Origin of the sequence: Pseudoalteromonas sp. SG45-5, from assembly GCF_014164085.1 — a bacterium.
Classification (GTDB): Bacteria; Pseudomonadota; Gammaproteobacteria; order Enterobacterales; family Alteromonadaceae; genus Pseudoalteromonas; species Pseudoalteromonas aliena.
On the sequence record NZ_JACJEM010000039.1, the window covers coordinates 1 to 47,751 of the forward strand.

Here is a 47,751-nt window from a genome sequence, read left to right on the forward strand (position 1 = left end):
ACCACAACTTATCAGTGAGCATTAATCGGGGCATGGTAATCTCGTAAGGTTTGTTTTTGGCGAAGTAAATTATACGAGATTACCGCTTACGCACAAAATTCAAACAAAGATCAACAGCCCCTAAGTAAATTTAGGTATTTCTGTGATTGCATATGAACTCCTGACTCTAGTGACTTAACAACTTTGTATCCGACATTTGTCGCTTTATAAACCGACAAATGTCCAAATATTACAAAGGTTCTAATTTAACCAGCTAATAAGCACTTGTAAACAACTAGTTAGCCGGTATTTAAGCTTCCTTAATGTAGAAATGCCCCAAGATGGTAGAGATCAGTAATATTGGACAAAAAAGTAATGAACTATAAAAAAATAGGTGTAAGCGATATTATTAATAAGATAACTTAAATTTTTTTAAGCTTTTGCCTTTAACCTAAAACAAAAAAGGCCGCTGTTTATTACAAACAGCGGCTTTCGAATTAAGACTTACAAGCTTAAAGCTTGCTTAACTTAAACTTGATTTTATTGTTTACCAATTACTTCAAGTCCACCCATGTATGGGCGTAATACTTCTGGTACGACTACTGACCCATCGGCTTGTTGGTAGTTTTCTAGTATGGCTACTAGTGTACGGCCAACGGCTAAGCCTGAACCATTTAGTGTATGTAGTAACTCTGGTTTTTTAACACCTTCACGGCGAAAACGTGCTTGCATTCTACGCGCCTGAAAGTCGGCCATGTTTGAACATGATGAAATTTCGCGGTATGTGTCTTGTGCAGGTAACCATACTTCTAAATCGTATGTTTTAGCTGAGCCAAAGCCCATGTCGCCCATACATAAAATGACTTTACGGTATGGAAGTTCAAGCGCTTGTAGTATTTGCTCTGCGTGACCTGTTAACTCTTCAAGCGTTGCCATTGAGTCTTCTGGTTTTACAAGTTGTACAAGTTCAACTTTATCAAACTGGTGTTGACGAATTAAGCCACGTGTATCGCGACCATAGCTGCCGGCTTCACTTCTAAAACACGGCGTGTGGGCAACTAAACGTATTGGTAAAGCGCTTTCGTCGTAAATTTCGTCACGGGCGCTGTTTGTCAGCGGTACTTCTGCTGTAGGAATTAAGCTAAAGCCGGCTTGTTGTTCGCCGTCGTCATTTACAAGGCCTAAAGTGTGGAACAAATCGCCTGCAAATTTAGGTAATTGGCTTGTGCCATAAAGGCTTGCGCTATTAACTAAGTACGGTACATACATTTCTGTGTAGCCGTTTTTATCAGCATGTGTATCTAGCATAAATTGCGTTAGTGCACGGTGCATACGCGCAACTTGGCCGCGCATTACGGTAAAGCGTGCGCCACTAATTTTAACGCCCATTTCAAAGTCTAAGCCGTTTAGGTCTTGGCCTACATCTACGTGATCTTTTACTTCAAAATCGAATTTTTTAGGTGTGCCCCACGTTAAAATTTCAACGTTGTCGTCTTCGTCATTACCCGCAGGTACTGACTCGTCTGGCAAGTTTGGAATTGCTAAGGCAATGTCGTTAATTGCGGCTAATACTTCATCTTGCTCAGTTTTAGCGGCGTCTAGCTCACTGCCTAAGTTAGCTACTGCATCAAGTAGTGGCTGTGCGTCTTCGCCTTTTGCTTTGGCTTGACCAATTGCTTTTGCGCTTGCATTACGTTGACTTTGAAGTTCTTGCGTTTGTACTTGTAATGTTTTGCGTTTTTCTTCAAGTGCCGTTACCGTCGCTACATCGAGTTCGTAACCGCGCGCTGCTAAACGTGCTGCAGTTTGTTCGATGTCTTGACGTAAAAATTTAGAATCTAACATGTTAGTTTTTTAACCTTTTTGCATTACTAGCTGAAGGCCCAGCCAAGCCATAAAAATACACACCATCACGTTTAAGATGATATTGAGGGCCATTTTAATAAAGTGACCTTGTTGTAATAACAACAACGAGTCCATTGAGAATGTTGAAAAGGTGGTTAATGCACCTAAAAAGCCAATACCGATAAGGGTTTTAGCGGGGCTTGCGGTGATAATTTCTTTATCTATCAAACCGTACAAAATGCCCATTAACAATGAACCCAGAATATTAACCGTCAACGTGCCAAAAGGGAATCCCCTACCGAGGAGTTTTAGCATGCTTTCGCTAATAAAAAACCGTAAACACGCACCTGAGGCTCCGCCAAGGGCGATCATCATATAAAGTTTAATCATTTTCGTATCGTTTAAGTGGGCTTTGCGCATCGCGCTCTTTTAGGTAATCGAGTTTTTGTTTAATTTTTTGCTCTAGGCCGCGATCGCTCGGTAAGTAATACTCTTTGCCTTGCATTTCTGGTGGTAAATATTTTTCACCTGCGGCAAATGCGCCTTCTTCATTATGCGCATAACGGTACTCAGCGCCGTAACCTAAGTCTTTCATTAAATTAGTTGGGGCATTACGTAAATGCTCTGGCACTGGGTAACTTGGCTCGTTTTGAGCGTCTGCTTTGGCTTGATTAAACGCCATATACACCGCATTACTTTTGGGTGCGCTGGCTAAATACAATGTGGCTTGTGCAATTGCACGTTCGCCTTCGCTAGGACCTACTCGCTGGAATATATCCCACGCATTTAAGGCCACTTCCATCGCGCGCGGATCGGCGTTACCAATGTCTTCTGTAGCAATGGCAAGTAAACGCCTTGCTACATACAAAGGGTCGCCACCACCGGCTAAAATTCGGCAATACCAATACAGCGCACCATCAGGGGAGCTGCCACGTACGGATTTATGAAAGGCCGATATTAAATCATAAAACTCATCGCCGCCTTTGTCGTATTTAGCTAAATGCGTGGGTAATACTTGGCTAAGTACGTGCTCGTCTACGTTGTATTGACCATTTTGCTCAGTGGTTAAATCAACCGCTTGTTCAAGTAGATTAAGTACTTTGCGCGCATCGCCGCCACTTGCTTGGCACAATGCCTTTTTAGCGTTGTCGGCAATAGTGATGTGTTTTTGGCTTAGCTGCTCGTCTTGTTTGAGTGCGCGCTCTATTACGGTATATAAGTCGGCATCGGCGAGCGATTTTAAAACATACACCCGCGCACGCGACAATATAGCGTTATTAAGTGCAAACGATGGGTTTTCGGTGGTTGCACCTACAAATATAAAGGTGCCGTCTTCTATGTGCGGTAAAAACGCATCTTGTTGGGATTTATTGAAACGGTGAACTTCGTCAACAAACATAAGGGTGCGTTGGCCACGGCTTTCTAAGTTTTCCCGCGCTTGCGTTACGCTGTCGCGTATATCTTTAACGCCTGCGGTTACCGCCGACATTTGAATAAGTGAGGCGTCAGCGTGATTGGCAATTATTTGCGCGAGTGTTGTTTTGCCAACACCCGGCGGGCCCCATAAAATTAAACTATGGCACCGCCCTGCGACAATGGCTTGATGCAGTGGTTTATCAGCACTTAATAAGTGCTGCTGACCAATGTACTCGTCAAGCGTTGTAGGGCGCATACGCGCGGCAAGTGGTCGTACATCGGGCCCAAAGTTGAAACCTAAATTACTCACCGTTACTCTGATCGTCTATTTCAACACCTTCAGGAGGCGTAAATTCAAAAGTGCTTTTATCAAGCGGCGTATTAACTTGGGCATTGTTAAAGGTAAATGATGATAGCTGCCCTGAGTTGTCAGTAACCACTAGTTTAGCAAGGCCTTGTTCGTTACCAGCAAACGCTATATCAAGTTGTTCTACTTGGCTTTCTACACCTTTATTTGGCGTTACACTAAAGCCTGTATTTGTTGCAAGTACGCTGTATTTTTCCCATTGTGCTGGGTCTTTTGATGTAAGTAGCACAAATGGTGTTGAGTCGATTAGGCTGCTGGTTTTCATAATTGTTACTTGCTCAGCAAAGCTGTCGAAGTAATAGGTTTTATCACCGTTTGATACAAATAATGTATCGTCTGGGTTTGTTTGCTGCCAACGAATCATCATAGGCTGTTGAAGCGCTATTGTGCCCTCGCCTTGCATAACAGCTTGGCCTTCTTTGTCTGTTACTTTTTGTGCAAACTGCGCTTTAAAGCTTTTTAAAGTGGCAAGTTGGTCTTGTAATGCTTGGCTGTCATCAGCAAAGCTTGGTGCGGCAAGTACGCTGCCTAACACTAATAATAAGGCGTTAAATTTTTTCATTAATTTGCTCCATTAGGTACTAATACATCGCGAGCGCCGTTATGGCCTGGTGAACTCACGATACCCGATGTTTCCATTTGTTCTACTAAACGTGCGGCACGATTATAACCTACACGCAATTTACGTTGCACTGACGATACCGATACTTTGCCAGTTTCGATTACAAACGACACCGCTTCGTCGTATAACGGATCTGATTCTTCATCAGCGTTTTCGCTCGCTTCGCCTGGTAATAAAATATCCTCACTGGCATCGCCATTAAGTATTTCGTCAATATAATTTGGTTTAGCACGCGCTTTCCAATCATTTACTACAGCGTGTACTTCATGGTCGTCTACAAACGCGCCATGCACACGCTCTGGTACGCTCGTGCCTGGCGGTAAATAAAGCATGTCACCCATACCGAGTAAGTTTTCTGCGCCTTGTTGATCAAGTATTGTACGCGAATCTATTTTACTCGATACCTGAAAGGCCATACGCGTTGGTATATTTGCTTTAATTAAGCCGGTAATTACATCAACCGACGGGCGCTGCGTAGCAAGTACTAAGTGAATCCCTGCCGCACGTGCTTTTTGAGCAATACGTGCAATTAGCTCTTCTACTTTTTTACCTACAATCATCATCATGTCGGCAAACTCGTCAATTACTACAACAATACTTGGTAACTTACCTAGCTCATCTGGGCCTTCTTTCATGCCATCGGTGTCTTTAAATAATGGGTCAAGAATTGGGTAACCCGCTTCATTGGCTTCAAGCACTTTTTGGTTGTAACCTTTTAAGTTACGCACACCCAATGCTGACATTAATTTATAACGACGTTCCATTTCACCTACACACCAACGCAGTGCGTTAGCCGCTTCTTTCATATCGGTCACGACTTCACACAATAAATGCGGAATGCCTTCGTACACTGAAAGCTCAAGCATTTTAGGGTCAATCATGATCATACGTACATCGTCAGGACCCGATTTGTACAACAAGCTTACTATCATCACATTAACGCCCACTGATTTGCCTGAACCAGTAGTACCCGCAACCAATAAATGTGGCATTTTACCCAGATCAGCACATACAGGCTGACCGGCAATATCTTTACCTAGCACCATAGTGAGTGGCGATGGGTTTTGCTCAAATTTAGGCGCATTTATTACTTCTGACAAACGAACTATTTCGCGATGTTTGTTAGGCAGTTCTATACCCACATAGGTTTTACCCGGAATAACTTCGACAACTCGTACACTAATTGCTGAAAGCGAACGGGCTAAATCCTTTGCTAAACCTGTAATTTTAGACACTTTTATACCTGGCGCTAAATCTAGTTCAAAACGTGTAACAACGGGGCCTGGATATACGGCTACAACCGTTGCTTGGACGTTAAAATCGAGGAGTTTTGTCTCTACTAGGCGCGATACAGTATCGAGCTCTTCTTGCGATATCGGATTTTTAGCTTTATCTGGTCTGTCGAGCAAATCCAGCGACGGTAATGGCCCTGGTGGTGGCTCTTGCGTTAGTAACTGCTCAAATTTTTCTTTTGCTGTTGGTGGTGGCTGATAGGCTGCTTTTGGCTTAGGCATTGGCCTTGCTGGCGATACAACCGTTGTAACTGGCTTTTCAGGTTCTACAACTTGGCTTTGGTCAAGTGCGTTTAATGCAGCCTCCGTATCCATTGGTTCGTCATCAATGGCACTAAAGCCTATTTCTTGATCAAGTATGTCATCGAGTTCATCAAACGGCATAAAGTCGTCACTCATTGGTGGCTCACTAAATGGCGTTTGTGGTTTGTTAATTGCTTTTTGTTTATCTGCTTTATTATTTTTTTCAGGGATTTCTATTTGTTCTTCAATATCGTCATCAAACTGTGCATCCATTTGATCATTATCAATATTACCCGCAATACGCTCTCGATGCATCCAGCCTTGTGCGTAGCTAGCACTAAAACGATAAAATCGAACGATTAATTCACCTAAATAGTCTACAAAATCAACCCACGACACACCTGTTAACAAGGTAAGTCCGGCAAAAAAGAAGCACAGTAGTAAAATAGATGTCCCAGTGAAATTAAATGCAGGCATCATTGCTGATTCAATCACATCACCCACTACTCCGCCCGATGAAAAGTTATAAATATCATCAAAATTAATGCTGCTAATAGCGGTGGCCGAGGTAATAAATAAAGCAAATCCTATTACACGCAGTGCTAAGGTGGTGTAGTCAAGCTGCAAAATGCGATGTGGTTGCTTAAATAACAAATAACCAAATATTTGAATTGCAGCAGGCACTAAGTAAGCCAACCAACCAAATGTGAGTAGTAATACATCCGCAATCCATGCACCCGCAGCACCCGTAATGTTTCTTACTTCGCTAAAGCTTGTTTGCGACCACGCCGCATCGGCGGGATCAAAACTGATCAACGCACATAAAATAAATATTGCTGTAAAGGTACTGATTATCAGCCCTGTTTCTAATAGTCTTTGCACACCGTTTAGGCGCATAGTTTCCTATCCCTCTTTATTATTCTATTTACACTCACTTAGCAGTCAAATACCTTAGCAGGAAATGCAATTTGTTGCACTTTATCTTAGGGCCTGTTTATCTTTCGAGGTTAAATTTGCAGCTGACTGTTTGGTATTTAGGCAAGGCAGAGCCTATGGTGTATGGTTATTCCCCATAAATAGGCGATAACGCAGCATAAATGCCAAACATGCGCTGCCCGAAGGGTTCTACCTAGGGGCAATTAACTCTTTGTTGCTCGGTTTTTACTTAGCCCACTAGGTTACAAACCTCGCGCCGTGATTAAATCGCCCCTAGATTGAACAAATTTTAATCCTGAAAGGTCAACAGGCCCTAGCCTTGGTGGCCTGATTATGAACACGTTTTTATAATTTAGGCAGATAAAAGCAAATGTCAGCCTATTATAAATACTGTTAAGCAATATACGGGCGAATAATTACACCTTCTTCGCCTTTTACTTCTTCCATAACTACATAAGTACGACTTTCACTTACGTTGGGTAGTTTTAATAATATGTCACCTAAAACCCCCCGATACTCTGACATATCATTAACGCGCGTTTTAAGTAAAAAGTCGAAGTTACCCGACACCAAATGACACTCTATAATCTCTTCGTGCTTTTTAACGGCTGCACTGAACTCGTCAAATACGTCGGGAGAGGTTTTGGTAATCGTTACTTCTACATACACCGACAAACCTTGTCCAAGCTTAGCGGGATCGACCACTGCTTTATAACCAAGTATGTAGCCTTCTCGTTCTAGCTTTTTCACTCGCTCTAGACAGGGCGTGGCGCTTAGGCCAACTCGTCTGGCCAGTTCAACATTTGATAGACGTCCATCATGTTGTAGTTCCATCAAAATTTTACGGTCAATTCTATCCAATAACTGATGCATGGCACTCATTAGTTTTTTATGCTGTTTATATTATTTATTTAGATAATAACACTAGATTTGACTTTAAAAAAGGTGAGACACACGGGCTTGTCATGAATATAATAGTGAAAAATGTTAATCCGTTCTTAATAAGGCAAATGTTATGATTATTGGTGTACCTAAAGAAATAAAAAACCATGAATACCGTGTAGGTATGGTCCCTGCTAGTGTTCGTGAATTAGTAAATCACGGCCACCAAGTGATTGTAGAAACTGATGCAGGTATGGGCATTGGTTTTACTAACGAAGATTACACGCAAGCCGGTGCTGAAATTTTAGCAACTGCGGCTGATGTTTTTGCTAAAGCAGACATGATTGTAAAAGTAAAAGAGCCCCAAGCTGTTGAACGTGCAATGCTTCGTGAAGACCAAATTCTTTTCACTTACTTACACCTTGCGCCTGATCTTCCACAAACTGAAGACCTTGTTAAAAGCAAAGCTATTTGTATCGCATACGAAACTGTTACTGACTCTCGCGGTGGCTTACCACTTCTTGCGCCTATGAGCGAAGTAGCTGGTCGTATGTCTATTCAAGCTGGTGCACAAACGCTAGAAAAATCTAACCACGGTCGTGGCATGCTACTAGGTGGCGTACCAGGCGTTGAAGCTGCTAAAGTTGTTATCATTGGCGGCGGCATGGTTGGTCGTAGCGCAGCGCAAATGGCTGTTGGCCTTGGTGCTGAAGTGGTCGTTCTTGATCGTAACATCGACGTATTACGTGCACTAGACGCGCAATTTGGTAATAAAGTTAAAGCTATTTACTCAACTGCTGATGCACTAGAAAAACACGTACTAGAAGCTGATTTAGTAATCGGTGGTGTACTTATCCCAGGTGCGGCTGCACCTAAACTAGTAACTGCTGCACACATTAAAGCAATGAAACCTGGTTCTGCAATTGTTGACGTTGCAATCGACCAAGGTGGCTGTATTGCTACTTCTAAAGCAACGACACATGCTGATCCTACTTTCATCGTTGATGAAGTTGTTCACTACTGTGTTGCTAACATGCCAGGTGCTGTTCCACGCACATCTACGTTTGCACTTAACAATGCAACATTGCCTTTCATCATTAGCCTTGCAAACAAAGGTTATAAAAAGGCGCTACTAGATGACGCTCACTTCTTAAAAGGCTTAAACGTAATTAAAGGCCAAGTAACTTACAAAGAAGTAGCACAAGCGTTCAACATGGAATATGTTGATCCACGCACAGCGGTAGAAAACGCCTAATTTAGCGTTTTAGGGTTAGGCCTTAACAACCTAACTCTAAACAATAAAAAAAGCAGCTATTAAGCTGCTTTTTTTGTGTCTAGATTTTTAATCTTGTACAGGCGGGTTTAGATAAAACGCTTAATTATAAAATCTACTTTTACGCGCTTAGCTTGGCCAAGTAGTTTTTTAACTGGTTGCGGGTAATCATCCATTGTTTCTAAATCATCTGGGCCTGTTAAACGACGGCAGTGTTGTAAAATTTCCTGCTTTTCGTTATCAATGGCCTGCATAATTGTTTGCTCTGGATCTTCTATTAAAATACCGTTTTCGATATCAAGACCCCATGCGCGTGGATTAAGGTTATGCCCACTTAGTAAATGTTTTGTTCTATCTGAACAAATACCTTTTAAATGAAACGAATTACTTTCATCTTTCCACAAATACACGTTTAAATTACCGTTATCGATATGGCGCTTTTGCGTTTTTACAAATTTATGCAAAATGGTTTCGTATAAATAAGGTAATGCCCCTATTTTACTAAACGGCTCGCTTGGCGGCATATAAAAGTCGTTTGCTGTTTTATCGCCCACAATAATAGTAACCTGCTTACCTTGCTTTAATAATCGACGCAGCGAACGCATCAGCGGCGCCGGAAAATTAAAGTATGGCGTATACAACACAAGTTCTTGTTCAGTGGTGTCAAACAACGCTTTTATTACACGGTTTAACTCGTTATTACGACGCCCAAGCCCTAAAAATAAGCGAATACCTAATGCCTGCGTATTTAGCTGCTCTGCTGCGTTATAACTTGCGACTTTTAAATCGCGCATTAACTGCTTTTGATCAAGTTTAAAGTCGTGCAAACGCTTAAGCGGTCGTGTGTCTATTCGTGGCACAGCGACTGATGAAAGTAGCTTTGTTTCAATAAAATCAACCACTGAGTCACACAGTTCGCTCTGCGTTATCAAAAAGTAGCGATCGAGTCTGTAGCGTTCGTTATGCTGCAAGTACACGTTATTTAAGCTTGCGCCGCTGTAAAGTAAGGTATCGTCAATCACAAAACCTTTTAAATGCAATACGCCAAATAACTCTTTGGCTTTTACAGGCACGCCATAAACTTGCACATTTGAATTAAATTTTTCTAAATAGTCGCAATATAAGCTTGCGTTACCGTCTGATTTTTCAGCGCCAATAAGGCCACGTTGCGCACGATGAAAATCCACCAACACTTTTATTTCAAGTGCAGGGTTTGCTAATGACACACGGTGCAACGCATCTAAAATTTCGCGACCTGCTTCGTCATCTTGTAAATACAACGCAGTGATGTAGATACGTTTTTTTGCATTGCTAATTAAACGTAGCAATTGCGTACGGTAATCTTGCGCATTGGTTAAGACGTTAACGTCTTTTGAAGTCAACCCGAATGCGGGTTTTTCCTGCCAAAATAACATAGTTGCCTATTCACTTGGGTCACATGATCTATCAGTGACAAATAAAATTAGGTAAAACATAACAAAAAAAATCAAAGTGGTCATGAATTAACGTTGTTTTGTTGCTTGTTAGTCTATTTATTGAGCTACTTTGTTTTATTCGTTCTCAAAGTAACAATTATCAGTACACAATATTGCACAGCTTTTCGATTTACGAAAAAAAATAATCGCGGATTTTGTTTACTTCTGCCTTGTTTTTCTTAGAATCAAGCGCATTAAGAGCATATTAAATACCGTATTAAACGTTTAGGAAAAATAATGACTGAAGCAAAACATTGTAAGCTACTAATTTTAGGCTCTGGCCCAGCTGGTTATACTGCCGCAGTATATGCAGCACGTGCAAATTTAAACCCTGTTTTAATTACCGGCATTCAACAAGGCGGTCAATTAACAACCACCACTGAAGTTGAAAACTGGCCAGGTGATGCACACGGTTTAACAGGGCCTGCATTAATGGATCGCATGAAAGAACACGCTGAACGCTTTGAAACTGAAATTGTGTTTGATCACATTAATAAAGTAGATGTATCTAAGCGCCCTTTCACACTAACTGGCGACCAAGGTACTTACACATGTGATGCATTAATTATTGCAACGGGTGCGTCTGCTAAATACTTAGGCCTAGAGTCTGAGACTAACTTCCAAGGCCGTGGTGTTTCGGCGTGTGCTACCTGTGATGGCTTTTTCTATAAAGGGCAAAAAGTAGCGGTTGTTGGTGGTGGTAATACAGCGGTTGAAGAAGCGCTTTACTTATCGAACATTGCTGATGAAGTTCATGTTATTCACCGCCGCGACAGTTTCCGCAGTGAAAAAATACTTGCTGACCGTCTTGCTGAAAAAGCAAAGAACGGTAACGTAGTAATGCACTACAACCGCACGCTTGACGAAGTATTAGGCGATCAAATGGGCGTAACAGGTGTACGTATTAAAGATGCCCACTCTGATGCAACTGAAGAGCTCGATTTAGCCGGCGTATTTATCGCGATTGGTCACAAACCAAATACTGATATGTTTGTGGGTCAACTAGAAATGAAAGATGGCTACTTAGTTGTAGAGTCTGGTCTTCACGGCAACGCAACGCAAACAAGTGTAGAAGGCGTTTTTGCTGCAGGTGATGTGTCTGACCACATTTACCGTCAAGCAATCACATCAGCGGGTACAGGCTGTATGGCTGCCCTTGATGCTGAGCGATTCTTAGATAACTTATAAGCAATTAAATAAATTATTATAGGGCTGATTATTCAGCCCTTTTTTTATGCCTAAAATATAGTTACACTTTTACGATCAATTATAAAATAAGCACTGTATGAGAAACCAGCTATACCAATTAAGCGAAACCGATATAGCATTCCCCAATCCGGAATATGCATTAACATCTCCCGACGGCTTGTTAGCAATTGGCGGAGATTTGAGTTTGCCACGCCTGAGTAACGCGTACAAACGCGGAATATTCCCTTGGTTCAGTGAAGACGAGCCTATTATGTGGTGGTCACCCAGCGAGCGCGGTATTTTTGAGCTCGATGATTTTCATATAAGTAAAAGTCTGCGTAAGCATTTAAAAAAGCACCCTGTAAAAGTAACCATTAATAATGCCTTTGAAGAGGTGATAGAAGCATGTCGCGATCAACGCCTTGATACCGATGGTACCTGGATCACCTCTGACATGCTTGATGCGTACACCAATGCCCATAATGCGGGCATTGCTCATAGCTTAGAAGTTTGGAGCAACGGTGAGCTTGCAGGTGGCTTATACGGCATTATGCAAAATGGTGTATTTTGTGGTGAGTCAATGTTTCATCATCAAACCAATTGCTCCAAGCTTGCTATGTGGGCACTTGTAAATTGGCTTAAACGCCATAATGCACATTTTATTGACTGCCAACTAGAAAACCCTTATTTAATGACTTTAGGTGCAAAAGTAGTCCCTCGTTCAAAATTTTTGACTAAACTCAAAGCAGCACGCACCTATACTCTTAATCCAATTATGTGGCAACCACAGGAGCTTAACGCAATCTATGAATGAACAGCTTCCAGCACGCGTGGGTTTAAGCCAAGAATTTGACTGCAGTTATTTACCCAACCGCCAAGAACAACTTCTCGTTATTCTGGATCCCAGTTGCTATAGCGCTGATAAGTTTGAGTTGTTATTGGGCCTAGGTTTTCGTCGCAGCGGTAACCAAATATACCGCCCACACTGTCCTGTATGCAGTGAATGCAGCTCAGTACGAATATTAGCTCAAGAGTTTATGCCTTCAAAATCACAAAAACGTAAACTAAACAAAGCAAAAACGCAGTTTGAGATAAAATATTCCAGCATAGAAAAAAAAGAATACTACCCATTGTACAGTAAGTACATAAGCCTCCGTCATCAGGATGGAAGCATGTATCCGCCTGAAAAAGCGCAGTTTCAAAGTTTTTTGTTTTGCAACTGGTTAGACATAACATTTATCGAGTTATGGCATCAAGACGAACTCGTCGCTGTAGCCGTAACTGATTGTATGCAAAAGGCTATTTCTGCAATCTACACCTTTTTTGACCCTGACTTTGATCACTATAGCTTAGGCTCAGTAATGATATTACAACAGTTAAAATTTGCGAAAAAGCAAAATAAGCAATATGTATATTTAGGTTATCAAATTGATGAATGCGATAAAATGAAGTACAAAACCCAGTTTTTACCCGCGCAAAAACAGGTAAATGATGAGTGGCTGGCTATTTAATTTGCAAATATAGCCCCTTCGCCTTTACTTATTGGCGTATTTTGGGCAAAATCTGCATCGTTTAACTATTAAAGAGGTGTTACGCTAAACATGGCGAAAGAAGACGTAATCGAAATGCAAGGGACTGTCCTTGATACTTTACCAAATACAATGTTCCGAGTTGAGCTAGAAAATGGTCACGTAGTTGTGGCTCACATTTCAGGCAAAATGCGCAAAAACTATATCCGTATTTTAACCGGCGATAAAGTAACGGTAGAAATGACGCCTTACGATTTATCGAAAGGCCGTATCGTATTCCGTGCTCGCTAAGTAAGTGCGTAAACGAGATTTAGTTTTTGGCTAGTATTTAACTAGCTTTGAGCGTTTATTAAATGTAATTGATGGATACTAACCAGCAATTACATTTAATAAACAAAAAACCCAGCTTTGTGCTGGGTTTTTTGTTGCTCGTAAAAATATAGCGATAAAAAATGGCCCACTATTAATTTAGTGGGCCATTTTATTTTTGAACTAATTTTAACAGAGCAGAAAGGGTGTGACTAAGCCGGTGTTAAATTGCTTTCATAATCAAAGCGAATTTTCTTATCTTTAACCGATATTTTTACCGTACCGCCATCAACAAGTTCACCAAAGAGTATTTCGTTAGCTAATTGCTTTTTAAGCTCTTCTTGAATAACACGTGCCATTGGACGTGCACCCATTGCTTTGTCGTAGCCTTTATCTGCCAGCCATTCTCGTGCTTTAGAAGTAAGCTCAAGGTTAACCGATTTTTTATCAAGCTGCGCTTGAAGCTCCACAATGAATTTATCTACAACAAGTAAAATAACATCACGTTCAAGGTGGTTAAACCAAATAATATTATCTAAGCGATTTCTAAATTCTGGCGAGAATACTTTATTAATTTCGCCCATTGCATCGTGAGTATGATCTTGCTCACTAAAGCCAATCGACTTACGCGTGGTTTCTTGCACGCCCGCATTGGTCGTCATTACCACCACGACGTTTCTAAAGTCAGCTTTACGACCGTTATTATCGGTTAATGTACCGTGATCCATTACCTGTAGCAGGATGTTGTAAATATCAGGATGCGCTTTTTCAATCTCATCAAGAAGAACAACTGCATGCGGGTTTTTAATAACGGCTTCAGTTAATAAACCACCTTGCTCAAAACCAACGTAACCTGGTGGTGCACCAATTAAACGGCTTATTGCGTGGCGTTCAACATATTCCGACATATCAAAACGGATAAACTCAACACCCATACACTTAGCCAATTGCTTAGTGACTTCTGTTTTACCTACTCCAGTGGGCCCTGCAAATAAGAACGAACCTACGGGTTTTTCTTCACTCGATAAGCCAGAACGAGATAAACGGATAGCAGATGTAAGCGCATCAATAGATTGATCTTGACCAAACACCAGCATTTTAAGGTTACGGTCTAGATTTTTAAGCGTTTCTTTGTCTGTAGACGATACACTTTGCGGTGGAATACGTGCCATTTTAGAAATAATAAGCTCAATGTCTGCCACACCAATGGTTTTTTTGCGTTTAGAACTAGGCTGCAGGCGCTGACTGGCACCCGCTTCATCAATAACGTCAATGGCTTTATCAGGCAAATGGCGTTCATTAATGTATTTTGCGCTTAATTCAGCAGCCGCTTTTAACGCTTTTTGAGTATAACGAATACCATGGTGCTCTTCGTAACGCTCTTTTAAACCATTAAGGATTTTAGTGGTATCGGCAACACTTGGTTCAAGTACATCAATTTTTTGAAAGCGGCGTACTAACGCGCGGTCTTTCTCAAAAATATTTTTGTACTCGTTATACGTTGTCGAACCCATACAACGTAATTTACCACTAGAGAGTAGCGGTTTAAGTAAATTGGAGGCATCCATAACGCCGCCCGATGCTGCGCCTGCGCCAATAATGGTATGGATTTCATCAATAAACAAAATAGAGCCTGGTTGCGCTTGCAGCTCTTTTAGTAGACTTTTAAAGCGTTTTTCAAAATCGCCACGGTATTTAGTGCCCGCAAGTAATGCGCCCATATCCAATGAATACACAACAGCATCAGCAATCACCTCAGGTACTTGTTTATTGACAATGCGATACGCCAAGCCTTCAGCAATGGCTGTTTTACCAACACCGGCTTCACCAACCAGTAATGGGTTGTTCTTTTTGCGACGGCACAGTACTTGTACCGTGCGCTCTACTTCGCTATCGCGCCCAATGAGAGGGTCAATATTACCATCGCGCGCTTGGGCGTTTAAGTTGGTTGTAAAGCTATCTAGCTTGCTTGCTTCTTCGTTTTGAACTTCTTGTACTTCTTCATGAATATCATCGGTGTCATCACCTAACTCATCATCCGCTTTAGAAATACCATGCGAAATAAAATTAACAATGTCTAAACGCGATACGTCATTCTTTTTAAGTAAATAAACCGCTTGGCTTTCCTGTTCAGAAAAAATAGCAACCAGTACGTTTACGCCTGTGACTTCGTTTTTACCTGACGATTGCACATGAAATACTGCACGCTGTAGTACACGCTGAAAACCAAGCGTAGGCTGGGTTTCACGCTCTTCTTCTAAATCAGGAATGACAGGTGTCGTTTCATCGATAAATTCAAGTAATTCGGTTTTTAGCCCTGAAATATGAACACCACACGCATTTAAAGCCTCTCCCGCTGAAGGATTGTCTAATAGCGCAAGTAAAAGGTGCTCTACGGTCATAAACTCATGACGACGAGTGCGCGCTTCACGAAACGCGGCATTTAAAGTAAGTTCTAAGTCTTTGTTTAGCATTGGCAACCCCTTACTGAGATAATAATTTATACCACAACAATCGGATGATTGATCACCCTAATTGGTATTTATACCAATTGCATTAAATTAGTGGCCTGTTATAGCGCTAAGGAAATAGCTTAGTAATAAAGCAAAAATTACAAATATAGTTGTTCTATATGTATAATTTTTAACGAAGTTAACAAGTTATTTAATCCGCTAAAATGGTCATACTTTTAATAAAATTGGTATTTATTCCTGCTCACAACTACAAAGCAGTGGATGCTCGTTATCACGCGCATAGCGGTTAACTTGTTCAGCTTTGGTGTGGGCCACATCGGCGCTATAAACACCACAAATGCCTTTACCTTTTTCGTGAACTTGAAGCATCACGTCAGTTGCTCTATCGCTATCCATATTAAAAAACGTCGTTAAAACTTCTATCACAAAGTCCATCGGCGTGTAGTCGTCGTTATTTAAAACAACTTTGTATTTTCGCGGTGGCTGTAGCTTTTGCTTTTCACTATCGCGAACGGTGTCTATTACACCTGAATCTTTCATTCCACTCATAAGTAAATATAGTCTTGTCTTTGTAACTCAAGCAAACTTGAATAAAAAATAAATTAAATGTTAAATAAATAACTCAAAAAACTTGACTGACTGTCTAAATAAACTACAGTCAATCTTAGATTGATTAAACCTTAATCAGTCTAGCAAATTATACAATTTAGATTAACTAAATTAGTCAACTTATTGAAGGATGTAGAAGTATGGCTTGCGGTAAAGTTAAATGGTTTAACAACGCTAAAGGTTTTGGTTTCATCGTAGAAGACGGCTGTGAGAATGATATTTTCGCCCATTATTCAACAATTGTAATGGACGGTTATAAAACACTTAAAGCTGGTCAAGATGTAACTTTCGAATTAGAACAAGGCCCTAAGGGCTTACACGCTACCAATATTGCCCCTGATGGCGACATTATTGTGTAACTGTAATTCTTTCGACTAAAGCGAGTGACCTATTTAAGATCCTCGCTTAATTCCCTTACCCACACTCTTCTCATTTCTTCTACCTCTATTAATTGCCTCATTCTGTGTAAATTCAACCCTTTTACTTGAATTTATTTTATATACCCCAATGTTCTAACTGAGATCTGTTTATATACATACTCGCAGTTTCAAGACCTAGCCCTTTTTATTCAGGCTTGTTACACTCTTGGGGCTCAAAACAACATATAAACATAACAATTAAACAGGCCATTTAGTACAAAGCGCAGCTTATGCTAAAGGCTAATTTATTTTTATTGCTTTTTTAGCTATAAATATCGTATCAGTTGGTCAGGTGTGACTATTCGCTTTATAAAAAAGCAATTATGAGTACCAACACCTAACAAACTATTCATTACTTAAATGCCCTTTTTATTAGACGTTTAATAATTGTGGTATTAAAAAAGTAATGACTTTCTTTGCATTGTTGAATAAGGCCTTTAAGGTCGACTATCTAGGAATGATGATGACATCAAAAATTATCTATACAAAAACGGACGAAGCGCCGGCACTAGCAACTTATTCGTTGCTACCGATCATCCAAGCATATACAAATGCGGCCGGTGTTGAAGTTGAAACTCGCGACATTTCATTAGCAGGTCGTGTAATTGCTAGCTTCCCTGATTATTTAACACAAGAACAACGCATTGGTGATGCACTTGCTGAACTTGGCGAGCTTGCTAAAACACCAGAAGCGAACATCATCAAATTACCAAACATCAGTGCATCTGTACCACAGCTTCGCGCTGTAATTAAAGAGCTTCAAGCAAAAGGTTACGCTCTTCCAGAATACCCTGTTGAACCTAAAAATGATGAAGAAAAAGCAATTCAAGCTGCTTATGACAAAATTAAAGGCAGTGCAGTAAACCCTGTACTACGTGAAGGTAACTCAGATCGTCGCGCGCCAGGCTCTGTAAAAGAATATGCACGTAACAACCCACATTCAATGGGTGCGTGGAGCAAAGATTCTCAGTCTTACGTTGCAAGTATGAGCGAAGGCGATTTCTTCGGTTCAGAAAAATCAGTAACTGTTGATACAGCCACTGATGTGCGTATTGAACATGTTGCAACTAACGGTGACGTTACTGTTCTTAAACAAAGTACACCTCTTTTAGCTGGCGAAGTTATTGATGCATCAAGCATCAGCGCTTCTAAGCTTCAAGCTTTCTTAGCGGCTGAAATTGATGCAGCTAAAGAAAAAGGTGTTTTATTCTCGCTTCACATGAAAGCGACAATGATGAAAGTATCTGATCCAATCATCTTTGGTCACGCTGTTAAAGTATTCTACAAAGATGTATTTGCTAAACACGGTGAGCTTTTTGAAGAGCTTGGTGTTGATGTAAATAATGGTTTAGGCGATGTATATTCTAAAATTCAAACATTAGACGATGCTAAGCGTGAAGAAATTGAAGCAGACATTCAAGCTGTTTACGCTAACCGCCCTGCTATTGCTATGGTTGACTCCGATCGTGGTATTACAAACCTACACGTACCAAGTGACGTGATCATTGATGCCTCTATGCCTGCTGCAATCCGTTCAAGCGGTCAAATGTGGAATAACGATGGTAAATTACAAGACACTAGCTTTGTAATTCCTGATCGTTGTTACTCAAGTGTTTACCAAGCAACTATCGATTTTTGTAAAGAAAATGGCGCGTTTGATCCAACTACTATGGGTAGCGTGCCAAACGTTGGCCTGATGGCTCAAAAAGCGGAAGAATACGGTTCACACGATAAAACGTTTGAGGCTAAAGCAAACGGTTCTATCCGTGTTGTTGATGCAAATGGCAATACATTACTTGAACACAGTGTTGAGCAAGGCGATATCTGGCGTATGTGTCAGGTTAAAGACGCACCAATTCAAGATTGGGTTAAGCTTGCAGTAAATCGTGCACGCGCAACAGGCGTTCCAGCTATTTTTTGGTTAGACGAAAATCGTGCACATGATTCGCAGCTAATCAAAAAAGTAAATAAATACCTAGCAGATCACGATACATCTGGCCTAGAGATTCAAATTTTAGCACCGCTTGAAGCAACATTGTTCTCATTAGCGCGTATTAAAGAAGGTAAAGACACCATTTCTGTAACAGGTAACGTGTTACGCGATTACCTTACCGATTTATTCCCAATTTTAGAGTTGGGTACGAGTGCTAAAATGCTTTCAATTGTTCCACTTATGAACGGCGGTGGCTTATTTGAAACTGGCGCAGGTGGTTCTGCACCTAAGCATGTTCAACAATTCGAAAAAGAAAACCACTTACGTTGGGATTCTTTAGGTGAATTTTTAGCACTTGCTGCATCACTTGAGCACCTAAGCGTAACTACGAGTAACAACAAAGCGCAAGTGCTTGCTGATACGTTAGATAAAGCAACAGGTACTTTCTTAGCAGAAAACAAGTCTCCTTCACGTAAAGTGAAAGAAATTGATAACCGTGGTTCTCATTTCTTCCTATCTTTGTTCTGGGCACAAGAACTTGCTAAGCAAAATGATGATAGTGAACTTAAAGCACAGTTTACGCAAATTGCTAGCGACCTTGAGTCTAACAAAGAGCAAATAGTAAGTGAGCTTAACGATGCGCAAGGCCCTGCAGTTGATTTAGGTGGTTACTTCCAGCCTAACGATGATGCAGCCTTTAAAGCAATGCGTCCAAGCACTACATTTAACGATATTCTTGCTAAGTTAGTATAAATATTGGTTTAAATTTAAAAGCCGCTTACTTGTAAAAGTAAGCGGCTTTTTTCTGTCTCAATTTTACAAAAAAAGGCCGCTATTTATAAAATAGCGGCCTTTAAAATAATTAAAGTTTATTTAATTATTTAGTATATGCACGTGGCATTTTTGAATCAGTCGTATAACGGTCGCGCAGTTTATCTTGGCGAGATTGTGTAGATACCTCAACGCCATTAATAAACATTTTGCTCACGTGGCTACTCAGTTCAAACGGGTCGTTACTCCACATAACTACATCAGCGGCTTTACCTACTTCAAGGCTACCTGCATTTATACCAAACACATCAGCAACGTTTGATGTAACTGCTTTTAACGCACCTTGTTGGCTCATACCGTACGATACGGCATTGCCCGCATCAAAACGTAATTGATACATGTTGTGACTTGCATCGCCACCTACCGTTAATAATACTTTAACGCCGGCTTTTTCAAGTATGCCTGCATTATATAAACTAGCATGAAGTGAATCAAAACTTGCTGGTAAGCTATCCATTGCGCTAATAATTACTGGAATATTTGCTTTTGCAACACGCTCTTTAACAACAACCGCATCTTGTGCGCCATTAAGTACTAGATTAATACCAAATTGCTCTTTTACTTTAATAAGCTCAACAATATCTGCTGCACGAGAAACGCCTACAACTAATGGCATTTTGCCGCTAAGGACTTTAGCCATTACTTTGTCTTCCGTACTTGGCTTATCGTCGTCTTTTTTAGCTTTTTTGCTTGCCTTGGTTTTGTGTTCATCTAATTTATTAATAAGCGTCTGTAGTGTAAATGCACGAGAGCCTTTACTACGTTCACCTAAGTACACAATTAAAGCCGCTTGTTTTTGCATGTTGCTATCAAAACTGCCACTTAAATCAACCACACTTGCAAGACCTGCAAAAATGCTATCACCACCATGCGGAGTAATAACATCGCGTGTAATACCGCCTTTACGTGCATAAGGAATTAAGCTCGAATGTGGATTGAAAGCAAGGCTCACATCAAAGTCAATATCAGCTTTGTCATCGCCAGCATCGCGCGAACCGGCAACAGCGCCAACTTCCACAAGCCCTAGCTGGTTTGCACTTGCAATAAAGCCTGGCGTTACAATTTGACCTTTTGCGTCAATAATTTGATCAGCTTTAACTTCAGTTGGGTTAATCGCGGTGATTTTGCCATCCGTCATAACAATGCTTGCCGACTTTAGTACACCTTGCTCGGTAGACGTGTGCAATGTTGCGTTAATAATTGCTAACGATTGTGCGCTTACAGCACCTGATGCCAGTAATCCGGCAGCAACCAGAGAAAGCGAAAACGAACGTGATAAATTTTTCATTCTGGGAGCTCCTTATTGTTGACCTAACATAAAATCACTTGTTGCTTGATACGCACTGTCGTTTCTATCGTAAACTTTTGCACCATCAACAAACACTTGTTCAGCTTTAGCATAAACACTAAACGGGCTTTGATTCCATATAACAACATCGCCTTGCTTACCCGCTTCAAGCGATCCTGTTTTGTCATCTATACCTAGTGACTTAGCAGCGTTAGCCGTGATCCATTTAATCGCGTGTTGTTCAGAAATATCAAAACCGTTTTCGTTAGCACGGAACATAACTTTGCCGGCTTCTTGGTTTAAGCGTTGGATCGTTGTGTCGGAATCTGAATGGACAACTGCACACGAGTTCTTAACCGCATCAACAATGGCAACATTCTCTTGAACCATGTCGTAAGCTTCCATTTTAAAGCCCCACCAGTCTGGCCAAAGTGCAGCACACGAGCCATTTTGGGCAAGTAAGTCAGCAATTTTATATGCTTCAATACCGTGATGAAAAGTACCTGCGTGATAATTAAACTCTTTTGACAAGTCAATCATCATTGCCATTTCTTCAGCTTTATAACAATGGTTGTGAATTCGTACTTCACCTTCAAGCACACCACGCAGGGTATCGTGTTTAATATCACGCATTGGAGCGTCTGGATTTAAACCCGCTTCATAATCGGCATCGTATTTATCCCATGCACGTTTATACTCACTCGCTTCAGCCCACGCCATGCGATAGCCAGCCATGTTACCCATACGCGTTGAAGGTAATACGCCTTGACGACCATAAACACGTTTTGGATTTTCGCCACACGCCATTTTTAAACCATAGGGCGCATCAGGAAATTTCATGCCCTGCATAGTATGCGATGGTACGTTTTTAAGTGTAACCCCTCGTCCACCAAATAAATTAGCTGAGCCAGGTAAAATTTGCAGTGATGTAATACCGCCTTCGCGTGCACGATTAAAACCTGGATCTTGTGGCCAAACAGAATGCTCAACCCACACTTCAGCAGTGTTAGGACTGGTCATTTCATTACCATCTTGATGCGACTCAACCGACGGGCTTGGGTATGCACCTAAGTGTGAATGTACATCAATAATACCCGGTGTTACCCACTTGCCTTGCGCATCAATTGTAAGATCAGCAGTGGCAGTCAAATCTTTACCTACTTGTTGTACTTTACCGTCAACAAGCAATACATCAGCATCATCTAGACGCTCACCAGTACCTGTTAGTACGGTTGCATTGGTAATTAATGTGCTTGATGTAGCAACTGGCTGATAAGTACTTGGATAAGGATTTTTATTGATTGTTATTTTATCGTCTTGCGGGCCGTTTTCTTGGCAACCTACAAGTGCAGCGGCTAAGCCAACTGCTAATAAAGAGGGAGCAAATTTTTGCATGTTGTTTGATTCTCCTGTTTTTTTGCTACTTTAACGAAAGCTAAACCATAAAGCCAAAAAAACAGGTGAAAACGCGGTTAATTAAGATGAATTTCTGTGATTATTTTTTTATATAATTGTTATACAGCATTTCAAGCGCTCCTTCGGTTGTAAGCGACGGATCTTTAGCAATAAAATGCTTAACCGTACGTGTTACAAAATCAGAATTTTGCTTGTGCAATTTAGAAAAATCTTTAATAAGTGTATTACCATCTTTAGCTGCCGTGACTTTGTCATGGCGATGACGATACTGGCTCAGTGCTTTATTAAAATCGCCTTGGTAGTCTTCAACCAAGATCTTATAAAAATCACTTTTCTGTACGTTTAAGTCATTGATGCAGTAATTTAACGCTTCTTTAAAGTCGGTAAATATCATACCTTCTACATCAAACTCTTTTGTTTTTTCGCGTACTGCCACCTTGGCATCTTCTGTCGCATAGCTAAAACCAGTAAAGGCCAAACGCTCTGCCGCTTCTTTGCCTAATTTCATACCAGCTTGAATACTATGGGCAAACTCATCGCTCATATCGCCAAGCTCGCTTTCCTCCCACATATTATAAACACGCAGTGGTTTAGCGTATTTAGTGGCAAGCTTTTTTTTCATTTTAGTAAAGCGCTCGTCGATGGTCATTAACCTTTCGTTATGTAAAAGTGCATGACACTCATAACAGGCAGGAATGGATATAAAATCAGCCTCCTCGCCTAAATCAACAATGCTTTGCAGCATATGCAGGGGCGGACAATGATCACGCTCTGTTGCTTCACAGCCACAATAAAAACACTGGTTAAAATGTTGCTGATCACAGGCATATGCTTGTTGATAATAGCTGGCTAACGTTTTACTCACCGTTACTCCTAAAAAACACGACTAAATTATGGGGGCGATAATAACAGCCTGAAAAAATAAGTTATACCAATTGCATTAAATTAGTGATCTATTATTGCGCTAAGAAAATAGCGCAATAATAAGGCGAGAATTATGAAGTGTAGTTATTCTACACGAATAATTTTTAACGCAGTGAGGACGCTATTTAATGCGATAGAATGATGATGTTTTTAATAAAATTGGTATTTGTAGCTATAAAATACTTTTAATAAAATTACGGGTTTTCGTTATTGATGAATTATTATGAAATAGTTTAATTAGAGCGATATAGAAGTGAGAATACCTTATGCTTTATTCAGCAGGTCTGAGTCCAGTAATAAAGCCGACCCGAGATAAAAATAAGTTTTCCTGTTCAGAACTGATGAACTTCGAATATGCAGATTTAATAATAGAATACTGAAGAATCATACGCTAATTCTATATCACTGAATCTAAAAGCTATGCCTGCTATCAATAAATTGGTTTAACATATTGCCAATGCAAACAATTAAATCATGCTCTCGCTTAAACTCGTTTTCTATAAACGCTAAAGCCGGTCGCTTAGGATAATTTTCAAAAGCATCAAAATTGAATTCGTAAATATTTCGACCTTTTCCTTTTAAATTATAAGTTAAATTAGGTCGAATGTTTGATTTATGCTTGATATTATTAGCCAATCGGTTGAAGTATTTATATTCTTCGCATGTTACCAATTCATCCATCTTAGCTGACAACTTTTCATACTCTGATTTATTCTCTAATATTCTTTTTATCACTTTAAAGTCAATATTTTGTTTTCTGCCTATTTTCGTTTCATTTTTTAAGTTTAAACCTAGACTGATATAAATCACATGCGCTATAAGATCAGGTAAGGAGTGCAAAGTTCTTATAAGTGCAATAATATGTGCTTTACATGCTACAGTAAATTGGTACTCATTATTTTTCACACTTTCGTCTTCAGTAAATCTCAGTTGAAAGTAATTATTATCGGCATTTCTTGCCATATGGTTTGCGATTAAACTTTCAATTTCTTTATAGTGATAAAAGCAAAATTCCATATTTTCGTTAATGGAGTCTAACGCCCTTGACATTTCTAAGAACAACACTTCCTTTTGTATCTCATTAACGTGAGATCTAAGCTTTACCGTTTTCCAAGTTCCCACAAAAAGCTCCATATAAGTTAAAAGTATTCATCTTACAGTGTCAATCCAATTGGCTTTGTTATATCGCAATTAAATCACGGCCGCGATTAAACCAAATAATCCACCAAACACACCGCCCCACACGACAAGCCAGCCTAGGTGCTCGCGGATCATGGTTTGAATAATCTCTTTAACCATTTTAGGGGTTAGCTCATCTAGGCGCTCATCCACTAATTTAAGCACTGTATTGTGTAAACCTTCTGCGCTATTACCTTGCGAAAGCGTTTGGGTAACAAGGGCTTTAAAGTGGTCGGTTTGAGAGATTTCACCAAGCGATAGTTGCATTTTTTCAATGAACTTTTCACGCATTGGCTCTATTGCAGCAGTACCGCCAAACATGCTAAGCATGCTCCCAAACTGAGATTGCTCTATTACCTCTAACAAATTGTCGAATGCCGGATTTAAATCAACATTGCTAATTATTGGCTCAAAGTCGATATTTGGCTGTGCTTTATTTAATAGATTATTAATTTTTTGCTCTGAAAAAAACTCCGTTAATATTAAGTTTCTTATAGCAGTTTTAAAGCTTTCAAACTTAAGCGCGATTACCCCAGAGCCATATAAAAAAGGGACTTTTTCAAACAACATATGAATAGCTAATAAATTAGTTACCGCGCCCGAAAGTGCAAATAAACCAACAGATAACACAATTGCTTGATCGAGTATAAAACCCGCAACAACAAATAAACCCGCTAGCAAATTGGTTATTAAACTTTTGTTCATTTTTACTCCATTTAATTCGGTGCAATTTTTATGCAGTTAGCTATTAATTTTACAACGTTTATATTGTTAAATTAATCCCTTTTTGCCATAGTTTATGTATCTGTTCAAAAGACGAGCAATTGTTATGTGGAAAACAGTCAACGAGCACATCAGTGTTGCCATTAATGATGACTTCAAACACACCTATAAGCGCCAATTACAAAGCACCAATACAGACAAACTATTTCATCTTACCAACGATACGCATAATTTCTTAGTTAAAATAGCGCTAAAAAATGAACTTGACCGATTAGAAAGTGAATCTATCGGTTTAAAGCTTCTCGCGCAAAACAGCCGTTTTATAATTCCTGACTGTATTGTAACGGGTGCAAACATAGAGTTCTCGTTTATTGTTACGCAATGGCAAAAGCTTGATCAACAGCCTCACTCAACATGGATTGATATGGGGAAAAACCTCGCTTATTTGCACCAAAAACACGATCAAGCAATGTTCGGTTTTGATGTTGATAATTACTTAGCAACCACAGTACAACCCAATAGGTGGCATAAAAAATGGGATGTGTTTTATGCCGAAGAACGTATTGGCTGGCAACTGCAGCTACTCGCTGAAAAAGGTATTCGTTTTATTGAACCCGAGCGCTTAATAAATACTGTAAAAGAGCAGCTTCATAGCCATCGTGTAACACCATCACTACTGCATGGTGACTTTTGGCGAGGTAATATGGGCTTTGTAAGCACAATGCCCAGCCTATTTAACCCTGCATGTTATTATGGTGATCGGGAAGTCGATATTGCAATGAGTGAGCTATTTGCTCCACTACCTGACGATTTTTATACCGCCTATGATCAGCAATACCCTCTTTCAAAAAATTATCATAAACGTAAATTAGTTTACCAGTTGTATCCAATTTTAAATCACGCCAATATTTTTGCTGGTCACTATCTAACACAAGCCAAGCAACATATCGAAAAGCTCACCACAATAGGCGTAAAATAACTGTCATAATCTTACTTACAGACTATATTTATTAAATAAGGAGAGTTCAGCGTTGAGCCATTAAGTTTTTGCTAGGTTTATTAGCAATGACTTAATTATTTGTACTGGAGTGATTATGAAAAACTTTTTATCACAACGAATCGCTTGTCCACACTGTGGACACCACATTCATTTAGATCTAGACGCAAGCATGGGCGATCAGGACTACATTGAAGATTGCGCTGCCTGCTGTAACCCAATTCATTTAAATATGCATATAGATCATGCTAACAATAAATTAGAGTTACATGTAGACAGCGACGACGAACAAATATTCTAGTTTAAATCTAACTCTGATGGCGTAAGTAGTTTTCTACCGTATTTACAATAGTGTAAGTTTGCTGATCAACTTCAATATTTAGCTTATCACCCACTTGCGCTGCACCAATATTAGTAATAGCGAGTGTTTCAGGTATTAGGTGTAACCAAAAGCCTTGTTCGTCAACCTCACCCACCGTTAAACTTGCGCCATTTATAGATACAAAGCCTTTATACAACACATATTTTTGCCACTCTTTTGACAAACTCAGTTGAATTTTACAGTTGTTCTCAAGCTTAACTATTTGAGATATGTTTGACGTACAATGAATATGCCCAGACACAATATGTCCACCAAGCTCAGTACCAAACGTTGCTGAGCGTTCGAAGTTAACTAAACTTCCCAGCTCAAGCAAGCCTAGGTTGGTTAACTTGAGCGTTTCGTCAATAACATCAAAATGTACTTGCGCGACTACATCATGATTACCTAGCTCAACTTGCACAACGGTTAAGCAACAGCCATTTATAGCAATGCTTGCGCCTAAATCTAGATGCTCTACGTATTCATCGCTTACCGATATAACTAACCGTAAAACGCCGTCGGTTTGCGTTTTAGAAACCACTGTTGCTTGTGTTTGCACTATTCCTGTAAACATAAAATCACTTTAAATTATTACAAAGTGATAGTTTAACGTATCAACTTATAAAATCATTCACTACTGTGATTTTTATTTGAAACACAATAGATTACAATTGCGGCCTGTTTTACTTAATAGCTGTTTTTATGACCTTTTGTAATTGGGAAGCCAAGCGCTTACTCTCTCTTGCTCTTCCTGTTTTTTTAGCTCAAGTTACCCTTGTTTTAATGTCGGTGGTCGACACTATTATGGCCGGCCAAGTAAGTCCTACAGATTTAGCGGCGCTGTCTATCGCCACAGGTATTTGGAATCCTTTATTGCTTGCATTACAAGGCATTTTATTAGCGCTCACCGGTATCATTGCCCAGTGTGCAGGCGCGAATGACAAAAAAGGTATTAGCCATTATTTTCAACAAGCCCTTTATTTAACCCTACTATTAAGTGCTGCGGGGTTCGGTATCACTTATTTAGCCGACATGATTATATTAAGGCTCGATACCAGCCCTGCAATTGCAAGCCTTGCTTTTGACTACATTCATTTTGTTAAATGGGGTGTGTTCGGCTTTTTAATTTTTACCACTTACAGAAACATGACCGAAGGCATGGGTATGACCAAACCCGCTTTTTACATAAGCTTGCTGGGTTTAGCGGTAAATATTCCGGTAAATTATATTTTTATAAATGGGTTATTTGGTTTACCTGCCTACGGCGGCGCAGGTTGTGGTATTGCAACAGCAATTGTTTTAACGGTTATGGCTATAGCACAAGTCACTTACTGCCAACTAAGTAAAAAAGTAGACGCTAAAGGCCTGCTTACTCCATTTGAAAAACCTAATTTAACCACCATTGCTACTATTACAAAATTAGGCATCCCAATTTCATTAGCTACCTTTTTTGAAGTGACCTTGTTTGCCTGTATTCCTCTATTTATAGCGCATTTAGGCGCTGTAGCTGTATCTGGTCATCAAATAGCAGCCAGTGTAACTACATTATTGTTTATGATGCCGCTAAGCCTTTCTATCGCTATTAGTATTCGTATTGGTAATTTATATGGTCAAAATCATTTAAAGCAATTAAGAGTCGCCGTGTCGACCAGCTATATTTTAGCAATTGTTATCGCACTGTTTTTAGCACTTATTACATTTACAGGTCGTGATTTAATTAGCCAGTTGTACACAGATAGTCCCGAAGTAATTGCCCTTGCTACCTCAATCATGATTTTAGCCTGTGTTTATCAACTACCGGATGCTCTGCAAGTAGCCGCAAACGGTATATTACGTGGTTTAAAATACACAGCACCTATTTCCTACATCACCTTTATATCGTATTGGTTAATCGGCTTTAGCTTAGGTTACGTATTGGCAAGAACAGATATAATAGTGCCAGCAATGGGGCCACACGGTTTTTGGGTCGGAATAATAGTCGGGCTAACCGTTGCCGCTGTATTGTTGATGCTCACAGTAAATAAGCGCTTTAAACGTGAACCATTCACTACTGAGTAAATTAACAATTAAACACTCACTACCAGCCGTTATGTTGCTGCTAGTGAGTGCTTTTGTACTTGTAAATTGCAGCAAAGCACCGAGCTCAATAAATAATACCTACACTGCGCGCTTAAGCAGTACCCTTAACACCTCCTCAATCACACCAACACCGCTTGAACAACTTAAACTCATAAAACCGACGACCGTTAGCGGGGATAAAATTACCGTAAGCATTGTTGAACTTGCAGGACTGACCCACTGCGAACTTAATGTGCTTATAAGCGAGCACAATAATCAACTTGGAAAAACAGCCACGGCGGCGAGCCAATTAAAGTATCAAATAAATTTTATTCAAAGCGCTGATAATTGCTTAAATACGCTTGATGATAATACCTCCACTTATAAAAAAATAAATGATGCTAAAAATCAAAAACAAACACATCTAATGCATTACTTTAACAGCATGTTATTTAAAGAACCTGAGCTCAATCGGACTTGGTTACTTACATCTAATGAGCTTGCAACACACCCAGCAGGATTTAGCGACACCGTTGAGGCGCTTACACAACTTGTTACTATAAAAAAACACATCAAATTTCAACAATTTGGTGAAATTAAAACTGACAGTTTATTTAATGCATTAGAGCAACTTAACAAATACAGATTTAATCAAGCACTTATTCAATCCGCTAGGCAACAAATAGTACTTAATCAAAGTGCAACACTGTTTATAAAAACAATAAGCTTCGACCACATTTGCCCAACAGGTAAAAATAAAAAAGAAGCTAAAATAATGAGCAATGTATTTCAAAAATATTACTTAACACACATTCAACCCTACCAAGCACAACTCACCGGATACCTAGAAGTTCTGCAACCGCTTTACAACCAACTCTGGTTTGAAGAAACCGTAACCAGTAAGCAAATTAATAATTTACTTAAAGAAGATTCACCTAATAATCTATTAAATCAATTAAAAAACTCTGCCGTCGATCACGTAGTTTGGTGGCAAAAATTTTATAAAACGTGTGAAATCAGTCCAATGTGAATAAAAAAACGGCAAATAAACGTAAAAACGATAAACTTGCTTGATTCACCATCCGCCACGCTATATATTAGCGGCCGTTGTTAAGTAATTAGCAACTTACTTAAATAGTAATACGACTGTAGCTCAGTTGGTTAGAGCACTACCTTGACATGGTAGGGGTCGGTGGTTCGAATCCACTCAGTCGTACCAACATTTAAGTAAAATAAAAGTACATCTGAAGGAAAAAGCACTACCTACTCTTGATCACCCGCTCCAAGAGTCAGTGGTTCGAATCCACTCAGTCGTACCAACATTTAAGTAAAAAATTTATATCCCGAAAAATTGTACGACTGTAGCTCAGTTGGTTAGAGCACTACCTTGACATGGTAGGGGTCGGTGGTTCGAATCCACTCAGTCGTACCAATTCAAAATAATAATAAATCCAAAGAAAAAACACTACCGACTCTTGATCACCCAGTCCAAGAGGCAGTGATTAGAATCCACCCAGTCGTACTAACTCCAAGTAATAAAATCTACAAAAGAAAAGCACTGCCTACTCTAGATCATCCAGCCCAAGAGGCAGTGATTGAAAAAGTTAAGATAACTGTCTGCGTTATTTAAAAATGAAGACATTTTTCTCTTTTCTGCATGTTATTAAAAGAACTGCCTGACTTAAAGTTTAAAACTCGCAATCTGTTGCAGGATTTGTTATTAATATTAAAAATAATTAAGAGGACATACATTACTCATAAAATGAGGAAAGCGCCCTCTGATAAAGCTCTTAGCATTACTAAATGGAGATTGGTGCAATTATTAAACTGAGTAGTTACTTTTATATTAATGGTGAAACGGCTTTACATAAAAATTTTTTGTTTTGGTTTGCAACTTTATTCCCAATGATTTTAGCTTTTTGTTTTGCATATCCTTTATCACATGGGCTTAAATTGTCAGGAACTGTTGAAGCGTATTCTAATTTTATTTCAATATTTAAATTACCTTTATGGATTGCGTCTGGAAGCTTGATACTCGGAGTAACAGTTAGTCGGTTCCATAGCTCAGAGCAGCGAGCTATAACAATTAAACAAAGTATAAATCAAAATAACTTTGCTAATTACTTAAACCATCGAGATCATTTTCAAAAATACCTAACTCCAATAGCTGCAAATTTTGATATAGAAGTAGATCCCTTTTAGATATACGGCATTATTTTTAGTTCCTCTACACCATATAGTGCAAGCGTAAAATTGTCAGATGGAATATTTGACTTCTTTTCCGAAAAATTTGAAACCGAGTTTTGGTCAAAAATGAAATTTTCAGCGCCAAATTTCACTAATCAAGAGGCTAATATTTACTTCCCCAGATTTGCTAAATCAATTGGCATTAATGCAGAAAATATTACTCTAAGTGACTTTGAAGAATTAGATACATTATTAGTTAAAATTCGAAAAATATATCGCCGTGCCATGGAGTATGGAATAACTAGAGAAACATCAGAATCTTTCCAAGAAATAGAAGAATCTGGCTTTTCCATGCTAATAGGTGAGTTTAGTCAATGGGCACATGAAAACAACTTTAAGAAGCGGTGGCCGTAATGCTAACAAGAACATTAGACGAAGTTTTCTCTTCCCCCGTTTATTAGGTCTCACGATTATTTTTGTCATACACATTCTCAGGATTTATTTGCATCAGTATTGCGGGGTTGTCTATCGGTTTAAATCCGTATTGCGCATAAAGACCATGCGCATCAGAAGTTGCTAATAAAAAGCGCCTAAGGCCTTGTAGCTCAGGGTGCTCTACTATCGTTTTAACCAGTAATTTACTCAGCCCATTACCTTGCGAGTGCGGGGCAATAAATACATCGGCTAAGTATGCAAAGGTTGCTTTATCGGTCACTACTCGGGCAAATCCAACTTGTTCGTTATGAGCGCTGTAAACACCAAAGCACATTGAGTTATCAATAGCCGATTGCATCACGCTTTTAGGAATGCCTTTGGCCCAATAGCTATTAGCAATAAAGTTATAAATAATGTTAAAGTTAAGTTTGCTTTTGTCTGTGCTAATAAAGTAACCGCACACTTTTTCATCCATAAAATTCCAACCTTAATAATCTTTAACGTTTTTTAGCTGTTTATCGTGTAATTTTGACAGCACTAATAGCGAGCAAATAGCCCCAAATAATGCCAGTCCCATATCTGATTGGGTATCCCACACGTAACCTTGCGTGCCTAAAAACGCTTCTGCGTTTTCGCCGCTTAACACTGCAACCCACCACTCTATTAATTCGTAAAACGCGCTAAATGCTAAACATACCGAAATAACAAAGGTGATTAACCAGCCTCGACCATTTACTACATTTTTGCGCAGTAAAATTTCGCGGGCTAATAGTGCAGGTACAAAGCCTTGAAAAAAGTGCCCTACTTTGTCGTAGTTATTACGGTCGCTACCAAATAGGTTATCGAAAAAAGGGACTTCGGCGTAGGTGTAATGCCCGCCAATCATCAGTACAATGCAATGCGCTAAAATAAATGTATATAAAATAGGGGTAAGTTTAAAGTGGCTATAGGTGCTTACTAACAGTACTACACCAATAATTGCGGGGATAACTTCAAGCAACCATGTAAATTGATCTTTTGGATTGATACCAGACCAAGTTAATACAATAAAAAACAGGCTCAGCCATACATACTTCATTTAAAATCCTTGTCTAAATTGATCGAACTACAGTATTTTGTGCCTTGAGTAGGCTATTTATAGTTTGTTTTTGCCGTTAAGCGGTTAAACAGAGTTGGAAAAAAGCGCTTAATTGTAGGCGCCCAACCACTTAAACCTTTGCCAATAATCACTTCGTCTTTTTTATTACTAATGGCACGAATCATTTTTATGGCAGCTTCGCTTACATCCATGCCATTTTCTATCGACTTTTCAGGTTTATTTTGCGCGATGCCTTGCTCGTTTAGTGAGTTATGTGCAATCGCTGTTTTAATAGAACCAGGGCAAATTGTTAAACAATGAATGTTATGTTCCGCTACTTCTGCACGTAGGCAATCCATAAAACCAACAACCGCATATTTAGAACCCGAATAACCTGTTCTAAATTTTGAACCAACTTTACCCGCCACACTACTAATAGACACAATTGAGCCACTGCGCCTTACCACCATAGTAGGCAATACAGCTTTAGTAAGTGCAATTAAGCCAAAGTAATTAACCTCCATTAATTGGCGGTACACGTTAAAATCGTTTTCTAAAAATAAGCTACGCTGCGATACGCCGCCGTTATTAATTAAAATATCAATTGCAGGAAGCTCGCTCATTTTTGCTGTTATTGTACTCAGTACATGCTCTGGCTGGGCTAAGTCCAGTGGCACAACTAAGTGCCCTTCGCCTTTAAGGGTTGCTTTTAAATCGTTTAGTTTATCTACATTGCGCGCCGATAAAATAACGCGCGCTCCAAGCTCGGCAAATTGTATAGCAAGCTCTTTACCAATACCTGATGATGCCCCGGTGATCCACACGGTTTTATTATTATATTGCATATGTTATTTGCCCTTTTATTGTTATTTATTAGCTTTTAATAAGGTCTGGTAAAATACTCTACGCCTTTGTAGGCCCTGCTATTGCGTTTACTTCATCTTCTAATTTTTTATAAAAACCCATTAAAAATAGTAGCTCAACAGTTACGTACAAAGGGCCAATAATTAAACCAATTAGGTCATCTACAAACGCCGGCTTTTTACCTTCGTAATAATGTCCAATAAACTGCAATACCCAGCCAAATACAAACACACCGACACCAATACCCAACCAAGGCCAAAACGCCATTGCCGCAATAGGCTGAGCACCAATAAGGAGTAAAGTGAGTATCACGGCCATAATAAAGCCAAGCGAAAAGCTCAGCATAAAATAATAAACAACTGACGCTAATACAAAAAGTTGTGCACCATCAATGACAAAATTATCAATTAGAAAACTTCCCACAGGTATTTGGATACGTGCAAGTAGGCACAGTGCAGCAAATACAATGAGCGGAATACCAAAAAAGTGGGTCAATACATTGCGTTTAGAACGATGGTATAAACCATATTTACCAAGTTGTTGTTGAAGTGTTTTCATTGTTGAACCCTGCTTTATTTTTATATAAAGTTAACTTTAGCAAATATCAGTACAACAACAATGTCAGGTACCCGACATTAAGTAACCTGAACTCTGGATAATAAATCTATCTCCAGCAGCTATTATCAGCGCTAACTGCGTTGAACTTACTTGCAATAGGCTAGGTTAAATAAATTAAACCAATGCAGAAATTATCTTACCCCGTTCATGCTGCGGTTGCATATCCATTCGGTCCCTACCCTGCTTATATTCTTGCTCAAGCATTTTTTCAAGTTCGTTGATTTTATCGTTAATTATGTCAAGATCAGCGCCTTGCCCTTGTAATTCTTTAGAAAGATCTTCTATTGCTTCTTTTAATTTATCTATTTTTTCTTTATTTATACCCAAACGCTGGTAAACAATTGCTTCTTGCGCACGTTCTAAAAACGTTTGCTCTTTAGGTGTAGCGTTCATTCCGTTAACGTCACTTGCTTTTTCACTAGTAGGGCCATAAATTGCCGCTACTTCGCTTGGGCTTGCCGCTTTAGTTATACTCGATGAGTTATAGTTACCATATTGATTTGCAAAGGTTATAGATGTCATTAGCCAAATCCATTGTTGCGTTTCAGGTTGTGTAGCAATTTTGGTTCCAACTAATAAAAATACTAAACCTATTTAAGCTTGCCAGTGCGCACGTGTAATTTTTGCTTATCTAAAATGGTAATGCGTTGATACCCTAAACTAATGGCTTGTAGCTCAACGAGTCGTTGCAGTATTTGATTAATAGTTTGGCGAGTTAGATAGGTCATATCAGCAAGTTGCTGCTGGGATAATACAAGCGGCGTTAAATGTTCTGTATGCTCACTCAGCATTAAAAGTCGATTGCATACCTTTTGCTCAGCGCTTAATAATGCATGATCTTCCATGGAGGTAAACATAAGGCGTAACTTTTGCGCCAGCAATAAACCAAACTCTTGCCAATATTGTGGCTGTTCATTTAACAATTGTTCAAGCGCACGCTGGGGTACATAAAAAAGTACCACATCGGTTTGCGCATATACGTCGTGCGTACGCAGGCCGCCATCAAACAACGTGACTTCGCCAAACCACAGCGGTGTTTCAATAAAGCTGAGTACAGCTTCCTTTCCTTCATTGCTTACACCACTAATACGAACCACGCCGCTCAGTACGGCATAAATACCGTTATGCTTATCGCCTCGCAAAAATAGTGACTGTTGGGCTTTAAGTGAACGCGTTTTGCCTTGAGTTAATAAAAAGTTTTTTAAATACTGGCTGCGGCTTTTAAACCAATGCCCTTGTTCAATAACGCTTTGCTGTTGTGGAGTCATAATTTTAAATCTCTTAACCAGAGTGCCAGGGCCTGTTGACCTTTCAGGATTAAAATTTGTTCAATCTAGGGGCGATTTAATCGCGGCGCGAGACTTGTAACCTAGTGGGCTAAGTAAAAACCGAGCAACAAAGAGTTAATTGCCCCTAGAAAGAACCCAAAGGGCAGCGCATGTTTGGCATTTATGCTGCGTTATCGCCTATTTATGGGAGATACCACACTACATAGGCTCTGCCTTGCCTAAATACCAAGCAGTCTGCTGCAAATTTAACCTCGGAAGATAACCAGGCCCTAGTTACTCTACTTTAAATTTAACTTATGTAATTCATTACGTACCCATTGCGTATCTAAATATTGTTCTACGTGCTGCTGCGCAAACTTTAAAAAATTACGTGCCGCATGCGATATGTGCCTGTCGGTGCGCATTACAAAATACCAATGACTCGCTAAATGGGTGTCGGTTACGTTTAAAATTTTAAAGCTTGTATCATCTTTTGCAAGTACATGGCGTGATAAAACTGCAATACCCATGCCCGACGCTACCGCTACCCGTATTGCCTCATTACTGGCCATTTGTACGGAGTCATTTAGCACTAATCCTCGGCTTTGTAACTCGCTTTCAAATAACATCCGTGTTGCTGAACCATTTTCTCGTAGTAAAAAGCGATACTGCATTAGTTCAGCTAATTTAACGGCTTTTACGCGAGCTAATGGATGACTTAGTGGCACTATAAATTCCAGCGGATTATGCAAAAAACGCGCAGCTTGTGCGTGTTCAAGCGACGGCGGATGACTAAATACATAAATATCATCCTCCCCTCGCTCAAATCTATCAAGTACCTCTGCCCTGTTGCCTATTTCAAGAGGTAGCTCTACATGCGGATGTAAATTACTATAAGGACCTAGCAGTTTTGGTAAAATATATTGCGCCGTATTAACCATGGCAATTTTACAACGGCCGCGCGCTCCCCCATTGAGCTCAGTTAAGAAGTCTTGATAGTCTTCAAAATGCCCAAACACCTGCTGGCAGGTTTTAAATAACGCAAACCCAGCATCAGTAACATGTAACTTTTGTTGCTGCATAAGCACTAGTGGCTCACCCACGGCCTCTTGTAATCGTTTTATTTGCAGCGATACGGTTGGCTGCGTTAAATGTAAACGCCTTGCACTTTCGCTAATTGAGCCAGTTTTTACTACGCTCATAAATACTTCAAGTAACCTAAATGAGATATGCCGTAAATCCAAAATCACCTCCATAGATATTTATCTATACATGTGCATTGTTTATTTTATTATTTACTATACAAAGTTTTATCTACAATAGCCCCTCTTAATTTATGATTTAGTAAGGAACACCTGTGCCAGATATTGTTGTTATGTTTTTTATTTTAGGATTAGTAGCGGGTATTTTACGTTCTGATCTTGCTATTCCAAAAGCAACCTACGAAACCTTAAGCCTATTGCTCATGTTAACAATCGGTCTTAAAGGCGGTATGGTACTGCACGGTAATCTAAGCTGGCAACTGCTACCCGAAATGGGCTCGGTAATGTTGCTTGGTGCACTTATTCCTCTTATGCTTTATCCAATTTTAAAATACGTAATTAAACTCTCTGTTGCTAATAGCGCCAGTATTGCCGCACATTACGGCTCAGTAAGTGCAGGTACCTTTGCGGTAGCGCTTGCGTATGCCGAGACAGCTCAATTAGTAGTCGGTGCAGAAGTAACTCTGTATTTAGTTATGCTAGAACTCCCTGCAATCATCGTTGGTTTACTGCTTTACAGAAGGCTTGATAAAGAAAACAGCCAAAAGAGTGAACTGTCGTTAAAAGCGCTTTGGCATGAAACACTTACTAATAAAAGTGTCATTTTGCTCGTAGGCGGTGTCGTTATCGGCATGATGTACGGCACGGTGCAAGGCAGCCAAGTAACCAGCCTCTTAACCAGCAGCTTTAAGGTCGTACTTGCGTTATTTTTACTGGAGATGGGTTTAGTCGCAGCACAAACTCTACGCCCTATTCCCTGGAAACAGTGGAAACTAGCAGTATTTGCTATTATCACGCCATTATTTTTAGGCACGATTGGCGTAATGGTAGGCACACTTTTGAATTTAGAGTTAGGGTCGGTAGTTATATTGGGAAGTTTGGTAGCAAGCGCTTCTTATATAGCAGCCCCCGCTGCTATAAAGGCAGCCATTCCTAAAGCCGATATTGGCCTTGCTATGCTCAGTTCACTAGGCGTTACTTTTCCGTTTAATGTGATTGTTGGTATTGGTTTATACCACCAGCTCGCAGTAGCAATGCAGTAAACGAACAAATCAGTATTAACAATTAAAATTTATTACTTTAAAGCTGTTAAGCCCATTTTATACGGGATTAACAGCTAAATTTAAAAGATCATTTATAGTCGATACAATGGTTACTTAATCGTTAATTTTTTATGCGGGCTTAAAAAAAACATCTTTTTCCAGCCTTGATTTTGCGTTGTAAAAAGCCACGGCATGGGCACTAATGATAAAATAGAATAATGCACATGGGGCTGTTTCCCCGCAGCATTTCCAGTATCGCCAAGTAAACCAATTTGACTGTTTATGCTCACTGTATCGCCAGCACTTACACTGTACTCATTTAAATGTGCAAAATAATGCACGCGCCATTTAGGCCCAAGTACAGCAACCGCTTTACCTCCTCGGCTTAACTCACCTGCAAATATAACAATACCGCTTGTAGAGGCAACTACGGGTGTATTTTTTGTACCAAAAATATCAATTCCTTTGTGCACACCCGATTTACCCCAAGGCTCATACCAAAACGTATTATGGTTCCAATCTTTAGCGGTTGCCCCTTGTACCGGTATCATTATTTTTTCAGGAATTAGTAAGCCTATAATTAGTAAAGCTACAGCTCCAATTAAAATCCACTTAAGTACTTTCAATGTTCTCTCCCTGATATTTAAATCGCTAATACATTTAGTATACAGTGGCAAATTATTAACCATCATAGCTGAACGCATTCTGAGTACAATTTAACCTGAACTCTGGTTAGAGAAAATAAATTAAAATATCACCATGGTTCAATAGTTTAGAAAATAAATTAACCAAAGTTTAGGTTAATTTAAAGTATGTTATATGAGTTAGATGTGCAAAATAAAAAACGCTGGCTAATGTTTATCAGCCAGCGTTTTATTGTTTATATAATATTTAAAGGCTAAGCCTCAATATTGTTTATATATTTAGTAATTATTTATTTTTTATCTTTTTCTAAACGTTTTTTAAGACTCAGCGCAGCATCAGCGGCTAATAAACGCATAAATTCAGAACCATTACTTTGCTCGCCTTGGCCTGCACCTATTACAATTTCAGGCACTAAACGGCTATTGCCTAAACTTGTAAATAAAGCAGTTTGAATTTTAACTTCTGCTTTTAGCGTTTCATCAAATACATACTTAGGATCAAGTGCCGCAGACTTAGCTCTTAAACGAGCTTCAGCTAAAACGTCCATACCTAATGCTTCTAAGCGTTGTTGTTTTAAAATTTCTTCTTGCTCTTTTGCCAACTCGGCTTTAACAGCAACACGTTGTTGCGCAGAAATAATGGCATTTGCCTTAATTCGTTCAGCATCAATTTGCTCTTTAATTTTTAGCTTTTCAGATTCAGCACGTTGCTTAGCAATTGCTTGCTCACCTAAAGCCACTTCAGTACGTGCTTGTTGCTCAGCTTTTTTAAGGTTTTGACGCGCTAGTGCTTCATCAGCAGCAGCTTGCTTTTGGGCTTCAAGGCGAGCATTTACTTTGCTCTCATAATCAATATCAATAATGCTGGCATCAACAACGGTAATACCGTAAGCGCCCAAAATAGGGGCGTTGCGAAGTGTGTTACCTTCATCGTCCATTTTAATATTAATAGTGACACGTTGTTGCTTACTTAAATTACCCAAATCATCAGATTTATCACGCTCACCGGTACTAATAATTTGTTCGGTAACAAAAATACCGTTAGTTAATTGATCAGCAAAATCTTGGCTTAATTGACCATTACCACCAGAGTAGTGTTGCTCTACCGACATCATACGCGCCGATGCTTTTACGTTTTCTGTAGTTGCTCGCATTAATAAATTAGAGATTAACGTTTCTTGTGAACCAAATTCTTCATGGATTTTAAGTAAACCACGCAAAGCACCTGATTCAGCTGCAGGCACATTACCTGGTAATCTAAAACGCGATACACCGCGTGCGCCACCTGTTGTGGTATCTAAAAACCTAATAGGAATGAGCGGGACAATTGCACTTGCTGTTGCATTTGCGTCACCGGTAAAGTTAATCGAAATCACTTTTTTATAGGCCGATGTAGTGCCAAACGCTTTTAGATAAGGGCCAGCCTGATTTATTACTGTTAAATTGCCGGTAAAAGCCGACTGATGAACTAAGCGTTCATCGGCTTCATTCCATGAAATAACTTGCGATGTGAGTGTTGCGATTACCGCTAACACAATAACAATTGATGAAACTAAAATTACATTTCGACGACCAAATCGACTCATAAATGAATCACTTTTTACTGCTGGAACTGCTTTTTTCTCGCTATCCATTTTTATTACTCTCCATGTTTAATTTCTTTTTAACAAAGTAAATGATTTCCTGCTCACTCAAGTGCGCGCAAAAACTGCCTGAACGATGTAGTTCAACAAATGTTGCGAGGATTTCTTCTTTACTTTTAATGGTTTTATCTTGGTTTTCTTGCGTTTGATTTTTTTCTGTTAGCTGAGTGATTAGCTCATCCACTATCGTATCTTTATCAAACAGTACATTGTATTCTTTTGATTTTCTTACTCGGCTTTTACATGTATTGCTGTAGATTACATAAAGCGCCGCGCACAAAATAATAACAAGTGTACTCAAGCCAATAATATAAAAAATCATAAGATCTACTTAAATTGGTTGAAATATTTAGCTATCCATAACATGTGTAAACATACACAAGTGTTAAGCCAATAATTTTACAGTAAAGTTAAGTAAAAAGCAGATTAAAGAGCGTTTAATATATAAAGTAGAGTTTAGGGCTTAATTTAAAGCCGAAATAAACGGATGTTCTTGGTTATATTAAACGACTTACCTTTCTTGATGCGCACCTCAAATTTAATAGCACTATTTTCATAAATGTATGGCTTGTGCTTTGATTAAATGTCTACTGAGCATATTTTGAATAAATGATAATCTTTATCTAACTATTTAAACAAAAAATAAAAACATTTGTTTAAAACGCTATTTTAATAAGCCACTTTCAGTAATCCGTGCGCAATTGCACTTGGAAGCCAAAACATTAAACGCGCCAATAAGTCGCCTTTATCTAAACCACTTACTCTTGAAGTAATATCAATACAGTTTGATAAAAGCGGCTCTTGCTGGCACACCTTTAAAAACTCAAACTGCCAAGATTCGAGCGCTGATGAACTTAACGTGTAATTAGTCCGTGAAAAAGCAATAAAATTTAGCTCAGCCATAGGCATAGCGTATTCATCGTTTGATTCTAGTTTTTGCATCAGTGGTAAAAGTGGGTACGCTAACGTAACTAACCGTAAACATGATGGTGTGCGTATAGTAAGCGATTGCTGTAATAGTGAAAAAAAATCTAATGTTACGTTTTCTTCTTGCTCCACTTCAAATCCCTTGGCTAAAGAGACTTCTGCTTTCGCTCTTTCAATACGAGCAATTTCTGCAGGTAAAGAATAAAACGCCTCCTCCTCAATACTGCAAAATCCGCCTGGCCGTGTTTTTTCAAGGAACAGAGCAAAACCACCGCCTAAATCATACAAACTCGAATTTTTAGAAGGGAGCGTAACAATGTAAGCTTTTGCAAAATCTGCAAAAACAGTTTCTCCCATAAACTTCTCAAGAAGTGGGTATTCGGCTTTAAGGCATTCTACTAAACGCATAACGTAACCAGCTGCGTATATATTTAATCGCCGGTAAAAAGTCGATTTTTCGTTATTTTGATTCAACAAATTCAATGGTAAATTAGCTTGTTGTGAAGCCTTTATAACTTTCTGTTTAAGGTTTCCACGAACAACTAACATCGTCATCATCCATTGTTGTGTTTGTTTTAATGTTACTTCATTCATATTAATGGCTTAACTCTGTATCATTAACGAACAATAGGTGTTGAGAGCACCATTGTGTTATCTGTTGCACTATAAAGCTCCCCGTTACTCGGTATAACACCCGCCAATACCGAACGAGCTTTGTTCAGCTCTGTTATCAATGTTGGAAAATCAGGTATATTTGCATCCCACTCGAGTAATGTAGCTACATTATTACCAGCAAGAGACTGGGCAAGCTGATATAGATGCCATACTTTTTCAGGAACGGGGCTGTCGTGTGTATCAATAAGGCAATCCCCCATTAATGTAGGCCCAGCAAGGTGCATTTGCACTATATGCTTGTGAGGAAGGTTTTTAATAAATGTCTCGGGATCATAACCATGATTATAAGATGACACGTACACATTATTTACATCCAACAATAAACCACAGCCAGTTTGACTTACGAGCGCTGATAAAAAATCCCACTCAGTGAAAGTGTTTTGTTCAAATTCTAAGTAACTAGAAGGATTTTCGAGTATTAACGGGCGTTGCAAAAAATCTTGCACGTAATGTACTCTCGACACAACATGTTGCAAACTTTCTGCGGTTAACGGCATTGGCAAAAGGTCATGGCTATTAACACCCATTGCCCCTGTCCAGCAAAGATGATCGGAAACCCATTCTGGCTCTATTTCATGAGCAAGTATTTTTAGTTTTTCAAGGTATGACAAATTTAAAGGATCTGTACTGCCAATATTCATTGACACGCCATGCATGACTATCGGCTTTTTAGCGCGTATTTTTTCTAATATATGGCGAGCATAGCCATAGTTATCTATAAAGTTTTCACTAATAACTTCAAACCAATCAAGTGCCCAGTCATCTTCATTCATAAGATAAGGAAAGTGCTGTGTCCTTAATCCAACTCCAAACCCCAACGGCTCTAAATTAAGCATGTTTTTCGTCAAAATATTCGATCCTTATAAAAGTAGTAATACCTATATGCTTAAATATAAGGTCTATTTAACAATAAGAAAGTTGCACTATAACAAGACAAAATTTTATATCTATTTGTTCTAAATAAAAATTTTAACGGCCTTATGGAGTGATTTAATTCGTTAAATGGTTTAAATACTTATGCAGATTGGTATAAGGCCCCATAAAGGAGCCTACGGTTTATAACTGTATAATAGTGTACTTAAGCGATTGCACTAATTTTGTTATTGCAAAAATGGCTTAAGTTGAAGGCGGTAATACCAAACGAATATCAGATGGTATCGGCGGTGAAGGAATATGAATAGATTTATTATGGCCACTGCCCTGCGCTTTCACTAAACCTTTTGCTGCACAGTAGCTACGCCACGCAACGTCGTAAACGGCTTCACCAGGTTGATAAGGCATAGAGTTTTTTTCAACAACTGCAGGAGGTAACATATCTCTGGCAACTAATTCCGGCCATTTGATTTTTTCTGCATGAAAGTTTGGTGCATCACCAAATTTATACAGTTGCATTTCGTAATTTTCATCACTTTGCGTAGGGTAAAGTTGTGATGCTGAAATTGGCACTGCACAGCCCCCAAAACTACCGCATAAATTATCGGCTGGTGCACTTTTAAGCCCCGCTGCTGCAGAACTACTGCAATTACCACCACCCGTCGCGCTTTGTACAAAACCACAACCACCTTGTGTTTTACAGTCATTCGATCCTTTACAACTATGGTACGCCAATTCACTAGCACACGCATTCTTATCATCGCCACTACTTTCATCTATCGCCATGCCTTGACACGCATGGTACAACTGATGTTTTTGTTGATTTTCAATGCCTGTAACTAGATCAGGACAACGGCCCGTAACAGCCCAGCAAATCGAAACACGGTCTCCTGAACCACCCATCGCAGGCGATGGGAATTGTGACTTAGGATCAGCCCAATATTTGTTCAGTGATGTTGTAATGCCTTTAATGGTACCCACAGCAGAAGAGCTAAAAATAGTAAACGTATTATCTATTTCTGACGCTGATCCTAGTCGATTTAAGGCCTCTGCAATATCAGTAGTTTTAGGTAAATTAGGCGCTTCGTCACTACCAAGCATGGAAGCTTTCCAAGGTTTGTTTAAGTTATTTTTATGCCATACATCCCAAGTAATATAATCATCTTTAGCAATCAAGCTTTTAACCTCGTCGAATAGTTCAAAATGGTCTTTACCACCATTGTCAAAGCGTGCTTGAGCCGAACCTGATGCAGCCATTGTAGGGTTTCCTTGATCATCATAGCCTGGATAATCTTTAATTAAACCCTCTTTACTCGGCTGAAACTTAGATTGCACGGTACCAAGCATACCCGCTTTTTTTATTTGAGCTTTTTGAAACGAAACCGCCCAAGGCTCAGTTACCCAACGCTCTATAATCGTTTTAACCACATCATCACCTTCACCTTGGTCGGTAATCGCATTAATGTTATTAATGAGCTGTAGTTTTACGTTATTCAAATCTTTAGTTGCACTTTCTATCTCAGTTTGAATACCTGGATACTGCTTAGCTTCTCTAGGTGGGGCATTATTAAATTGATCTCGCTGTAAAGGTGAAATTAAATGCGATAATAAATGGCTCCCATCAGAATACGTTATTTCTAAATAATCCCAATAACACAAATACATATGACCAATAGAGCCAAATAATGGTAAATCAGCTTCTCCCATACTCGGTGTAAACCAATTAAATGGCGCAGCTTCAAAATACTTAGTTCCCACATCACCGTTTTTTCTCTTTACTGAGGGATTAGATAACATCTCACGACCACGCTCTGCTTTTTCTTCAATCGCTAGAAAAAGATCGACCTGTGCCTCGTTCATTGCTCTGAGTTCTACAGTTAACTTACTTAAATCAGGGTCTTTGCCTTTCCAATCTGTAAAATCTAGAATATGCGGTATTTGTGTTGAACTGGGTTTATAACAATGCCAACCATAATCGTCGCTTTGCAGTGCTTTACTTGTAAAAATAGGCGTGACACCTATCGTGCTAGCCATATTAGAAGCTAACTGTAAATGCAACATCTCTTCAATAAAAACGCTATATACCTTATTAAATACATTTTCATTGGTTGTAAGTGGTTTTTTTTCAGTTGCTGGCGTTGCACCAGAGCCAGGCCACCAGCGCCCAGTGTAGAGTTTACTTCCGGCACTGTTAATTTGATGCATTCCCTGTATCGAATAAAGCGATACCATATAAAGCGGAATAGTGAATAGCTCAACATTTACAGTCGCCTGAGCAATTGCTTTTACGCAGGCTAAATCGGCTTCGAGGTAACTAATGTCACGGTTTTTAAGTTTGAGTGTAGCTTCTTGCTGCATTGTAGTTTTCTCCTAGGTATTAATACCTCAAACATTCAAAAACTTAAACTATGTGGTTATAAAATGTCATGGCAAGGCATATTAATTAAAGATAACGGTAAGGTAGTTAAATACAAAAAAAACATAAAAACTTAAACACGGATCATCTAAGTATTTTTAAATATGTTCCTTCTAAAATACTTTAGCGTACGGGAGGAAGTCTTACTATTACATCAATATTACAAGCGTTACAGCTGAGGATTAAATTGCGTAAAAATTTGATTTATAAGTGCTTTTATTTAAAAAACCACGGTAGGTATTAACCTAACGTGGTTTTTAATGTTGAACACTTCGTTGTTTTATTCAAAGCGCTGAAAATAGCCGCTTGAGATAAATTTATTATCCAGAGTTCAGGTTAATTAGCATTCATACTTTAAGGAAAAACTAATTACATGCAGTCCAATCAGCGCCATTATCACTACACTCATGCAGCATTGTTCCATCTTCTCTGCGAGTATCTCTAACCCATTGCCCTTCAATTGTCTTTGAAATGCGTACGTTATCTGTAGTTTTGTATTTACGCCAAAAGCTAGCATCAATAGATGTTTCGTCATCAAACTTATAAGGCATAGCAGCGAGTACGGTAACTAAATCTTGAGTGTCTAAATCAGCAGCTTTGTCTTTAACATTTACCCAATTAGATAATGTTTGAAAATCGGCATTTTCCTCTCTGAAGGCAAAGTCAGTTTGGTAAAACGCTCCCGACTCAGTATAGCTAATGCTAAAACCTCGCTCGAACGGTGTATCTAAATTAGAACTAACGCATTCATCAGCTGTTGGAAAGTTAACCGATGGGCTTGTATTATCAACGCTATAAAGCACATTACTGTTCTCAAAACTAACTTTCTCTATGCTAGAGCATCGGTAAGTACGATCGGCGTTAATGTATACATCGTCTCTAATTCTTAATTTTCCATTTAACGACTCTTCACCCCAAGGCGTATCTATTGATTGAAGTTGAGTTAAAATAAAATCAATTTTATCGAGTTCGTCTGTATTTTGAAGCTTTACTTGCTCATAAAAAAACTCAGCGCCTGCAAAAATAACTTTATCGCGGTACCATGCATTTTCAAACCCATACTCATCATCTTTTGCTGTGTCTTGGTAAATCACTGCTCTTACTTCTTCTGCGTCAGGAAACTGAGCATCTAGTTCCTGCTTATATTTATAGGCCGCTTTTAATCCCTTAACAATTGCTTGTGCTCTGTCGTAAGCGTCGCTATCGTTATTAGCGATAAAATCTGAGTAAATTTGCTCTGTCGAAAAATTATAATGCGCAACCAAATTTTGCATAACATTTGTTATTTCGCTTTGAAGATTTGCAAGTAGCTCAATATTCTCTTTAAGTGCATCACAACTTAAATTATTGTTGCCACTTTTTTGTAATTGAAGGCTCAACTGCTCCCAAATAACGGTTGTTAACGGTGATATATTGCGAATATCTTCATCAGTCAAAGCCTCAATTGAGGGCGGAAATGACATTTGATACGCTTCGGTAACTTCACCTAAATCCTCATCCATAGCACCCACAGGCACATCAACATACATCGTTGAATATGGCACACACAACGCCTGCTCTTGTGTAAAGTTAAAACTGTAATCGCCTGATTCGGTAGATACAACTGATGGCTCACTCTCCTCATTAAGGCTACCATCCCCATTAATATCTAGCCAAACGGTTGCACCCGACACATATCCATCAATCACCTTACCAGTGAGTGCAATGGTCGTTTTTTTAACTGGATCAGGCTTTGCAGCAACCGGCTTAGGTTTTACTGCTGCCGTCTTTTCTACTGTTGCACTGCTTCCACCGCCGCCACAACCACCTAGTGCAAATGCCATAACCAATGAGATAGCAAGCTTACTTTTTTTAACCAACATATAAGTACTTCCATTTTTGTATTGTAGGATTTCCAATCTGTCTAATACCAATTCGCTTAATTAAATGATCTATTTTGAGGTAGTAAAACCTTGCCGATTGCAAGTCAAAAATTTCGTTACTTAGTTGTTCTAAATGAGAGATTTTTAACGAAGCTAGCGCCAGGTTTGGCCCCTTAAAATAATTAAGTATTATTGCGGATCGGTATAAATATCAAAGCAATTAAGTTTAATGAAATAACCAATCGCTAAGCAGCTTTTTTATATCTAATTGTTGTAAAATTTTTATTAACGATTAATTACTTATGCAATAGCCACTTTTATTATTTTAGAGAATGACACACGACCACACAGTTAATGCCTTTACTATGTTCATGATCATACTTACCGTCAGCGAATTCGTACCACATTATGATACAAAGTGTTAATTAAACAACCTAAATTGTTAATTTAATATTCATTTTTAGATTTTAGCTCTAAATCGTAAATGGTTTAAAACGTTAAATACAAAAAAGCCGATGTTGGGGGTTAACCCAACATCGGCTTTTTTGTATTATTTTATAGAGTGCTTTAGTTGAGCGCCTTATAAAACGTCATGTAAGAATTTTATAACGACAATTCTTCTTTAGCGCGAGTTAAATTGTGCGATACCATAGTGCTGCTAGACATTTTTGCAGCTTCATATAAATCAGCAAGGGCACCTGTGTCATTATTCGCTTTTAAACGTGCAACACCACGGTTGCTTAATGCGAATGACGTAAGCTGGCGTACTTTAAATTTAGGTCCATCAGCGTCTTTTAAAAGCGCAATTGCTTGTGTACAAATTTGTTCAGCTTCTGCATAATTTTTCGACTTAACATTCAGTGCACAGCTGTTAAATGATTGCTCAAGTGGCTGTGGCGCTGTCGCAGTTTCAATAACCATTAATTTGTAATCACTTGCATCAGCTACTGCAGCAGCTGAACATGTAAGTAGTGAGCTAAGAGCGATAGTTTTGATAAGTATTTTCATGGTCGTAGTCCTGTTATGCCGATTGTTTAAATTAGTGAGCTTTTTTAGCGTCAAGAAAATAGCTTAATAACAAGGCAAAAATTATGAAATATAGTCGTTCTATATAAGTAATTTTTAACGCAGTTAGTGAGTTATTTAATTCGCTAAAATGATCATATTTTAATAAAATTGGTATTAGTTAGCCGTGCTTGTTGCCGACAACTGAACTTTAGAGAATTAACACCAAACCGACAAACGATTAAAACAAACCTAATGAGTGAATAAATCTAACCTATAGACTTTAGTCTAATGCCAAACTACTCATTTACAGTAATTGGTATTTATACAATCAACAACCAAACCCACACCTCATTTAGTACGTTCAAGCAATTTAACTACTT

At 39.1% G+C, this 47,751-nt stretch carries 44 protein-coding genes and 2 tRNA genes; 16 read left to right on the forward strand and 30 right to left on the reverse strand.

The window, feature by feature from the left end; genetic code table 11:
• Positions 1-519 precede the first annotated feature (519 nt).
• The 6 genes from serS to lrp form a co-directional block, all read right to left on the reverse strand.
• A complete protein-coding gene (gene serS / locus H5119_RS13180; protein WP_182702554.1) occupies positions 520-1,824 on the reverse strand; it encodes a serine--tRNA ligase in 1,305 nt (434 codons plus the stop codon).
• 9 nt (positions 1,825-1,833) lie between these two features.
• Positions 1,834-2,214 (reverse strand): fluoride efflux transporter CrcB, encoded by a 381-nt coding sequence (gene crcB, locus H5119_RS13185; RefSeq protein ID WP_021032117.1) that lies wholly within the window; start codon positions 2,212-2,214, stop codon positions 1,834-1,836.
• The gene (locus H5119_RS13190; RefSeq protein WP_182702555.1) at positions 2,207-3,550 is read right to left on the reverse strand and encodes a replication-associated recombination protein A; all 1,344 of its coding nucleotides are present in this window, start codon (positions 3,548-3,550) and stop codon (positions 2,207-2,209) included. Before H5119_RS13190 ends, crcB begins: the two co-directional genes overlap by 8 nt.
• Positions 3,543-4,169, reverse strand: a complete 627-nt coding sequence (gene lolA, locus H5119_RS13195) for an outer membrane lipoprotein chaperone LolA (RefSeq protein WP_182702556.1) — start codon at positions 4,167-4,169, stop codon at positions 3,543-3,545. The genes H5119_RS13190 and lolA overlap by 8 nt, the downstream gene beginning before the upstream one ends.
• Positions 4,169-6,661, reverse strand: a complete 2,493-nt coding sequence (locus H5119_RS13200) for a DNA translocase FtsK (RefSeq protein ID WP_182702557.1) — start codon at positions 6,659-6,661, stop codon at positions 4,169-4,171. Before H5119_RS13200 ends, lolA begins: the two co-directional genes overlap by 1 nt.
• Positions 6,662-7,093: 432 nt before the next feature.
• Positions 7,094-7,573, reverse strand: a complete 480-nt coding sequence (gene lrp, locus H5119_RS13205) for a leucine-responsive transcriptional regulator Lrp (protein WP_033014887.1) — start codon at positions 7,571-7,573, stop codon at positions 7,094-7,096.
• Between the two features lie 142 nt (positions 7,574-7,715).
• Between lrp and ald the strand changes: the two genes are divergently transcribed.
• Complete coding sequence (gene ald, locus H5119_RS13210) at positions 7,716-8,837, forward strand: alanine dehydrogenase (RefSeq protein WP_182702558.1); 1,122 nt, start codon at positions 7,716-7,718, stop codon at positions 8,835-8,837.
• Positions 8,838-8,944: 107 nt separating this feature from the next.
• Here ald and pssA read toward each other — a convergent pair whose 3' ends face one another.
• Entirely contained in the window at positions 8,945-10,270 is a 1,326-nt protein-coding gene (gene pssA / locus H5119_RS13215; RefSeq protein ID WP_182702559.1) for a CDP-diacylglycerol--serine O-phosphatidyltransferase, read from the reverse strand.
• A gap of 297 nt (positions 10,271-10,567) precedes the next feature.
• On the opposite strand from pssA, the gene trxB reads away from it, so the two are divergent.
• From trxB to infA, 4 genes are all read left to right on the forward strand, one after another.
• Complete coding sequence (gene trxB, locus H5119_RS13220; protein WP_077537732.1) at positions 10,568-11,518, forward strand: thioredoxin-disulfide reductase; 951 nt, start codon at positions 10,568-10,570, stop codon at positions 11,516-11,518.
• Positions 11,519-11,615: 97 nt separating this feature from the next.
• A complete protein-coding gene (aat, locus tag H5119_RS13225) occupies positions 11,616-12,332 on the forward strand; it encodes a leucyl/phenylalanyl-tRNA--protein transferase (RefSeq protein WP_077537731.1) in 717 nt (238 codons plus the stop codon).
• Positions 12,325-13,029 (forward strand): arginyltransferase, encoded by a 705-nt coding sequence (locus H5119_RS13230; protein ID WP_182702560.1) that lies wholly within the window; start codon positions 12,325-12,327, stop codon positions 13,027-13,029. The genes aat and H5119_RS13230 overlap by 8 nt, the downstream gene beginning before the upstream one ends.
• Positions 13,030-13,119: 90 nt before the next feature.
• On the forward strand, positions 13,120-13,338 hold the full coding sequence (infA, locus tag H5119_RS13235; RefSeq protein WP_002962494.1) for a translation initiation factor IF-1: 219 nt from the start codon (positions 13,120-13,122) through the stop codon (positions 13,336-13,338).
• Positions 13,339-13,568: 230 nt separating this feature from the next.
• Here infA and clpA read toward each other — a convergent pair whose 3' ends face one another.
• Both clpA and clpS read right to left on the reverse strand, forming a co-directional pair.
• Positions 13,569-15,830 (reverse strand): ATP-dependent Clp protease ATP-binding subunit ClpA, encoded by a 2,262-nt coding sequence (gene clpA / locus H5119_RS13240; protein WP_077537729.1) that lies wholly within the window; start codon positions 15,828-15,830, stop codon positions 13,569-13,571.
• A gap of 231 nt (positions 15,831-16,061) precedes the next feature.
• The gene (gene clpS, locus H5119_RS13245; RefSeq protein ID WP_007585109.1) at positions 16,062-16,370 is read right to left on the reverse strand and encodes an ATP-dependent Clp protease adapter ClpS; all 309 of its coding nucleotides are present in this window, start codon (positions 16,368-16,370) and stop codon (positions 16,062-16,064) included.
• 209 nt (positions 16,371-16,579) lie between these two features.
• Between clpS and cspD the strand changes: the two genes are divergently transcribed.
• A complete protein-coding gene (gene cspD / locus H5119_RS13250) occupies positions 16,580-16,798 on the forward strand; it encodes a cold shock domain-containing protein CspD (RefSeq protein ID WP_077537728.1) in 219 nt (72 codons plus the stop codon).
• A gap of 523 nt (positions 16,799-17,321) precedes the next feature.
• The gene (locus tag H5119_RS13255; RefSeq protein ID WP_182702561.1) at positions 17,322-19,544 is read left to right on the forward strand and encodes an NADP-dependent isocitrate dehydrogenase; all 2,223 of its coding nucleotides are present in this window, start codon (positions 17,322-17,324) and stop codon (positions 19,542-19,544) included.
• A gap of 124 nt (positions 19,545-19,668) precedes the next feature.
• On the opposite strand, the gene H5119_RS13260 is transcribed toward H5119_RS13255, so the two are convergent.
• From H5119_RS13260 to H5119_RS13280, 5 genes are all read right to left on the reverse strand, one after another.
• On the reverse strand, positions 19,669-20,910 hold the full coding sequence (locus H5119_RS13260) for an amidohydrolase family protein (RefSeq protein ID WP_182702562.1): 1,242 nt from the start codon (positions 20,908-20,910) through the stop codon (positions 19,669-19,671).
• Positions 20,911-20,922: 12 nt separating this feature from the next.
• Complete coding sequence (locus H5119_RS13265; RefSeq protein ID WP_182702563.1) at positions 20,923-22,305, reverse strand: amidohydrolase; 1,383 nt, start codon at positions 22,303-22,305, stop codon at positions 20,923-20,925.
• A 100-nt stretch (positions 22,306-22,405) separates the two neighbouring features.
• Entirely contained in the window at positions 22,406-23,191 is a 786-nt protein-coding gene (locus tag H5119_RS13270) for a hypothetical protein (RefSeq protein WP_077537724.1), read from the reverse strand.
• A gap of 470 nt (positions 23,192-23,661) precedes the next feature.
• Complete coding sequence (locus H5119_RS13275; protein ID WP_182702564.1) at positions 23,662-24,372, reverse strand: hypothetical protein; 711 nt, start codon at positions 24,370-24,372, stop codon at positions 23,662-23,664.
• A gap of 69 nt (positions 24,373-24,441) precedes the next feature.
• Positions 24,442-25,134, reverse strand: a complete 693-nt coding sequence (locus H5119_RS13280; protein WP_182702565.1) for a DUF445 domain-containing protein — start codon at positions 25,132-25,134, stop codon at positions 24,442-24,444.
• 124 nt (positions 25,135-25,258) lie between these two features.
• Here H5119_RS13280 and H5119_RS13285 point away from each other — a divergent pair, with 124 nt between their 5' ends.
• Both H5119_RS13285 and H5119_RS13290 read left to right on the forward strand, forming a co-directional pair.
• Positions 25,259-26,131 (forward strand): fructosamine kinase family protein, encoded by an 873-nt coding sequence (locus H5119_RS13285; RefSeq protein WP_182702566.1) that lies wholly within the window; start codon positions 25,259-25,261, stop codon positions 26,129-26,131.
• Between the two features lie 115 nt (positions 26,132-26,246).
• Complete coding sequence (locus H5119_RS13290) at positions 26,247-26,450, forward strand: CPXCG motif-containing cysteine-rich protein (RefSeq protein WP_077537721.1); 204 nt, start codon at positions 26,247-26,249, stop codon at positions 26,448-26,450.
• 7 nt (positions 26,451-26,457) lie between these two features.
• On the opposite strand, the gene H5119_RS13295 is transcribed toward H5119_RS13290, so the two are convergent.
• Entirely contained in the window at positions 26,458-27,084 is a 627-nt protein-coding gene (locus H5119_RS13295) for a riboflavin synthase subunit alpha (protein WP_182702567.1), read from the reverse strand.
• 128 nt (positions 27,085-27,212) lie between these two features.
• On the opposite strand from H5119_RS13295, the gene H5119_RS13300 reads away from it, so the two are divergent.
• The 6 genes from H5119_RS13300 (at position 27,213) to H5119_RS13325 (ending at position 31,169) form a co-directional block, all read left to right on the forward strand.
• On the forward strand, positions 27,213-28,568 hold the full coding sequence (locus tag H5119_RS13300; protein WP_182702568.1) for an MATE family efflux transporter: 1,356 nt from the start codon (positions 27,213-27,215) through the stop codon (positions 28,566-28,568).
• Positions 28,546-29,598: a DUF3080 family protein gene (locus H5119_RS13305; RefSeq protein ID WP_310737447.1), complete on the forward strand. Its 1,053-nt coding sequence runs from the start codon at positions 28,546-28,548 to the stop codon at positions 29,596-29,598. The genes H5119_RS13300 and H5119_RS13305 overlap by 23 nt, the downstream gene beginning before the upstream one ends.
• A 112-nt stretch (positions 29,599-29,710) precedes the next feature.
• Positions 29,711-29,787: transfer RNA gene (locus tag H5119_RS13310), tRNA-Val, on the forward strand.
• 136 nt (positions 29,788-29,923) lie between these two features.
• Positions 29,924-30,000 (forward strand) — tRNA-Val (locus H5119_RS13315).
• Positions 30,001-30,371: 371 nt separating this feature from the next.
• The gene (locus H5119_RS13320) at positions 30,372-30,770 is read left to right on the forward strand and encodes a hypothetical protein (RefSeq protein ID WP_182702569.1); all 399 of its coding nucleotides are present in this window, start codon (positions 30,372-30,374) and stop codon (positions 30,768-30,770) included.
• A gap of 51 nt (positions 30,771-30,821) precedes the next feature.
• Positions 30,822-31,169 carry a hypothetical protein gene (locus H5119_RS13325; protein ID WP_182702570.1) on the forward strand — a complete coding sequence of 116 codons (348 nt, stop codon included), beginning with the start codon at positions 30,822-30,824 and terminating at the stop codon, positions 31,167-31,169.
• 43 nt (positions 31,170-31,212) lie between these two features.
• Here H5119_RS13325 and H5119_RS13330 read toward each other — a convergent pair whose 3' ends face one another.
• The 7 genes from H5119_RS13330 to H5119_RS13360 all read right to left on the reverse strand — a co-directional run bounded on the left by H5119_RS13330 (position 31,213) and on the right by H5119_RS13360 (position 36,262).
• Positions 31,213-31,665 carry a GNAT family N-acetyltransferase gene (locus H5119_RS13330; protein ID WP_182702571.1) on the reverse strand — a complete coding sequence of 151 codons (453 nt, stop codon included), beginning with the start codon at positions 31,663-31,665 and terminating at the stop codon, positions 31,213-31,215.
• 12 nt (positions 31,666-31,677) lie between these two features.
• Positions 31,678-32,268 carry a DUF2238 domain-containing protein gene (locus tag H5119_RS13335; protein WP_182702572.1) on the reverse strand — a complete coding sequence of 197 codons (591 nt, stop codon included), beginning with the start codon at positions 32,266-32,268 and terminating at the stop codon, positions 31,678-31,680.
• Between the two features lie 53 nt (positions 32,269-32,321).
• Positions 32,322-33,113 carry an SDR family oxidoreductase gene (locus H5119_RS13340; protein WP_182702573.1) on the reverse strand — a complete coding sequence of 264 codons (792 nt, stop codon included), beginning with the start codon at positions 33,111-33,113 and terminating at the stop codon, positions 32,322-32,324.
• Between the two features lie 58 nt (positions 33,114-33,171).
• Positions 33,172-33,690: a DUF962 domain-containing protein gene (locus H5119_RS13345; RefSeq protein ID WP_182702574.1), complete on the reverse strand. Its 519-nt coding sequence runs from the start codon at positions 33,688-33,690 to the stop codon at positions 33,172-33,174.
• Positions 33,691-33,864: 174 nt separating this feature from the next.
• Positions 33,865-34,272 carry a hypothetical protein gene (locus tag H5119_RS13350; RefSeq protein WP_182702575.1) on the reverse strand — a complete coding sequence of 136 codons (408 nt, stop codon included), beginning with the start codon at positions 34,270-34,272 and terminating at the stop codon, positions 33,865-33,867.
• Positions 34,273-34,340: 68 nt separating this feature from the next.
• Positions 34,341-35,018 (reverse strand): Crp/Fnr family transcriptional regulator, encoded by a 678-nt coding sequence (locus tag H5119_RS13355; RefSeq protein ID WP_182702576.1) that lies wholly within the window; start codon positions 35,016-35,018, stop codon positions 34,341-34,343.
• A gap of 299 nt (positions 35,019-35,317) precedes the next feature.
• Positions 35,318-36,262: a LysR family transcriptional regulator gene (locus tag H5119_RS13360; RefSeq protein WP_182702577.1), complete on the reverse strand. Its 945-nt coding sequence runs from the start codon at positions 36,260-36,262 to the stop codon at positions 35,318-35,320.
• Positions 36,263-36,375: 113 nt separating this feature from the next.
• On the opposite strand from H5119_RS13360, the gene H5119_RS13365 reads away from it, so the two are divergent.
• Positions 36,376-37,323 carry a sodium-dependent bicarbonate transport family permease gene (locus H5119_RS13365; protein WP_077538136.1) on the forward strand — a complete coding sequence of 316 codons (948 nt, stop codon included), beginning with the start codon at positions 36,376-36,378 and terminating at the stop codon, positions 37,321-37,323.
• A gap of 110 nt (positions 37,324-37,433) precedes the next feature.
• On the opposite strand, the gene H5119_RS13370 is transcribed toward H5119_RS13365, so the two are convergent.
• The 8 genes from H5119_RS13370 to H5119_RS13405 form a co-directional block, all read right to left on the reverse strand.
• Complete coding sequence (locus H5119_RS13370) at positions 37,434-37,949, reverse strand: M23 family metallopeptidase (protein ID WP_182702578.1); 516 nt, start codon at positions 37,947-37,949, stop codon at positions 37,434-37,436.
• Positions 37,950-38,257: 308 nt separating this feature from the next.
• Positions 38,258-39,601, reverse strand: coding sequence for an SPFH domain-containing protein (locus H5119_RS13375; protein ID WP_077538138.1), 1,344 nt, complete (start codon positions 39,599-39,601; stop codon positions 38,258-38,260).
• The gene (locus H5119_RS13380; protein WP_077538139.1) at positions 39,594-39,932 is read right to left on the reverse strand and encodes a methanolan biosynthesis protein EpsI; all 339 of its coding nucleotides are present in this window, start codon (positions 39,930-39,932) and stop codon (positions 39,594-39,596) included. The genes H5119_RS13375 and H5119_RS13380 overlap by 8 nt, the downstream gene beginning before the upstream one ends.
• 347 nt (positions 39,933-40,279) lie before the next feature.
• The gene (locus tag H5119_RS13385; RefSeq protein ID WP_182702579.1) at positions 40,280-41,131 is read right to left on the reverse strand and encodes a DNA-binding domain-containing protein; all 852 of its coding nucleotides are present in this window, start codon (positions 41,129-41,131) and stop codon (positions 40,280-40,282) included.
• A 23-nt stretch (positions 41,132-41,154) separates the two neighbouring features.
• Positions 41,155-42,060 carry a DUF692 domain-containing protein gene (locus tag H5119_RS13390; protein WP_259399050.1) on the reverse strand — a complete coding sequence of 302 codons (906 nt, stop codon included), beginning with the start codon at positions 42,058-42,060 and terminating at the stop codon, positions 41,155-41,157.
• Positions 42,061-42,328: 268 nt separating this feature from the next.
• Positions 42,329-44,443, reverse strand: a complete 2,115-nt coding sequence (locus H5119_RS13395; RefSeq protein ID WP_182702580.1) for a ferritin-like domain-containing protein — start codon at positions 44,441-44,443, stop codon at positions 42,329-42,331.
• Positions 44,444-44,866: 423 nt separating this feature from the next.
• Positions 44,867-46,363 (reverse strand): hypothetical protein, encoded by a 1,497-nt coding sequence (locus H5119_RS13400; protein WP_182702581.1) that lies wholly within the window; start codon positions 46,361-46,363, stop codon positions 44,867-44,869.
• A 603-nt stretch (positions 46,364-46,966) separates the two neighbouring features.
• Positions 46,967-47,371 carry a hypothetical protein gene (locus H5119_RS13405; RefSeq protein WP_182702582.1) on the reverse strand — a complete coding sequence of 135 codons (405 nt, stop codon included), beginning with the start codon at positions 47,369-47,371 and terminating at the stop codon, positions 46,967-46,969.
• Positions 47,372-47,751 lie beyond the last annotated feature (380 nt).

Bases quoted from the DNA above. Each gene is read 5' to 3' on its own strand.
- H5119_RS13330 (WP_182702571.1), bottom strand. From the start codon at position 31,665: ATGGATGAAAAAGTGTGCGGTTACTTTATTAGCACAGACAAAAGCAAA.
- H5119_RS13395 (WP_182702580.1), bottom strand. From the start codon at position 44,443: ATGCAGCAAGAAGCTACACTCAAACTTAAAAACCGTGACATTAGTTAC.
- H5119_RS13385 (WP_182702579.1), bottom strand. From the start codon at position 41,131: ATGAATGAAGTAACATTAAAACAAACACAACAATGGATGATGACGATG.
- H5119_RS13375 (WP_077538138.1), bottom strand. From the start codon at position 39,601: ATGGATAGCGAGAAAAAAGCAGTTCCAGCAGTAAAAAGTGATTCATTT.
- H5119_RS13400 (WP_182702581.1), bottom strand. From the start codon at position 46,363: ATGTTGGTTAAAAAAAGTAAGCTTGCTATCTCATTGGTTATGGCATTT.
- H5119_RS13340 (WP_182702573.1), bottom strand. From the start codon at position 33,113: ATGCAATATAATAATAAAACCGTGTGGATCACCGGGGCATCATCAGGT.
- H5119_RS13350 (WP_182702575.1), bottom strand. From the start codon at position 34,272: ATGACATCTATAACCTTTGCAAATCAATATGGTAACTATAACTCATCG.
- lrp (WP_033014887.1), bottom strand. From the start codon at position 7,573: ATGCATCAGTTATTGGATAGAATTGACCGTAAAATTTTGATGGAACTA.
- H5119_RS13300 (WP_182702568.1), top strand. From the start codon at position 27,213: ATGACCTTTTGTAATTGGGAAGCCAAGCGCTTACTCTCTCTTGCTCTT.
- H5119_RS13280 (WP_182702565.1), bottom strand. From the start codon at position 25,134: ATGAACAAAAGTTTAATAACCAATTTGCTAGCGGGTTTATTTGTTGTT.
- H5119_RS13335 (WP_182702572.1), bottom strand. From the start codon at position 32,268: ATGAAGTATGTATGGCTGAGCCTGTTTTTTATTGTATTAACTTGGTCT.
- H5119_RS13355 (WP_182702576.1), bottom strand. From the start codon at position 35,018: ATGACTCCACAACAGCAAAGCGTTATTGAACAAGGGCATTGGTTTAAA.
- H5119_RS13345 (WP_182702574.1), bottom strand. From the start codon at position 33,690: ATGAAAACACTTCAACAACAACTTGGTAAATATGGTTTATACCATCGT.
- crcB (WP_021032117.1), bottom strand. From the start codon at position 2,214: ATGATTAAACTTTATATGATGATCGCCCTTGGCGGAGCCTCAGGTGCG.
- H5119_RS13200 (WP_182702557.1), bottom strand. From the start codon at position 6,661: ATGCGCCTAAACGGTGTGCAAAGACTATTAGAAACAGGGCTGATAATC.
- H5119_RS13265 (WP_182702563.1), bottom strand. From the start codon at position 22,305: ATGCAAAAATTTGCTCCCTCTTTATTAGCAGTTGGCTTAGCCGCTGCA.
- clpS (WP_007585109.1), bottom strand. From the start codon at position 16,370: ATGAAAGATTCAGGTGTAATAGACACCGTTCGCGATAGTGAAAAGCAA.
- H5119_RS13405 (WP_182702582.1), bottom strand. From the start codon at position 47,371: ATGAAAATACTTATCAAAACTATCGCTCTTAGCTCACTACTTACATGT.
- lolA (WP_182702556.1), bottom strand. From the start codon at position 4,169: ATGAAAAAATTTAACGCCTTATTATTAGTGTTAGGCAGCGTACTTGCC.
- pssA (WP_182702559.1), bottom strand. From the start codon at position 10,270: ATGTTATTTTGGCAGGAAAAACCCGCATTCGGGTTGACTTCAAAAGAC.
- clpA (WP_077537729.1), bottom strand. From the start codon at position 15,830: ATGCTAAACAAAGACTTAGAACTTACTTTAAATGCCGCGTTTCGTGAA.
- H5119_RS13320 (WP_182702569.1), top strand. From the start codon at position 30,372: ATGGAGATTGGTGCAATTATTAAACTGAGTAGTTACTTTTATATTAAT.
- cspD (WP_077537728.1), top strand. From the start codon at position 16,580: ATGGCTTGCGGTAAAGTTAAATGGTTTAACAACGCTAAAGGTTTTGGT.
- aat (WP_077537731.1), top strand. From the start codon at position 11,616: ATGAGAAACCAGCTATACCAATTAAGCGAAACCGATATAGCATTCCCC.
- H5119_RS13285 (WP_182702566.1), top strand. From the start codon at position 25,259: ATGTGGAAAACAGTCAACGAGCACATCAGTGTTGCCATTAATGATGAC.
- ald (WP_182702558.1), top strand. From the start codon at position 7,716: ATGATTATTGGTGTACCTAAAGAAATAAAAAACCATGAATACCGTGTA.
- serS (WP_182702554.1), bottom strand. From the start codon at position 1,824: ATGTTAGATTCTAAATTTTTACGTCAAGACATCGAACAAACTGCAGCA.
- H5119_RS13290 (WP_077537721.1), top strand. From the start codon at position 26,247: ATGAAAAACTTTTTATCACAACGAATCGCTTGTCCACACTGTGGACAC.
- H5119_RS13295 (WP_182702567.1), bottom strand. From the start codon at position 27,084: ATGTTTACAGGAATAGTGCAAACACAAGCAACAGTGGTTTCTAAAACG.
- H5119_RS13260 (WP_182702562.1), bottom strand. From the start codon at position 20,910: ATGAAAAATTTATCACGTTCGTTTTCGCTTTCTCTGGTTGCTGCCGGA.
- H5119_RS13380 (WP_077538139.1), bottom strand. From the start codon at position 39,932: ATGATTTTTTATATTATTGGCTTGAGTACACTTGTTATTATTTTGTGC.
- H5119_RS13230 (WP_182702560.1), top strand. From the start codon at position 12,325: ATGAATGAACAGCTTCCAGCACGCGTGGGTTTAAGCCAAGAATTTGAC.
- trxB (WP_077537732.1), top strand. From the start codon at position 10,568: ATGACTGAAGCAAAACATTGTAAGCTACTAATTTTAGGCTCTGGCCCA.
- infA (WP_002962494.1), top strand. From the start codon at position 13,120: ATGGCGAAAGAAGACGTAATCGAAATGCAAGGGACTGTCCTTGATACT.
- H5119_RS13255 (WP_182702561.1), top strand. From the start codon at position 17,322: ATGACATCAAAAATTATCTATACAAAAACGGACGAAGCGCCGGCACTA.